Origin of the sequence: Pseudomonas sp. 102515 (assembly GCF_031085165.1) — a bacterium.
In the GTDB taxonomy this organism is placed as follows: Bacteria; Pseudomonadota; Gammaproteobacteria; order Pseudomonadales; family Pseudomonadaceae; genus Chryseomonas.
This window is the reverse complement of sequence record NZ_JAVHTY010000001.1, coordinates 113,476-170,505: the sequence shown is the minus strand read 5'-3', so window position 1 is coordinate 170,505 and position 57,030 is coordinate 113,476. Positions and strand designations below refer to the sequence as shown.

The following is a 57,030-nucleotide window of genomic DNA, read 5'->3' as shown; positions in this document are numbered from 1 at the left end:
GCCCGGGTGATTGACCCCTATACCGTCGTACTCACCACCGCCGAGCCGGATTCCTTCCTGCCCTACAACCTGACGAACCTGTTCATGGCCTCGCCGACCCACTGGCAGGCCAAGTTCGACGCCGTGCCGGCCGCCTTGACCGATCCGGCGCAACGCGCCCAGCAGGCCTGGACGGCCTTCGCCGCTGACGCCTCCGGCACCGGCCCGTTCAAGATGGCCAAGTTCGTCCCGCGCGAGCGTCTGGAGCTGGCCGCCAACCCCGCCTATTGGGATCCCAAGCGCCGCCCACGCATCGAGCATGTGGTGCTCTTGCCCTTGCCGGAAGCCAGCGCCCGTACCGCCGCCCTGCTGTCCGGCCAGGTGGACTGGATCGAAGCGCCGGCGCCGGATGCCCTCGACACCATCAAGGCGCGTGGCTACAAGATCTATTCCAACCTGCAGCCGCATCTCTGGCCCTGGCAGTTCTCCCTGCTGCCGCAGTCGCCGTTCCATGACAAGCGCGTGCGTCAGGCGGCGAACCTCTGCGTGAATCGCGACGAACTCAAGACCCTGCTCAGCGGGCAGATGGAGCCGGCGACCGGCGTGGTGGAGCCGGGCGATCCCTGGCGGGGCTCGCCCGGCTTCCAGGTCCGCTACGACGTGGCCGCGGCGCAGAAGCTCATGGCCGACGCCGGCTACTCCGCCGACCACCCGGCCAAGATCAAGGTGCAGACCTCCGCCTCAGGCTCCGGTCAGATGCAGCCGCTGCCGATGAACGAGTACATCCAGGAAAACCTCAAGCAGTGCTTCTTCGATGTCCAGTTCGACGTGCTGGAATGGAACACCCTGTATTCCACTTGGCGCCTCGGTGCCAAGGACCCGGCGGCGCATGGGGCGGACGCCACCAATGTCAGCGCGGCGACCATGGATCCCTTCTTCGCCATGGTGCGCTTCGTCAGCAGCAAGGCCCTGCCGCCGGTCTCCAACAATTGGGGCTACTACACCAGCGAGCAGACCGACCAGCTCATCGCCAAGGCGCGCACCGCCTTCGATGAACAGACGCGCAACCAGGCCCTGGGCGCGCTGCACGCCAACATCGTCGACGAGGCGCCCTTCCTGTTCGTCGCCCATGACGTCGGCCCGCGGGCCCTCTCGCCGAAGATCGGGCACGTGGTGCAACCCAGGAGCTGGTTCATAGACATCGCCACCATGACCATGGATTGAGGTCGATCGACCCGCCCTTCGGGGCGATCACCCTCGTTTTCGGCACGGACTCCAGCAGGCACAGTCCCGGAGGCTTACCACCATGATCGGCTATCTGCTTCGCCGTCTGCTCTATGCGCTACCCATCATGCTTGGGGTGGCCTTCCTCTGTTTCATGCTGGTACACATCGCGCCGGGCGATCCGCTGGTGTCCATCCTGCCCGCCGATGCCTCGGCCGAGCTGCAGCGGCAGATGATGAGGGTCTACGGCTTTGATCGACCGCTGCCGGAGCAATTCCTGCGCTGGGTGTGGCGGGCCCTGCACGGCGACCTGGGCACCTCCATCGCCACCAGCCGACCGGTGACCAGCGAGGTCCTGAAGGCGGTTGGCAACACCCTGATGATCGCCCTCCTCGCCAGCCTGATCGGCCTCAGCCTGGGTTCCCTGTTTGGCTTCGTCGCCGGCTACTTCCGCAATTCCTGGGCCGATCGCCTCGCCTCGTTGGTGTCGGTCGTCGGCGTGAGCCTGCCCAACTACTGGCTGGGCATGGTGCTGGTCATCGTCTTTTCCGCCCAGCTGATGTGGCTGCCGGCAACCGGCGCCGGACCGGGCGGCTCCAGCGACTGGCGCTGGGACTGGGCCCACGTCCAGTACCTGATCCTGCCGGCGGTGACCATGTCCTTCATCCCCATGGGCATCGTCGCCCGTACCGTGCGGGCCCTGGTGGCCGACACCCTGGCGCAGGAATTCGTCATCGGCCTGCGCGCCCGTGGTCTGAGCGAAGGCGGGGTACTGCGCCACGTGGTGAAGAACTGCGCGCCCACCGCCCTAGCGGTGGTAGGTCTGCAACTGGGTTACCTGCTGGGCGGCTCGATCCTGATCGAGACGGTGTTCGCCTGGCCCGGTACCGGTTTCCTACTCAACCAGGCGATCTTCCAGCGCGACCTGCCGCTGCTGCAGGGTTCGATCCTGATCCTGGCGCTGTTTTTCGTGCTGCTCAATCTCCTGGTCGACATGCTGCAGACCGTCCTCGACCCCCGTATCGAACGAGGCTGACATGACCGCCGCCATCCAGACGTCCCTCACCTCCTCCGCGTCCGGCGTCACGCGCTCGCGCAGCCACCTCGCCAACGTGCTGCACCGGCTGGTGCGCAATCCGCTGGCGATGGTCTCGGCCAGCATAATCCTGCTGCTGATCCTCATGGCAGTGTTCGCCCCCTGGATCATGCCGCACGATCCCTTCGCCACCTCGATGCTCAAGCGGCTGAAGCCCATCGGCACGCCGGGGCTGCCGCTGGGCGGTGACGAACTCGGGCGGGATCTGCTCTCGCGGCTGATTCTGGGCGCCCGGTTGTCGCTATTCATGGGCATCGCCCCGGTGATCCTGGCCTTCGTCCTCGGCGGCACCCTCGGCATCGTCGCCGGCTACGCCGGTGGCTGGCTGAACACGGTCATCATGCGCTGCATCGACGTGCTCTACGCCTTCCCCTCGGTGCTGCTGGCCATCGCCCTGTCCGGGGCCCTGGGGGCGGGCATCACCAATGCGCTGGTATCCCTGACCATCGTCTTCGTGCCGCAGATCGCCCGCATCGCCGAGAGCGTGACCACCGCGGTGCGGCGCAGCGACTACGTGGACGCGGCGCGGGCCAGTGGCGCTTCGGCCCTGCTGATCGTGCGCAAGCACGTGCTGGGCAACGTGATAGGGCCCATCTTCGTCTATGCCACCAGCCTGATCTCGGTGTCGATGATCCTGGCCTCGGGGCTGTCGTTCCTCGGCCTCGGCGTCAAGCCGCCCGAGCCCGAATGGGGGCTGATGCTCAATACCCTGCGCACCGCCATCTACAGCCAGCCCTGGGTCGCCGCCCTGCCCGGCCTGCTGATCTTCATCACCTCGGTGTCCTTCAACATGCTCGCCGATGGCCTGCGTTCGGCCATGGAGGTCAAGCAATGAGCCCGTCGCCCCTGCCCGCCCCGAACGACCCGCGCGACCTCGGCGGTCCCGCCCAGCCGCTGCTGATCGTGCGGGACCTGAAGAAGCATTTTCCGCTCAAGCGAGGGGGTTTCAGCCTGCGCCGGGAGCGCCTGGCCGTGCGCGCGGTGGACGGCGTGAGCTTCACCCTGTTCAAGGGCGAGACCCTCGGCGTGGTCGGCGAATCCGGCTGCGGCAAGTCCACCACCGCCCGGCTGCTGATGCAGCTCACCCGCCAGGACAGCGGCGAGCTGGTGTTCGACGGCCAGACCGTCGGCGCGGTGCTACCCCTGCGCGACTATCGCCGGCAGACCCAGATGGTCTTCCAGGACAGCTACGCCTCGCTCAATCCACGCATGACCCTCGAGGATTCCATCGCCTTCGGCCCGACCGTGCATGGCGTCTCCCGCGCCGAGGCCCTGGCCCGCGCCCATGACCTGCTGGCGCGGGTCGGGCTAGAACCGAGCCGCTTCGCCGGACGCTATCCCCACGAGCTGTCCGGGGGCCAGCGGCAGCGCGTCAACATCGCCCGGGCGCTGGCGCTGGAGCCGCGGCTGATCATCCTCGACGAGTCGGTCTCGGCGCTCGACAAGTCGGTGGAAGCCCAGGTGCTGAACCTGCTGGCGGACCTCAAGGAGGCGCTGGGGCTGACCTACGTCTTCATCAGTCATGACCTCAATGTGGTGCGCTACGTCTCCGACCGGGTACTGGTCATGTACCTCGGCGAGGTGGTCGAGGTGGGCGAGGCCGAGGCCCTGTTCGAGCGCCCCCTGCATCCCTATACCCGGGCGCTGCTGCGCTCCATGCCCAGTACCGATCCCCTGCACCGGACCGAGGAAGCGCCGCTGGCGGGCGATCCGCCCAATCCCATAGCGCCCCCGCCCGGCTGCCGTTTCCATACCCGCTGCGACTATGCGCAAGCCGTCTGCGCCCAGCGCGCGCCGCGCTTCGCCGAGGCCGAGCCGGGACGCAGCGTGGCCTGCCTGCGCTACGAGCCCGACTCCGGCTACGCGCTGGAATCCGCCCCGTCCCCGGAGGCGAGCCATGTCTGAAGCCCTCATCCAACTGCGTGACCTGCACGTGGAGTTCCACCCGCCGGGCAAGCGCATCCAGGCGGTCAACGGGGTGTCCCTGGAGGTCGGCCAGGGTGAGGTATTGGCGCTGATCGGCGAGTCCGGCTCTGGCAAGAGTGTGACGCTGCGCGCCCTGATGCGGCTGCATCCGGAAAAGACCACGCGCTATGCCGGCGGCCTGCAGATCGCCGGGGAAGATGTGCTGGCGCTGTCGTCCAAGGCGCTGACCCAGTTGCGCGGCAAGCGCGTCGCCATGATCTTCCAGGAGCCGCTGCTGGCCCTCGACCCGGTCTACACCCTTGGCCAGCAGATCAGCGAGGCCATCCGCCGCCACGAGGGGCTGAGCAAGGCCGAGGCCCGGTCGCGGGCCCTGCAGTTGTTCGAACGAGTGCGCATCCCAAGCCCGGAACGTCGCCTCGACGCCTTCCCCCATGAGATGTCCGGCGGCATGCGCCAGCGCGCCATGATCGCCCTGGCCCTGGCCTGCAATCCGCAGGTGCTGCTGGCCGACGAGCCGACCACGGCGCTCGACGCCACGGTACAGATCCAGATCCTACTGTTGCTGCGCGAGCTGCAACGCGAGCTGGGCCTGTCCATCGTCTTCGTCACCCATGACATCGGCGCCGCCGCGGAAGTCGCCGACCGCATGGCGGTGATGTACGCCGGCCGCATCGTCGAGGAAGGCCCGGCAGCCGTGCTGCTCACCCAACCCCGCCATCCCTACACCCAGGCGCTACTGAAAAGCCGCAGCGAGGGTGCCTTGCAGAAGGGCAAGCGCCTGGACAGCATCGGCGGCGCCCCGCCGGACCTGTCCCGCTTGCCGTCGGGCTGTGCCTTCGCCGAACGCTGCGGACTGGCCAAGGAACACTGCCACCAAATGGTGCCGGAGGCGACCCCGCTCGGCCACGGCCACCGCGCGGCCTGCTGGCAACTGGCGCAGACCGCTCCGCCTAGCGCCCCTCACTGAATCGCCCTTTCGAACTCCTGCGGAGCCCCCAATGAACGCCCACGCGCACTGCTACCTGCCCTACCCCGACAGTCCCGTCCCCCACGCGGACAACGGCCCTCTCGGCGGCCTGAGCTTCGCCGTCAAGGACCTCTTCGACGTCGCCGGCTATCCCACCGGCTGTGGCAATCCGCACAAGCTGGCTGCGTCCGGACTCAAGTCCAGTCATGCCCCGGTCGTCCGGCAGTCGCTCGAGGCCGGTGCCCGCTTCACCGGCAAGGTCATCACCGATGAGCTGGCCTTTTCCATGACCGGCAAGAATGCCCACTTTGGCACGCCACGCAACGGCACCGTGCCCCTGCGGATTCCCGGTGGCTCCAGTTCCGGCTCGGCCTCGGCGGTATCCAACGGCCTGTGCGACTTCGCCCTTGGCACCGACACCGGCGGATCGGTACGGGCGCCGGCCAGCCACTGCGGGCTGATCGGGTTGCGCCCCACCCACGACCGTATCAGCCTGGATGGCTGCATGCCGCTGGCCCACAGCTTCGATACCTGCGGTTGGTTCGCCCGCGATCTGAACACCTTCGCCCGGGTCGGCGAGATCCTGCTCGACGCGGACCCCACCCCCTTACCGGCGCTGCCGCGCTTGCTGCTGGCCACTGACCTGCTCGCACTGGTCACCCCTGCCGTGCGGGAGGCCACCCGCGCCCTGCTGGACGAACTAGAACTGCTGCCGACCCCGGTCAAGGGCGCGGTGCTGCCCCTGGACGAGCTCTACTGGGCGTTCCGCCACATCCAGGGCCGCGAGGTGTGGGAAAACCAGGGCGACTTCCTGTCCCGCTACCCGGTCCAGCTCGGGCCGGGCGTGAAGGAGCGCGTGGCCTGGGCCCAGACCCTCGACGACGGCCAGGTCGCGTCCGCCAGGCAGACGGCGCAGGACTTCACAGAACGCTTCCAGGCGCTGCTCGGCCGGGACGGCGTACTGCTGCTGCCGACCATGCCCGATGTCGCGCCGCTGCTGAGCACCTCGGAGGAAGCGCTGGAGGACTATCGCGACCTGTCCATCCGCCTGCTCTGTCTGTCGGTGCTGTCCGGCTGCCCCCAGCTCTCCTTGCCACTGTTGCACATCGATGGCGCGCCCCTGGGGCTATCGCTGATCGGCCCTCGCGGCAGCGATCTCTCCCTCATTGCCCTGGCCCGTCGCCTGACCGGCCAGCGTCTGTCCTGACTGGAGCTACCCATGACCCTGCAGATCAACTCCGACCGCCTCTGGCAATCTCTCATGCACCTCGCCAAGATCGGCGGCACCGCCAAGGGTGGCGTCTGCCGACTGGCGCTGACCGACCTGGATCGCCAGGGCCGTGATCTCTTCGTGGCCTGGTGCCGGGAAGCCGGGTTAGGCGTACGCGTGGACGCCATCGGCAATATTTTCGCCCGCCGTGAAGGCAGCGACCCAACGCGCCGGGCCATCGCCATGGGCAGCCATATCGATACCCAGCCCACTGGCGGCAAGTTCGATGGCAACTTCGGCGTACTCGCCGGCCTGGAGGTGCTGCGCACTCTGGACGATGCGGGCATCCGCACCGCCGCGCCCCTGGAAGTGGTGGTCTGGACCAACGAGGAAGGCTCGCGCTTCGTCCCGGTCATGATGGGCTCCGGCGTGTTCAGCGGCGCCTTCGCCCTGAACGAGGTGCTCCCACAACAGGACATCGAGGGACTGACCGTAGGCGCGGAACTGACCCGTATCGGCTACGCCGGTGGCCAGGCGCCCGGTGAGGTGCCCAACGGGATGTTCGACGCCTATTTCGAAGCCCATATCGAGCAGGGACCGGTCCTCGAGGCCCACGACCTGACCATCGGCGTGGTCCCCGGTGCCCTCGGCCAGCGCTGGTACGACCTGGTCGTAACCGGCATGGAGGCCCACGCCGGTCCCACGCCCATGAATCAGCGCCACGATGCGCTGCTGGCAGCCGCCCAGTTGGTGCAGCGGATCAATCAGATCGCCCTCGATCACGCCCCCCATGCGCGGGCCACGGTTGGCTTCATGCAGGTGTCGCCCAACTCGCGCAACACCATCCCCGGTACGGTGAAATTCTCCGTGGATCTGCGCGCTCTCGACGACGCCGTGCTGTCCGCCATGGACCAGGCGCTACGGGACGGCTGCGCGGCGCTGATGGCCGCCGATTCCCGCCTACAGATCGCGGTGGAACAGGTCGTCTATTTCAAGCCCTGCCACTTCGCTGCCGACTGCATCGGGCTGGTGCGCAGCGCAGCGGACATCCTGGGCCTGGACAGCATGGACGTGGTCAGCGGCGCCGGCCACGACGCGGTCTACCTGGCCACGGTGGCGCCCAGCGCCATGATCTTCGTGCCTTGCAAGGATGGCATCAGCCACAACGAGCTGGAGGATGCCCAGCAGGAGCACCTGGCCGCGGGTGCCAATGTGCTGCTGCACGCGGTGCTGGCCCGGGCGTCCTGACGGATATTCTCATGAAGTGTTTCAGAAGCGAACGTCTGAAACACCCCACCAGCAAGCGGACGGCGGACGTTCGCTATCGCGGCCATGGCGGTCCGCCGAGGTGGTCGCTCTGGCATTAGGCTATCGCGGCAATGGGCCGCTCCTACACGGCAATCCGTACTGTAGGAGCAGTCGCTACGGCGCACCGACATGGCCGCGATCAATGTGGATAGCGCGCTTTCACGGACCAGCGATGATGAACAGGCTCTCAGACCGACAGGTAGCGGCTGATGGTGGCCTCGTCGACCTTGTCGCGGGTTTCCTCGACCACGAAGCGGCCCTTCTCGATCACCAGAAAACGGTCGGCAATGTCGAGGGTGAAGGACAGCACCTGCTCTGACACCACGATGGTCAGGTCACGCAGGGCGCGGATCTCCTTCAGGGTGCGGGCGATGTCCTTGATGATCGAGGGCTGGATGCCCTCGGTCGGCTCGTCCAGCAGCAGCACCTTGGGATTGGTGGCCAGGGCGCGGGCGATGGCCAGTTGTTGCTGCTGGCCGCCTGAGAGGTTGCCTCCCTTGCGCAGGCGCATCTCGTGTAGCACCGGGAACAGCGCATAGAGATCGTCGGGCACCTTGCCTTGGGCCGAGGCCGGCAGGCCGGTCTGGATGTTTTCCAGCACCGTCATGTGGGAAAAGATCATTCGCCCCTGAGGGACATAGGCGATGCCGCGCTCGACGCGCTGGTGGGTCTCCAGCCGCGAGACGTCCTGGCCGTCCACCGCCACGTGGCCACTCCAGGCCGGCAGGATGCCCATCAGGCTGCGGAACAGGGTGCTCTTGCCCATGCCGTTGCGGCCCATGACGGCGACGATTTCCTTCTGCGCCACGTCCAGGCTGAGGTCGTGGAGGATGCGGCTCTGACCGTAGCCGGAGACGAGGTGCTGGATCGTGAACATGACCGGGATCTCCCGTGATCGACTGCATGAAAAGGGCTGTAGGTGAAGGCTCAGTGCCCCAGGTACACCTCGATGACCTTGGGATTGCTCTGCACCGCTTCCATGCTGCCTTCGGCCAGTACCTTGCCCTGGTGCAGCACCGTGACCTTGTGGGCGATGCTCTTGACGAATTCCATGTCGTGCTCGATGACCAGCACCGAGCGTCCCTGACTGATGCGGTTGAGCAGCTCGGCGGTCTGGGATCGCTCGGACACGCTCATGCCCGCCACCGGCTCGTCGAGCATGAGTAGCTCCGGGTCCTGCATCAGCAGCATGCCGATCTCCAGCCACTGCTTCTGGCCGTGGGAGAGCAGATCGGCCTGCTGGTGCAGCAGGTCGGCGAGAAAGATCTCCGCGGCCACTGCCTGCACTCGCGCGACCACCGCGGCGCTACGCTTGAAGAACAGTGCGCCGAACACCTTGCGGCCCTCGGGATAGGACATCTCCAGGTTCTCGAACACCGTGAGATTCTCGTAGATCGAGGGGTTCTGGAACTTGCGGCCGACACCGGCGCGAACGATGTCGAATTCCTTCATCCGGGTCAGCTCCCGGCCATTGAACTCGATGCTGCCGGCGGTCGCGCGGGTCTTGCCGCAGATCAGGTCGAGTACCGTGGTCTTGCCGGCGCCGTTGGGGCCGATCACCACGTGCACCTCGTTGCGGTCGACATAGAGATTGAGGTCGTTCACCGCCTTGAAGCCGTCGAAGGAGACGGTCAGGCCTTCGATGGCCAGTACCGGCTTGGCCAATTGGAAACCGAGGGGACTGGTGTTCATGGCGCGGTCTCCAGCGGGACGGGCTTGGCAGGGGACGTCTCGGCCGGCGCTGCGACGGCGCCGACCGGCTGGCGTTTCAGGCGTGCCACCAGGCGCTGGCCATGGCTCTTCCACAGACCGGCCACGCCATTGGGGAAATAGAGGACGACCACGATGAACAGTCCGCCCATCAGGTACAGCCAGAGCTCGGGGAAGGATTCGGAGAAGTAAGTCTTGCCGAAATTCACCAGCAGCGCGCCGTAAACCGCGCCGAGCAGCGACAACCGCCCGCCGACCGCGGCGAAGATGACCATCTCGATGGAGGGCACGATGCCGACGAAGGACGGCGACATGAAACCCACCTGCAGGGCGAACAGGGCGCCACCCACCGCGGAAAAGGCCGCGGCCAGGCAGAACACGAAGATCTTGAAGCTGGCCACGTCATAGCCGGAGAAGCGCACCCGCTCCTCCTTGTCGCGCATGGCCACCAGCAGCCGGCCGAGCTTGGAGGCCAGCACGAAGCGGGCGAGCAGGATGCAGGTGAACAGCAGCGCCGCGTTGACGAAGTAGAGCACCACCTTGGCGCTGTCCGAACGGATGTCCCAGCCCAGCAGCGTCTTCAGGTCGGTGATGCCATTGACCCCGCCGGTGAGGCCTTGCTGACCGATGATGAGAATGGTCAGGATGGCGGCGATGGCCTGGGTGACGATGGAGAAGTACACGTCCCCTACCCGCCGCTTGAACATCGCCAGGCCGATGATGAAGGCCAGCAACACCGGGACCGCGATCACGGCCACCAGGGTAAAGCCGAAGCTGTGGAACGGCTGCCAGAGCCAGGGCAGTTCGGTGAGCTGGTTCCAGTCCATGAAGTCGGGGATGCCGGGCGTGGACTGGATCCGGGTGCTCTCCGGATCCGAGGCCTCCAGTTTAAGGAACATCGCCATGCAATAGCCGCCCAGGCCGAAGAAGATGCCCTGCCCCAGGCTGAGGATGCCGCCATAGCCCCAGCAAAGCACCAGGCCGACCGCGACGAAGGCATAGGTCAGGTATTTGCCGACCATGGTCAGGCGGAAGATATCCAGGGTCAGCGGAAACACCAGCAGGATCAGCGCGGCCAGTACCAGCAGGCCGAAGGCGCCCTGCCGGCCACCGAGCAGGTTGTCGATTGCCTTGTTCATCATGGACTCCCTACTTGCGGACTTTTGCCGAGAACAGGCCCTGGGGCCGCAGCATCAGGATGAGGATCACCGCCGACAGGGTCAGCACCTTGGCCATGGAACCGGAGAGGAAGAATTCCAGCAGCGACTGCGCCTGGGCGATACCGAAGGCCGAGGCGATGGTGCCGAGCAGGCTGGCTGCGCCACCAAAGACCACCACCAGGAAGGTGTCGACGATATACAGCGAGCCCGAGGTCGGACCGATGGAGCCGATGGTGGTGAAGGCCGCGCCCGCCACCCCGGCCACGCCGCAGCCCAGGGCGAAGGTCATGCGATCCACGCGGCGGGTATTGATGCCCACGGCGCGGGCCATCACCCGGTTCTGCATGGTGGCGCGCACCTGCAGTCCCCAGCGCGAGCGATACAGCATGAAGAACAGGGTCAGGGTCAGCAGCGCGGTCACGACCATGACGAACAGGCCGTTCTTGGGGATGTCGATGCTGGCGGTCGGACTCCAGGAGCCCATGATCCATTCCGGCAGTTCGGCGCTGACCTCGCGGGCGCCGAATACCGAGCGAAACACCTGCTGCAGGATCAGCGACAGGCCCCAGGTGGCCAGCAGGGTGTCCAGCGGGCGCTGGTAGAGCCGGCTGATCATCGCCCACTCCACCAGCCAGCCGATGGCGCCGGCGACGAAGAACGCCAGGATCAGGGCGAAAAAGAAGTAGTAGGGCTGCAAGGCTGGAAACAGGTGCAGGGTCAGCGAGGACATCACGTAGGTGGTGTAGGCCCCCACGGTGAGAAATTCGCCATGGGCCATGTTGATCACGCCCATCTGCCCGAAGATGATCGCCAGTCCCAGCGCCATCAGCAGCAACACGCAGAATACCGAAAGGCCGTTGAAGCCCTGCATCACGGCGATCGCGCCGAAGTCGGATAAGCTTTCCATGGAGGTCTCCCCGCGAAGGTGTACGGAGGCGCCGATCAGGCGACGCCTCCGGTCAGGCAAGGCTTACTGGTAGCCTTTGGGGAAGGGATTGGGCTCGATCAGATCGGCGGATTCGTGGACCACCTTGAAGGTACCGTCCGGCTGGATCTGGGCGATGCGCGAGCGACTCCAGAGGTGATGGTTCTCGTGGACCTTCACGTAGCCTTCCGGCGCGGTCTTCAGCTCCAGGCCCGGAGACGCCGCGACCACCTTGTCGACATCGAAGCTGCCGGCCTTCTCCACTGCCATCTTCCATAGCCAGGGACCGAGATAGGCCGCCTGGGTAACGTCGCCCACCACCGCATCCTTGCCGTACTTGGCCTTGAAGGCCTCGACGAAGGTCTTGTTGTTGGGATTGTCCAGGGTCTGGAAGTACTTCATCGAGGAGTAGAAGCCGGCCATGTTCTCGCCACCGATGCCGAGCATTTCATCCTCGGTCACCGAGAGGGTCAGCAGATTCTGCTTGGCCGAGGTGATCCCCGCCGCCTTGAGCTGCTTGTAGAAGGCCATGTTGGAGCCCCCGACGACCGCAGCGAAAACCACATCAGGCTTTTTCAGCTTGATCTTGTTGGTCAGGGAACCGAACTGAGTGCCGCCCAGCGGGTAGTACTCCTCCCCCACCACCTCCCCATGTAGCACGTTCTCGATGTGCTTGCGGGCGATCTTCATCGAGGTCCGTGGCCAGATGTAGTCCGAGCCCACCAGGTAGAAAGTCTTGGCACCTTTCTCCTTGGCCAGCCAGTCCAGCGCCGAGAGGATCTGCTGGGTGGCTTCCTGGCCCGTGTAGAAGACGTTCTTCGACTGCTCGAGGCCCTCGTAAAAGGTCGGGTAGTAGAGCAGGCCGTTGTCCTTTTCGAAGATCGGCAGCACCGCCTTGCGCGAGGCCGAGGTCCAGCAGCCGAACACCGCCGCGACCTTGTCGGCCTCCAGCAGCTTCTTGGCCTTTTCGGCGAAGGTCGGCCAGTCGGAGGCGCCGTCTTCCTGGATGATCTTGACCTGCCGCCCGAGGACTCCGCCCTGGGCGTTGATCTGCTCGATGGCCAACCGCTCGGCCTGGATCGCGCCGGTCTCGGAGATGGCCATGGTGCCGGTGGCGGAATGCAATTGGCCGACGGTGACGGTGGTGTCAGTCACGGCCAGGCCGTAGGTATTGGCGGCGTCCGCCATTACGCCCTGGCTGAACACGCTGGCTGCCAACAGGGACAATGCCGCGGCGCCCAGTGCCAGGCGTCGCGGAAGACTGGATTTCACGCCCGCTGATCTGTGCATCTTGTCGCTCCTCTAGGTGATGTGCCGGTCGCCCCTGGGGACCGGGACTGCGGCTTGCGCTGCGGAGCAAGGATGGGCTGGGACAGCCGGCGCGGAACATACGCAGGATGACGTAACCGCCTACGTCATCTGACGTACAGCCCGCTGCAACGCCCTGAGGCATGCTCTGTCTGTCGCGCGCCCGCGCGGGGCACGCCAAGCTGGGCAGACAGTGGTCCCAAAGGGGCAAAACGCCAAGACGGCCGAGGCATGGAACTTGCCTGAACACCGCCACGCAGACCCCAGGAGCCCTGCCGTGCAGCAGACCGGGACGCAACGCATCGCCAAGATCCGCAGGGACTACAACAGCTGGGTGGCCGACGAGACACTGGAAGACTATGCCCTGCGCTACACGCCCAGGTCGTTTCGCAAGTGGTCGGAATTCCGCATCGCCAACACCGCCCTGGCCGCCGTGTCCTTTCTGGCCCTGGAAGCCATCGGTGGCGCCCTGGCGATCAGCTATGGCTTCACCAATACCCTCTGGGCGGTGCTGGCGGCGAGCCTGGTGATCTTTCTCACCGCCCTGCCGATCAGCTACTACGCGGCGCGCTACGGGGTGGACATGGACCTGCTGACCCGGGGCGCCGGCTTCGGCTACATCGGCTCGACCATCACCTCGCTGATCTACGCCAGCTTCACCTTCCTGTTCTTCGCCCTGGAAGCGGCGATCATGGCGCTGGCCCTGGAGCTGTACTTCCGCATTCCACTGGCCCTGGCCTATGTCATCTGCTCGATCATCGTCATCCCCCTGGTCACCTATGGCATCACCCTGATCAACCGCCTGCAGCTCTGGAGCCAGCCGCTCTGGCTGATCCTGCTGCTGTTGCCCTATGCCTTCGTCATTGCCAAGAATCCCGGGGCCCTGGCGGACTGGACCACCTTCGCCGGCCGCGAGGGCGAGGCCGGGGCCTTCAACCTGCTGTCCTTCAGCGCCGCCTGTACCGTGGCCCTCGCCCTGGTGACCCAGGTGGGCGAGCAGGTCGACTACCTGCGCTTTCTTCCGGAAAAGACCGCGCAGAATCGCCGGCGCTGGTGGGCGGCGCTGCTGATGGCCGGTCCCGGCTGGATAGTGCCTGGTGCCCTGAAGATGCTGGCCGGCGCCTTCCTGGCCTTTCTCGCCCTGCAGCACGAGATTCCCCTGGAGCGCGCCGCTGAACCCACCCAGATGTACCTGGTGGCCTTCGGCTACGTGTTCGCCTCGCCCGAGTGGGCCATGGGCGCCATGGTGCTGTTCGTCATCGTCAGCCAGGTCAAGATCAACCTGACCAATGCCTATGCCGGCTCCCTGGCCTGGTCCAACTTCTTCGCCCGGGTCACCCACAGCCACCCGGGACGAGTGGTCTGGCTGGTATTCAACGTGCTGATAGCCCTGATGCTGATGGAGCTGGGGGTGTTCGAGGCCATCCAGGAGGTGCTTGGGCTCTATGCCAATATCGCCATCGCCTGGATCGGCGCCGTGGTCGCCGATCTGGTGATCAACAAGCCGCTGGGGCTGTCACCCCGGCACATAGAGTTCAAGCGGGCGCACCTCTATGACATCAACCCGGTCGGCGTCGGCGCCATGCTGCTCGCCTCCCTGCTGTCCGGTCTGGCCCACGCCGGGCTATTCGGCGCCCTGGCGCAGGCTGCCTCACCCTTGGTATCCCTGGTCTCCGCACTGATCTGCGCGCCGCTGCTGGCCTGGCTCACCCGGGGCCGCTACTACATCGCCCGGACCAGCGTGCTGAAGTTGCTGCATCCCGCGCAGGTCCATCTGAAATGCGTACTCTGCACTAACGCGTTCGAGCGCGAGGACATCGCCTTCTGTCCTGCCTACGGCGCGCCCATCTGCTCGCTCTGCTGCGCCCTGGATGCCCGCTGTAACGATCTCTGCAAGCCCAGGGCCCGCCTCGCCGAGCAGGTCGACACCCTGCTGCGCTGGCTGCTGCCGAACACCTCGGTGCCGCGCCTGCAAACCCGCTTGGCGCACTATCTGGGCGTGCTGCTGGTCATGGTCGGTCTGATGTTCTGCGCCCTGGCGCTGATCTACAGCCAGGTCTCCCAGGGGCTGCAGGTCGATGAGCGCCACCTGTTGTATCAGGGGTTCTTCAAGGCCTTCATGGTGCTCACGCTGTTTGCCGGCACCCTGGCCTGGTGGGTGGTGCTGACCCGCGAGAGCCGCCACGTAGCGCTGGAGGAGTCGACCCGGCAGACCGCGCTGCTGATGCAGGAGATCGAGGCGCACCGCAAGACCGACGAAGCGCTGCAGCGGGCCAAGGAGGCTTCCGAAGCCGCCAACGCGGCCAAGAGCCGCTACGTCACGGGCTTGTCCCACGAGTTGCGCACGCCGCTGAACAGCATCCTCGGCTATACCCAGATCCTGCAGCGCGATCCGGTCAGCAGCGGCCATCAGCTGGATGCCCTGGCCACCATCTACCGCAATGGCTCGCACCTGCTCTCGCTGATCGACGGCCTGCTCGACGTGGCCCGGATCGAAGCGGGCAAGCTGCAGCTGGAACCCTCGGAGATTCCCTTTCCGGAGTTTCTCGAACAGCTGCAGCAGATATTCACGCCCCAGGCCCAGGACAAGGGCCTGAGCTTTGCCCTCGAGGTCGAGGGACGCCTCCCCGCCGTGGTACGCGGCGATGAAAAGCGGGTGCGGCAGATCCTCATCAATCTGCTCGGCAATGCCGTGCGCTACACCGACGAGGGGGGCGTGATCCTGGCGGTCACCTATGCGCGGGAAACTGCCACCTTCAAGATCATCGACAGCGGTCTGGGCATCGCCGCAGAGCAGCTGGAGCGCCTGTTCCAACCCTTCGAACGGGGTGATCCGCTGCGCCAGGACAACGGCCTGGGACTGGGCCTGACCATCACCCGCATGCTGGTGACGTTGATGGGCGGCGCCCTGGACGTGACCAGCACGCCCGGCCAGGGCACCCGCTTCGTGGTGCGCCTGTTCTTGTCCGAGGTGCGGGTGCCCCAGGCGCTGGTTCACGTCGAACACAGCATCAGCGGCTATCAGGGCCCGCGGCGCCGGGTGCTGCTGGTGGACGACCACCTGGATCACCGCCGGGTGCTGGCTGGCATGCTCGGACCCCTGGGCTTCGAACTGGCGGAGGCCGCCAATGGCCAGGACGCCATCCGCCAGGTCGCCCTCTGGCAGCCGGATCTCATCCTCATGGATCTTTCCATGCCGCTGCTCGACGGACTGGAGACCAGCGCGCTGATCCGCCGCAATGGCCTGTCCAAGGCGCCGATCATCGTCATTTCCGCCAATGCCTTCGCCGTCGATCGCGAACGCAGCACCGCAGCCGCTTGCGACGATTACCTGGCCAAGCCGGTCCATACGTCGCAGCTGCTGGAAAAGATCAGGACGCACCTGGACTTGACCTGGCTGGAGCGGACCACCGAACCGCCTGGCAGGCGATCGATGTCGCTCCAACCGCCAAGCGCTGCCAGTCTGGAAGCGTTACAGGAGCTGGGGGCGTTGGGCTATGTGAAAGGCATCCACGCCTGCCTGGACCGCATCGAACGCGAGGAGCCTGCCAGCGCCGCCTATGTCGATACCCTGCGCGCACTGGTGAAACGCTTTCAGCTCAACGACTTCAATCGCCGTCTCAAAGATGCGCTGCAGCCGGTCGACCTGCCCCTGGAAGGAGAGAATCCATGACCGCCGCCCTACCGCCCAGCGTGGTGCTGATCGTCGACGACACCCCGGACAACCTTGCCCTGCTTTCCGACGCCCTGGACGCCGGCGGCTACATGGTGCTGGTGGCCCTGGACGGCACCAGTGCCCTGGAGCGCATGCAACGCCGCCGGCCGGACGTGGTGCTGCTGGACGCCATGATGCCCGGCCTGGATGGCTTCGAGACCTGCCGGCGCATCAAGGCCCAGGCCGAACTGGCCGATATCCCGGTGCTGTTCATGACCGCCCTGACCGAGAGCGAGCACGTGGTGGAGGCCTTCGCCGCGGGCGGCATCGACTACGTGACCAAGCCACTCAAGACCGATGAGGTCTTGGCACGAGTCGCGGCCCACCTGCGCACGGCGCGCGAACTCCAGGCGGCGCGCAGCCTGACAGCGAGCCGCCCGCATGCCAGGACCGCGCTGGACCTGGCGTCGCTCAGCAGCCGCTACCAACTGACCGGCCGCGAGGTCGAGGTCTTGCACTGGGTCGCCTGCGGCAAGACCAATCGCGACATCGGCGACATCCTCGGTCTCTCGCCCCGTACCGTGAACAAGCACCTGGAACACGTTTACGTGAAACTCGGGGTAGAAACCCGCACCGCGGCGGCGACCTTGGCTGTTGGGCTGTGTCGGTAGTTTGACCCTTGCCTCTCGCCATCAGCGCCCGTAGCGCTGGCCAGAGGAAGTTCATGAAGGCATTTCAAGCCATCATGAGCAGCAGGCGATAGCCTTACCCACGGCCGCCTGTTATCTAGAGAACTCGAAACCGCTGGCCGTCAACGGACCACGGCGCCTCTCGGCTCGAAGATCGAAACACCCTCATGTCCATCCCCTGCACCGACCGCTACGACCTCCCGCTGTCCACCGCTTCCGCTCGCGCCGCCGAGCGCTATCAGGCCGGCGTCGATCTCCTGCTGTCGCTCTGGCCCGGTACGGCCGAGGCGCTGGACGAGGCCATCGCGGCCGATCCTGACTTCGCCCTGGCGCTGGCAGCGCGGGCGCGACTGCAGCTGCTCGACAACCAGGCCGGCGCGGCCCGGGAGACCATCGCGCGGGCGCAGCGGCTGGTCGAGCGGCGCGGCACGGAGCGCGAGCGCAGCCATGTCGAGGTCGTGCGGCGGCTGATCGCCGGGGAAGCCGCCCAGGCGCTGCAGGGAGCGCTGGAGCACGCCGAGCGCTGGCCATGCGACATCCTGATCCTCGGCCTGCCGCTGGGAGCCTTTGGCTTGCTGGCGTTTTCCGGGCGGGCCGATCATGACCAGGCGCGGGTCGACCTCTGCGAGCGCCATGCCCGCCATTTCGCGGCGGATGACTGGTGGTTCCTGACCTACCGCGGCTGGGCCCATGGCGAGAACGGCGACGTGGTCCACGGTCGAGCGCTTGCCGAGCGGGCGCTCGAATTGCGCCGCCACAACGTCAATGCGACCCATGCCCTGACCCATGTCCTGCACGAATCCGGCGACAACCAGGCCGCGCAGGCCCTGATCGCCGACTGGCTGCCCGAGTATCCCCGTCACGGCATCCTGCATGGCCATATCGCCTGGCACGGCGCCCTAATAGCCCTGGAACGGGGCGACAGCCAGGGCGCGCTGGCCCTCTATCAGCGCTACGTGGCGCCAGCGGCGTCCACCGCCGGCCCGCTCAATCGGGTCAGCGACAACGCCTCCTTTCTCTGGCGCCTCGAACTCTATGGCCATGAGGTGCCCACAACGCTCTGGCAGGCCACCGCTGCCAGCGCGGATGGATTGTTCCAGCAACCGGGGCTGGCCTTCGCCGACGTCCATATGGCGCTGATCGCCGCGGCGACCGGGGATCGTCTGGCGGTGGAAGCCCGCGTCGCCGGACTGGAAAGTCGTCTGCGCGACGGCGTCCTGCCCGCCGGGCCGGTGGTCCCCCTGCTCTGCCGCGCCCTGCTGGCTTTCGCCGAGGAAAATTATCTAGCTTGTGCCCGCCTGCTAGAGCCATTGCGCGCAGACGTCGCTCGCATCGGTGGCAGTGGCGCCCAGCGCGAGGTCATCGAAGACACCCTGTTGGTCGCCCTGCTACGCGGGGGGGAACACGTCAAGGCCGCGGCGCTGCTGGACGAGCGACTGCACCGCCGGCCTTCGCAACGAGATCGACGTTGGCAGGCCAGCCTGGCGCTCTGAAGAACGAGGTCAGGCGTGGGTCAGATACCAGCGCCAGTCCTGCTCGCCCACCTCGGCCATGAATTGCCGGTACTCCGCACGCTTGATCGCCAGATAGACCTCGACGAAACGCTCACCCAGCGCCTCCCGGATCCAGCTGGAGCGCTCTAACGCTTGCAGCGCGGTGAGCCAATCGGTGGGCAGGAACTCGGTGGCCTGCTCGTAGCCATTGCCGACGATGGCCGGCCCCGGGTCGCGTTCGTCGCGGATGCCTTCGTGGATGGCGGCGAGGATGGCGGCCGCCGCCAGATAGGGATTGGCATCGGCGCCACAGATGCGATGCTCGATGTGGCGAGTGCTGGCCGGACCGCCGGGTACGCGCAGGGACACGCTGCGGTTGTTGACCCCCCAGCTCTTGGCCAGCGGCGCATAGCTGTTGGCCTGGAAACGGCGGTAGGAGTTGGCGTTGGGACAGAAGATCGCCAGGGCATCCAGCATCCGGTGCTGCATGCCGCCGATGGAATGGCGCAGCAGGGGCGTGCCCTGCGGGTCCTCGCTGGCATAGAGGTTGTTGCCGGCGGCGTCGGCCAGGCTGACGTGCAGGTGCAGGCCGCTGCCCGCCTGGTCGCCGAACGGCTTGGCCATGAAGCAGGCCTGCAGGCCGTGGCGGTTGGCCACGCCCTTGACCAGGCGCTTGTAGCGAATGCCTTCATCGATGGCCTGGAGGGCATCCACGCGGTGCAGCAGGGTCAATTCGAGCTGGCCAGGGGCGTATTCGGAGATGGCCGTGCGCACCGGCAGGCCCTGCACCTCGCAGGCGGCGTAGAGATCATCGAGAAAGGGCTGCAGCTGCTCCAGCTCGTAGACCCCATAGACCTGCGGCGAGCCAGGCCGCACGCCATTCATCTGCAGCGCCGGTTGCGGCCGGCCCTGGGCGTCGCGGGTGCGGTCGAGCAGATAGAACTCCAGCTCCACCGCCATCACGGGCTGGAAGCCGTCGGCCCGCAGCCGCTCGATCACCCGCACCAGGGCATGCCGGGGATCGGCGGGGGTGGCCGGCAGCCCCTGGGTCGGGTGCATGCTCACCTGCACCTGGCCGGTCGGGGTGCTGCGCCAGGGTTGCAGGGTCAGGCTGCCGGGCAGCGGATAGGTCCAGCAGTCGACATCGGCCACCTCCCAGACCAGGCCAGTGGCTTCGACGTCTTCCCCTTGCAGGGTCAGCGCCAGGATGGAGCTGGGCAGGGGCCGGCCCTCCTCGTAGATGGCCAGGAGTTCGTCCCGGTGCAGCAGCTTGCCGCGCGGCACGCCATTGGCATCGATCAGCATGAGTTCGATGCTGCGCACCTCGGGGTGGGCGGCAAGGAAGTCACGGGCTTCCTGGGCGTCGGCGAAGTTCATGGCTGGTGCTCCCGGGCGCCGGGCAGCGCCAGGAGTTCGCCGAGGCCCTGGTCGAGGGTGGCCAGCAGGCGGTCGACGTCCGCCGCCTGGAGATCCGGGCAGCACAGGGTCATGTTGTGGAAGGGGGTGATGAGGATGCCTCGGTTGATCAGATAGAGGTGCAGCGCCTGCTGCAGGCTGTCGTGGAAGGCGGCTTCCGCCTCGGCGCCGGTGGAGGGCGGCGTGGCGCAGAACTGGAATTCGCAGCGGGCGCCCAGTTCGGTCACCGACCAGGCCAGGCCATGGTGGGCGATCACCTCGCGCAGCCCGGCGGCCAGTCGCGCCGCCATCGGCAGCATTCGCGCATAGGCGGCCGGGGTCATGACCTCTTCCAAGCTGACACGCAGGCAGCGCATGGCCAGGGCATTGGCCGACAGCGTGGTGCCCATGCCGCTGTGCCCATGGCCGTGGCTGGTCTCGCTGGCGTGCTGCTGCGCCAGGCGCATGGCCTGGGCCATCTCGTGGCTGCAGCCATAGGCCGAACAGGGTACGCCCCCGGCGATGGGCTTGCCGAAGGTGATGAAGTCCGGCTGCAGATTCCAGGCACGGGTGCAGCCGCCGGGGCCGGTGGACAGGGTATGGGTCTCGTCGATGATCAGCAGGGTGCCGTATTGCCGGGTCAGGGCGCGGACCTGCTCCATGAAGCCCGGGGCGGGCAGCACCATGCCGATGTTGGTCATGGCCGGTTCGCAGATCAGCGCGGCGACGTCGCCCTTCGCCAGCGCCGCCTCCAGCGCCGCGAGGTCGTTGAAGGGCACCGCCCGGCTGGTCTCGGCCAGGTTGTGCGCCTGGCCGATCAGGCCGCCGCGGTGCACGGTGCGACCCTCCTGATGGCGCACCATGACGTCGTCGACGGTACCGTGGTAGCAGCCGTCGAACACCAGCAGCATCTTGCGATTGGTGATGGCGCGCGCCCAGCGGATGACATAGCGATTGGCGTCGGTGGCGGTGGTCGCCACCTGCCAGAACGGCAGGCCGAAGCGCTCGGCGAGCAACTCCCCGGCGACCACGGCATCCTCGCCGGGCAGCATGGTGGTGAGCCCGCGGGCGCCCTGCTCGGCCAGGGCCCGGGCGATGGGCGCCGGCGAATGGCCGAACATGCTGCCGGTATCGCCCAGGCAGAAGTCGATGTACGCGTGGCCGTCTACATCGTGGAAGCGCGAACCCTGGGCATGGCTGACGAACAGCGCACTGGGCATCGACCAGTCGTTCATCCAGTGCATGGGCACGCCGCCGAACAGCGAGTGCCGGGCCCGCTCGGCCAGGGCGAGGGATTTGGGATTGCGCGCCAGGAAGCGCTCGCGTTCGGCCGCGACGAAGGTCTGGACGGCGGCTTCGCTGATACCACTGGTGGTCATGTCGGACTCCTCTTGGGGTTGAGGGCGGATCGGCCCGGGCTCAGTGCCCGGCCGAGACGCCGCAATCGATGGCCAGGTCGGCGCCGGTGATGGAGCAGGCGGCGGGTTGGCACAGGAAAAAGGCCAGTTCGGCGACTTCCTCGGGTTGGATGAAGCGCGCCTGCTCGCCTTGCGGATACTTCTCCAGCAATTCCTGCAGATAGGCGGCGGGATCGCCATTGCCGTAGCGCTCTGCCTGAAAGCTCAGCATGGGCGTCGCCACATCGCCGGGGGAGATGCTGTTGCAGCGCACCCCGCTGGGCGCCAGGTCCAGCGCCAGGGCCTTGGTCATCAGGGTCACCGCGCCCTTGCTGGCGCAGTAGACGGCGGCATTGCGATTGCCCTGGCGACCGGCATCGCTGCTCAGGTTGACGATGGCGCCGCGGGTGTCGCGCAGCGCGGGAATGGCCGCGGCGCAGAGAAAGAAGCTGGCCTTGAGATTGACGTCCAGCACCAGGTCGAAGTCTTCCTCGCTGAAGGTCTCGGCCGGGCCTTCGCGCCAGACGCCGGCGCAGTTGACCAGGGCGTCGAGGCGACCGAGGCGGTCCAGGACGCTGGCGACCACCTCCCGGCTCGCGCGGGCCTGGCGCAGGTCGGCAGCGTGCTGGCCGGCAAGGTGGCCGTCGGCCTGGAGCGCCGCCAGGGCTGCGCCGTCGAGATCGGTGCCGAAGACCTGCCAGCCCGCCTGCCGGAAATGCTCGCGCACCGCCCCACCGATACCACCCAGTACCCCGCTGACCAGTACGACCGGCTGCATGTCAGGCCCCCTTGTTTTCGATGCGGCTGTTACCGCCGTCCACCACCAGGTATTCCCCGGTGATGTAGCTCGCCTCGGGCGAGGCCAGGAAGGCCACCGCCGCGGCGACCTCGGCGGGGCGGCCGGCGCGACCCACGGGGACCCGCGTCGCCGCCTGCAATTCTTCCGGCAGGCTGGAGGCGGTTTCGATCCAGCCAGGGGCCACGGCGTTGACCGTGATGCCCTGCCCGGCCACCTCCAGCGCCAGACTCATGTTCATGCCGACCATGGCCGCCTTGGCCGCGCTGTAGGCCGCTGCCCGCGGAATGCCCGCCCGGGTGCCGGTGGCGGAACTGACGTGGACGATGCGGCCATAGCCGCGCGCCTGCATGCCGGGCAATACGGCACGGGTCAGCAGGAAGGCCGTGGTCAGGTTGCGCATCAGGGTCAGATTCCAGTCGGCCAGGGTCATCCGCGCCACCTCCACCAGGGGCTCGGGACTGCCCTGCAGGGTCATGCCGGCGTTGTTGACCAGGATGTCGATGCGGCCCCAACGCGCCTCGGCCCACTGGCAGAAGTCGCCAACGGCGGCCTCCTCGGTGAGGTCCAGGGCCTGACCTTCAGCGGTGAAGCCGGCGGCGCGCAACTCCGCCACCCGCTCCGCGATCCGGGCACTGCTGGCGGTGACGAGCAACCGCGCCCCCGCCGCGCCCAGGCGCCAAGCGATCGCCATGCCGATGCCGGCTTCGCTGCCGGCACCGCTGATCAGGGCCACCTGGCCCACCATCGACTCGCTCATGTCGCTGTCTCCGTGGTCGTCTGACTGGACTCTAAGCCTGTCTGGCTGATACAAAAAGACGATCGTTATCAGCGAAATTGACAACCATGGCCTTTACCAGCGAAACGCTTCGGGTCTTCCTCGCCGTGATCGACGAGGGCTCCTTTTCCGCGGCGGCCCGCGTCCTGGGGCGGGTGCCGTCAGCGGTCAACATGGCGATTTCCCAGCTGGAGGCCGAGCTGGACCTGGTGCTGTTCGATCGCGCCACCCGCAAGGCCTTGCCTACCCCCGCCGCGCGCGCCCTCGAACCCCAGGCACGGCAGGTGGCCAGCCAGCTCAATCTGCTCGGCGCCCATGCCCTGCAATTGCACGCCGGGCTGGAGCGGCGCTTCGTGCTGGTGATGGCGCCGGAGTTGCAGACGGGTGCCTGGAGTCGGCCGCTGGTGACCCTGGCCGAGGAATTTCCGGCGCTGGAAATCGAGATCCGCTCGGCGGCACGCGCCGAGGCGATCCGCCTGCTGCACGATGGTAGCGTCGACCTGGCGCTGATCTTCGAACGACCGGGGATCAACGAGCAGGAAGGTTTCGCCGAGGCCGGCAGCCAGCTGCTCACGGCGGTGGCCGCGCCCGGCTACCCCTCGACCCACACCGGTCGACCTCTGGGCGAAACGCTGATGGCCGATACCCGCCAGATCGTGGTCGCCGGCGGCGACCGCAACGCCTCGGACCCGCAGATCGTGCTGTCGCAGCGGGTCTGGCTCACCGACAGCTATCTGGCGACGCTGGACCTGGTGCAGGCCGGGCTGGGCTGGGCCTATCTGCCCCACCCGCTGGTCAGGCCGCTGATCGCCGCCGGCCTGCTCGAACAGGTGCAGTTCGACAACATGGCTAGCCAGATCCGCCGCTGGATCGACGTCATCTGGATCAAGAACCGTCCCCAGGGCCTGGGCGCGCGGCGTTACCTGCAACTCTTGCGCGAGCAGATCGGCACCAAGCCGGAATAGTGGCTTCAGCGACCCTCGGTCAGCCGCTGCAGCAGCTGCGCACGCCGCGCCTGATCCGCGGCTTCCTTGGCCTGGGCCAGTGGCAGCAAGGCTGCGGCCCGCACGGGCGACAGGACAAACAATCCGTCGTCGTCTCCCAGGGCGAGATCACCGGGGCAGACGAGCGTCTCGCCGAGCTGGAGTTCGACGTTCAATTCGCCTAGCGCCGCTCCACCCTGGGTGGTGACGGCGCTGATGCCGCGATGGAACACCGGCAGACCGAGTTGGCGAAGCGCCTGGATGTCGGTGATGGCGCCGCTCACCACCACGCCGGCCAGACCCTTGACCAGGGCCGCCAGGGTGCGCAATTCGCCCCAGCAGGCGCAGTGGGGATCGCCGACGGCCTCGATCACCAGGACGTCGCCCGGGCGACTGGCGATCAGCGCCTCGCGCAACAGGGCGCCGTGGGGCAAGGGAATGCGCGCCGTCATCACCCGGCCCAGCAGGCGCGCACCGGCTACCGCCGGCTTGAGCTCGGGCAGGTAACCCGTACGTCCGAGATGGCCCAGGGTCGAGGCGAAAATCTCGGCGTAGCCGGCGATCAGCGCGGCCGACAGCTCGCTCAGGTGGCTGGGCATACGGCCTCCCGGGGGCGGATCAGCGGGCAGTTGGAGCAGTATTCGGCAGGTGCCGTGGCCTGGTAGTAGAAGCAGCAGGTACGTCGGAAACGGACGGGACGTCCCACGGTACTGGCCGTTGCAGGCCGGCGGAATTGCGCCAGCGGATTGGTCTCCAGCCCCAGCTCCGCCGGCGTGGCCGCCAGCAGCCAGGCGAAGTCCTCGGCGCAGCGGGCACGAATGGCCGGATCGTCCAGTTCGGCAAGGCGGCGGTCGTACAGCGAATAGAGCCGCACCGCGACGTTTTCCCAGAGGATGCGCGGCGAGACGCGGCCAACCTGCGCCAGGGTCTCCCAGAGCGGCCGCAGCAGCTCGCCGAACAGGGTGCGAGCCAGCAACGCCCGTGCGGTGGCGTGATCGTCGAGGGCAGGCAGGGGCCGGGTATCGATCAGCGGTAGCGTCGAGTGCCAGCGTCCCTGGACGTGGCCATCCTCGATCCAGACATTGCCAGGCGTCAGGTCCAGGCGCCGGTCATAGGCCGACAGGGCGTGGAAGGCCACCCCGGTGGTAAGGAAGCCCAGCCGTTTGGTCAGCAGCGACGCCGCGACCCGCCGCGTGGGCGCTTGCATGCGCGCCCCCAGGTCGTCGAGCAACTCTGCGCAGCGCGCGGCGTCCAGCCAGGCGGCGACCGGCTGGCTGTGCTGCCCATCGCGCTCACCGGCTTCGCGCAGGCCGAAGGTGCTGCGCAGCTCGTCTCGCTGGGCGCTGTCAAGGGTGGGCCTCAGGCACATGGCGGTGCCTCGCGACCGAAGGGAATGCACAGCGGCGTACCAAAATAGGGATCGGCGATGATCCGGCATTCCAGGGCGAACACCTCCCGTACCAGGGCTTCCGTCAATACCGCCGCAGGAGCGCCCTGGGCGAAGGCGCGACGCTGGTGGACGGCGACCAGGTGGTCGGCGTAGCGGCAGGCGAGATTGAGGTCGTGCAGCACCATGACGATGGTCTTGCCCTCCTCCCGGTTCAGCTGGCGCAGCAGGTCCAGCACCTCGATCTGGTGCGCCAGGTCCAGGTAGGTGGTGGGTTCGTCCAGCAACAGGCAATCGGTGTCCTGGGCCAGGGTCAGGGCGATCCAGGCGCGCTGGCGCTGCCCGCCGGAGAGATCGTCCACCGGCCGATCCGCCAGCGCCAGCAGGTCGGTGAGGCGCAGCGCCTTGTCCACCGCCGCGGCATCGTCCGCCGACCATTGGCGCATCCAGTTCTGGTAGGGATAGCGGCCAAGGCTGACCAGCTGCCGCACGCTGATGCCCTCGGGCGCCACCGGGGTCTGTGGCAGGACCGCCAATCGCTGGGCCAGGGCGGCGGTGGACTGCCGGTGGATGTCCTGGCCATCGAGCAGCACCTGGCCCTGGCGTGGTTCCAGCAGCCGGGCGCAGGCCTTGAGTAGGGTGCTCTTGCCGGAGCCGTTGCTGCCGATGAGGACCGAGACGCGACCCGGTGGTAATTCGAGATCGAGGGCCTCGATGATGGTCTGGGTGCCGTAGCCGAGGGTCAGGCCGCGGCTGGCCAGGGTTGCCATGAAGCCTCCTTCAGGGGCGTTGCCGGATCAGCAGGTAGAGGAAAAAAGGCGCCCCAAGGGCGGCGACGAAGATGCCGGCCGGCAGATCCAGGGGCAGGAACAGGGTACGACCCAGCAGGTCGGCGAGCATCACCAGCAGCGCTCCCACCAGGGCCGCCAGCAGCGCCTGACCGGCGAACCCACTGGGCAGCAGGCGGCGGGCGATATGGGGCGCGATGAGGCCGACGAAGGCGATGGCGCCCCCCCAGGCGATGGCCACCCCGGCCAGGGCCACGGCCAGCGCCAGCAGGGCCGCGCGTTGCCGCTGCAGGCGCACGCCGAGGCCGCGGGCCAGGTCGTCGTCGAGTTGCGCCAGCACGGCGTGTCGCGCCAGGACCGCCAGTGGCAGCAACAGGGCCAGCCACCACAGGCCCAGGGCGCGCACCTCCGGCCAGCTGGCGCCATAGACGCTGCCGGTCAGCCAGACGTAGGCGGACAGCGTGGTGGTCAGCGGGCTGAACACCAGCAGGAAGGTAGTGGCCGCGGCGAGCATGGCCGACACCCCTACCCCCACCAGCACCAGCCGCAACGGCGAGGCGCCGTGATTCCAGGCCAGGCCATAGACCAGCAGCGCCGCCAGGCCCGCACCGAGCATCGCGGCGAGCGGCAGGCCATGCGGCCCGAGACTTGCGGCCAGAAACGCCAGATAGCAGACCGCCCCGGCACTGGCGCCACTGGTGATGCCCAGCAGGTCCGGCGAGGCCAGGGGATTGCGCACCTGGCCCTGCAGCAGCAGGCCGGACACCGCTAGGGCGCTGCCGACCAGGGCCGCCAGCAGCGCCCGCGGCAAACGTAATTGCATGACGATGAAGCCCAGCCCACGGGGCGCGTCGTCGGCCCAGGCGGCCAGCACCTGGGTGGGCGTCAACCAGACCTTGCCCAGGCAGAGGCATAGCAGCAAGGCCGCCAGGGCCACCAGCGCGGCGACGGCCAGCCGCCCCAGGGTGGCCGGGGCCAGGCGCCGGGAGAAACGGCCGAGCCGCCAGACGATCTCAGCGGCCATGGCTGCCTCCCCGGCGCGCCAGATGGATGAAGAAGGGCCCGCCGAATAGCGCCGTCATGATGCCCACGGGTACCTCCTGGGGCAGGATCACCACTCGCGCCAGGCTGTCGGCCAGCACCAGCAGCAGGGCCCCGCCCAGGGCGCAGCCGGGAATCAGCCAGCGATGCTCGTTTCGCGCGCGCGCCAACAGCCCGCGCACCAGGTGCGGCACCATCAGGCCGATGAAGCCGATGTTACCGGCCAGGGCCACGGCGCTACCGGCCAGGCAGATCACCAGCACCCCGGCCAGCAGGCGGATCAGCCCGATGGGCTGGCCCAGGCCGCGGGCCAGGTCGTCACCGGCGACCAGCACATCCAGCTGTCCGGCCAGGACCCCGGCGGCGACCAGGGCCAGCAGGCTGAACACCAGCAGGGGCGTCGCGCTAGCGAGGTTGCGCTCGCCCACCGAGCCGGCCAGCCAGAAGAGCACGCTATCCAGTCCCTCTTGATTGATCACCAGCAGCGCCTGGCTGAAGGCGGTGAACAGCGCCGCCAGCGCGGCGCCGGCCAGTACGATGCGCAGTGGCGTGAGGCGCGCCTGGCCCTGGTTGCCCAGTATCCACACCAGCGTGCCGGCCACCGCCGCGCCCAGCAGCGCGCAGAGTACCCAGCTTTCCGTGCTGGACAGCCCCAGCAGGGTGATACCCAGCACCAGGGCGAAGGTAGCGCCGGCGTTGATGCCGAACAGGCCCGGCGAGGCCAGGGGATTGCGCGTCATGGCCTGCATCAGGGCGCCGGCCACCGCCAGGTTGGCGCCCACCACCAGGGCGATCAGCAAGCGCGTCAGGCGCGTGGTGTTGACCAGGGTCGCATCCAGCGCCTGCGCGGGATGCTGCACCAGGGCCGCCACCACGGTACCCGGCGCGATCCAGCGGGCGCCCACCGAAAGACTCAGCACGGCGGTCAGCGCCAGGGTCAGCGCGAGCAACAGCAATCTGAAGGGCGCGCTCATGCGGCCCCCTGGGCGGCCAGGACGCGCTCGATGTCGTCCAGCAGCCGATTCGCCGCGAGGATGCCGCCGCCCAGGCTCCAGGCCACCCCGTCGACCCGCCAGACCTGCCCGCGCCGGGGGGCGCCCAGGCGCTGCCAGAGCGGGTGCTCGAGCAGACTGGCGTAGTTGCGCTGCACCGCGGCCTGGTCGGTGCGCAGGAAGACGAAGAAGACCTCGGCCTCGACCACCGGCAGGCTTTCCCGGGAAGTCAGCTTGATCGAGGGCGCGGCGCTGCCCTGGCTGGCCGGCGGCCAGGCGAAGCCCAGCTCGCTGAGTACCCGCCCGGCGAAGCTGCCGGGCAAATAGCTGCGCAGGTGATCGGCGCGCACGTCCAGTACCGCCACCGTCGGCGGCCACTGGGCGCCGTAGTGGCGTTGCAGCGCCTCGCGCACACGGGCGATGCGCGCCTGCCAGGCCTGCAGCAGGGCCATGGCGTCCGCTTCACGCCCCGCGGCAGTGCCCAGGGCCAGCAGGGTCTGCTTGAATTCGAAGACCTCCTCCAGCATCACGACCGGGCATAGCTGCTGCAGCAGCGGTGCGATCCGGCCATGGCGAAAGCGCGAGGCGACGATCAGGTCGGGCGCCAGCAGCGCCAGGTCCTCCAGGCTCGGCTGGGTTTCCAGGCCGAGCGAAGGCACCCCTGCCAGGGCCGGGCGCAGGTAGCGATAGACGGGTTTCTCGCTCCAGGACTCGACCACCCCACAAGGCCTGAACCCCAGCGCCACGGCGCTGTCGGTGGCGCCCTGGAACAGCGTGGCCACGCGGGCGGACTGCGCCCGGGCCACGCCCGGCTGCAGCGCCAGGCCGGAGGCGAGAATGCCGCCGAGCCCGAGCAGCCGGCGGCGGGTCATGGTTGAGGAAACACCAGGCTCTGTACGACAAGTGCCTACGCTCGGTGATGCTGCGTTAAAAATCAGCTCGGAATGCTCATTTACCACTCGTAAACTCCGCTTCCTCGCCGATTTTTGCCTTGCCTAACCTTTGCTCGGCGACTTTTCGTACGGAACCTAGGAGGCATGGCTCACCTGATGAAAGGGATTGACCACCCTGCCCTTGCCGAACGGCATGCTGCCGGGCCCACCGGCCCGCTCGATCATCGGGCGCAGTAGCCACTTCTGCGGCCAGTCCGGTGCGTCGAACAGCGTCTCCCGGAGCAGCGCCCGGGCCTCGGCGTCGAAGTCCAGGGCCGCGATGCGCTCCTCCAACACCTCGCGCAGCAGCGTCCAGGCGGCGGTCAGCGGGACAGCGTAGCAGCTCGCGAGGGTTTCGAAGATGGCCCTGAGGTTGACCTGGATGCCCAGGGTCTGGAACCAGAACAGCAGGTCGCGCGGATGCTCGTGATAGAGGGTCTGGGCATGACCGGGCTTGATCCGGTACTGCGGATCGGCCAGCCCCTGGCGCTCCAGCCAGGGCACATGCAGGCGCAGGGAGTCATGGTCGCGCAGCAGCAGGCCCTGGATGCGTCCGGCGCGCCAGACCAGCACGGCATTCTGCCCGTGCACCTCGCCGAGCAGGCCGAGGCGGAACAGGCGCAGGTTGAGATCGATGAAGCTGTGGCACAGCTCACCCAGCAACAGCAGGACGTTGGCCGGGGTCGGCGCCAGTGCCCGGGCCGCCAGCCAGTCATCGAAGAAATGCCGGTGACTGCCCGGCAACGGCGTGCCGAGCGCGGCCATGGGCAGCAGGCGGCAGTCGGGATCGGCCAGCAGCGCCGCGGGATAGCCGCGCACCATGGCCGAGAGATGCCGCGGTGCCTCGTCGAACAGGGTCGCCGCCGGCGGCATGACGGCCCACCAGCGCGACTCGTCGCACAGGTGCAGGCTCTCCGCGAGCACCGGGTCCAGGGTGCGGGCCTGGCGCAACAGGGCCTCGCTGCGCGAGCCGTTGATCATCTTCACCGCCGGCAGGTAGCGCGAAGCGCCCAGGGAATGCACCGCCATGGGCAACTTGAGCTGGGCCACGCCCGTGCCCTCCTCCATGAGCATGGAGCGCAGCGACGAGGTGGCGTGGCAGCGTGCGCCGGCGAAGTCCAGGTGCTGGCAGACGCCGCTGGCGAAGGCCTCGTCCAGCCGGCCCGGCAGTCCCTCGGCGAGTTGCCAGGGGTGTACCGGCAGCGCCAGGTGACTCTCGGCCAGGCCGCGCTGCTGCAATTCGGCCTGCAACTCGGCCAGCGCCGCTGGGGTCAGCAGGTCGGCCGCGGGCCCCTGGCCCTCCGCCGCCACGCCCTCGCCGCACAGCAGCTGATCGCGGCGCACCGCGACCCAGGCCAGGCGCACGGGTTGGCCGAATTCGGCCTGGTAGGCCTGGTAGTCGGCGTCATTCAGGCCCAGCTTGGCCTTGGCCAGGGGGTGATAGGGTCGATCCCGCAGGGCGGCCCAGCGCTCCAGCTGCAGGAAGGCGGCCTGGCCGTCGCCCTCGAGCAGCGGGCCCGGTACCAAGGGTTGTTCCAGCGACAGCCGGGTCTGCCGCAGACTGGTGGCCAGGGTCTCGCGCAGCAGGGCGATGCCCCGCGCCTGCGCCGGATCGGCGGCCGCCTGGGCGAACACCAGGCTGACGAAGGCCTCGGGCGTGAGGCTGCTCCAGGCATCGTCCTGGCGCGCCAGGAGCGGCGTACCGGGCACCTTCACCCAGGCCTGGGTGATGCCCGGGCGCACCCGCGCGGCGATGAAACGCTGCTCGCGGGGATCGCAGCAGCATTCCCAGAGGCGCTCCTCCGGGGCGGCCGGCTGCAAGACAGCGGGATGTTCCGGGGCCGCGGCCGCCAGGGTCACGGCCATCGAGGCGAAGACGTCTTCGACCAGCAGGCAGTCGAACAGGTCCTGCAGGATCAGGTCGGTGGCTTGGGTCTGGGCGTTCATGGGGATTCTCCGCAGGAATGGGCGGTCAGGCGGGCCTGCAGGGCCCGAAAGGCGATGCCGCGCTCGTCGCCGAGCACGAAGGTGGTGACGCCCCGCGCGCGCCAGAGGTCGAGGTCCTCCGGGCGCCGGGGGATGGCGCAGTAGGGCGTGCCCTGGCGCTGGGCGGCGGCCCAGGTCTGGCGCAACGCCTCCTGCACCGCGGGATCGGCGATCTGCCACGGGCGACCGAGGGATTGCGACAGGTCCGCCGCGCCTTCGAGCAGCAGGTCCACCCCCGGGACCGCCGCGATCTCGGCCGCCCGGGCGACGCCGGTGGCACTCTCGATCATGGCGACCACCAGGATCTGGGCGTTGGCGCGAGTCACGTAGTCGGCCAGGCTGGATTTACCGAAGGCGCCTGGACGTCCGGCATTGAGGCTGCGCTCGCCCTGTGGGTGGTACTTGCAGGCGCGCACCGCAGCGGCCAGCACCGCCGGGTCCTCCACACAGGGCAGCACGATCCCCTGCGCCCCGCCATCGAGCAGGCGCAGCAGGCGCTTGGGCTCGGCGTCCGGCACCCGCACCAGCGGCGTGAGCTCGTAGCTCTCGGCGGTGCGGATCATGTTCTCCAGGGTTTCCGGATTGATCAGCACGTGCTCCATATCGATGATCACGAAGTCGTAGCCGGCTTCGGCGATCAGCTCGATGCTGGCGGGCGTGGGCAACGAGGCGAACAGCCCGTGGCTGGGGGTGCCCGCCGCCAGGGCGGCCTTGAGTCGATTGCGCCTCAGCATGCGGCGGGCCGGTAGGGATGCAGCGGGTTGGCCACCGCCTTGAAACGCCGCTCGCCATCGCCCAGCAGCCGCCGCTTGGTCAGCTCCTCCACCTCGAAGGTGGGGGCGAAGACGTCGAACAGCGCATAGCGCGCCCGGTGCTGGGGATGGGCGCGCTGGTAGTCGAGGATGACCGTGGCGGTCGCCTGCCAGAAATCGGCCTCGGCCAGGGCGAAGTGCTGGCGCAGGAACACCGCCAGCTCGCCCAGGGCGATGAAGAAGAAGGCATCGCAGGTGAAGTCGCGTACCGCGTCCACGTCCTCGGTGAGGATGAAGGAGTTGCGGTTGATCCGCGCGTGGCTCGCCGGCAAGGGTTCCAGGGTCGGGCGCAGCGCCGGGCGCGCCAGGTGGCGCTCAGCGTAGCGTACCCCGTCGTGGAAATCCTTGAGGGCGATGCGCAGCGGCCAGCCGTCGCGGTGGATCAGCACGATGTTCTGGCCGTGGGACTCCATGCCGATGCCCTCGGCGTGGAGCATGTGCATGAGCGGCGTCACCGTGACCTTGAGCAACTGCCGCAGCCAGGCATCCAGGCCATGGCGCTCGATCCAGGCGGCGACGAAGGGCTGCGGCGCGCCCTGGCCATAACGATTTTCCACCTGGGTCAGGCCGTTGAAGGGTACCGCCTGTTCATCCGCGCGCAGATAGGCATGGATGCTCTCGCGCCAGACGGCGCCGAGGGTGCCGTAGACCTGCCCCGCGCGGCTGACCGGCAGCGTGCGACTGTCGTAGGCGACGCCCGCGACCTCGCCGAGCACCACGAAGTCCAGGTCGCGGGCGGTGGGATCGGTTTCGATCAGGCGCTGCAGCCAGTCGGTGATGAGCGGGCCGTTGAGCACCGTGTGGCGCGCCAGGATGCGGGTACTGGAGGTGTTGGTCAGGCACATCGCCAGCTTGACGTAGGGCCGCTGGGGCACACTGCGATTGGCCAGGGTGCGGATGGACTGCTGGGCGGCGTACTGGTCGCGGGAGGTGCCCAGGTAGAGCAGCTCGCCACTCACCAGTTCCGGCTGGAACAGCGCGGCCAGGTGCTGCTCCCACTGCCAGGGATGCACCGGGATCAGCTGGTAGTCGTCCAGCGCCCGACCCTGTTCGCGCCACTCGGCGGCCAGGGTGGTCCAGCGATCCACACCGAACTCCTCGGCGATGAAGGCTGGAAAGTCCAGGCGGTGGGAGTGCCCCACCGAGGCCCGCTCGCGCGCCAGCGCCAGCCAGACCAGCTGGATCGGTTCGCCGAACTCCGGTCCGTAGCGGCGGTTCTCGGCCAGGGAGAAGCCGATGCGCGACTTGTAGCAGGGGTGGTAGCCATGGGCGTCCATGAAGTGCCGCTCCAGGGCGTCCACATCCAGTTCGTGGGCCGGGCGGTCAGGACGATAATCCTGGCGGCGCGACTGCAGGTCCTTGAGCAGCGTCTGCTCCAGCTCCTGGACGAAGCGCGGCCACAGCGGCGCGTCGCTCCGCTCGCCGAGCAATTCGGCCAGGGTCTCGTGCAGCGTCGGAGCACGGCTCCCCTGGACGTCCTGGCGCACCAGGCTGTGCGGGTCCAGGCGGATCAGGCCGAAGCTGGCAGCGGCGGGCGCGCTGCCCAGGTAGTGCACCGGGCGGCCATCGGCGGCGGTACCGGCCAGGCGATACTGCGCGAGGCCATCCGCCACCGGCTGTACCTGGGCGCTGAGCACCTCTTCATAGATCAGCGTCTGCAGCAACTGCGCCACCACGCGCTGCTCGACCTGGCGATAGAGGGCGGCATCGGCCGGTGACGGCCAGGGCCGCGCGGGGAGTGAAAGCTGAGCGGTCATGAATACCTCCGAACGGAAAGGGATTGGGCGGCGGGAAAGCGCCAGGCCCAGGGCAGTGCCAGCAGGATGAACAGGCCGGTGGCGATGAAGGCGTCCTGGATGGCGACGCCGGTGGCGGCCTGGCGCGGGCCCCAGCCGGCCGCGCCACCCAGGCGCAGTTCCAGCCACAGGGAGGCGGCCACCACGGCCACCGAGGACACCAGCCGCCGAGCGATGTTGTTCATGGCCGCGCCCTGGGTGACCTGGCCATCCGGCAGGGTATTGAGGCCGGCGGTGGTAGCCGGCATGTAGGACAGCCCCAGGCCGACGCCGCGCAGCACCATCAGTGCGCAGATCCAGGCCAGCCCAGCGTGGCTGCCAACCATCCCCAGGGCCAGGGTGGCGAGGCCGCTGAGGGCCAGGCCGGTGGCGATCACGCCATGGGGTCCGCGGCGGTCGAGCAGGCGGCCGCCGACCTGGCCGAACAGCGCTGCCGCCAGGGCCGTGCAGAGCAGCGCCAGACCGGTCCAGAGCGCGCTGTGGCCCAGCACCAGCTGGACCAGGAGTGGTAGAAGCACCAGGCACTCGAACATCCCCACCGCCTGGACCACGGCGATGATGACGCTGGCCCGGTAGCCGCGCAGGGCGAACAATCGCAGCGGCAGCAGCGGATGGCTGCGCCGCAATTGCAACCGGACGAAGGCCAGCAGGCACAGGAATCCAGCCGCCAGGGCTAGCAGATTGAGGGGTTCGCCCAGCGCCGTCAGCTCGCGCAGCCGGCCGAGGGTCACCAGCAGCAGCCCCAGGCCACTGGCGATCAGCAGGTAGCCGGCCAGGTCGAAGGGCCTGTGTTCGCGGGGGCCATCCGCGGGCAGCACTACCTGCCCCATGGCCAGGGCCAGCAGGCCCACCGGGACGTTGAGCAGGAACAGGGCGCGCCAGTCGAACACCTCCAGCAGCAGGCTGCCGCACAGCGGACCCACTGCCGGCGCCAGCATCACCGCCCCACCCCACCAGCCGGTCACCCGCCCGCGCTCCTCCTTGGGATAGACGGAGAAGATGATGCCCAGCGCCAGGGGAATCATCAGGCCGCTGGCCACCCCCTGGACCATCCGCGCCAGCAGCACGCCGGCGATGGAATCGGCCAGGGCGCCCAGCGCCGAGCCGGCGATGAAGGCCAGCAGCCCGAGGCGATAGAGCCGCCGGCGCCCGATCCGCCCGGCCAGGAAGCCGGTCAGCGGCATGGTGATGCCCATGGCCACCATGAAACCGGCGACGATCCAGCTGGCCAGCAGCGGCCCCAGGTCGAAGGCGGCGATGAAGGCCGGCAGGGCCGGGTTGAGCGCCGTGTTGGCCAGGCTGACGGTGACCGTGCCCAGCAGCACGCTCACCGCGACCCAGACCCGCGGGATCGCAGCGCTCACGCCGGGGCACTCCCGCTCCCGGCGAGGAACAGCTGCCGGGGGCGCGGATGGCAGAGGAAGTCCGCATGGGAGATGTTGTAGCCGTAGGCGCCGGCCAGGGGCAGCACCAGCAGGTCGCCGACCCGCACCTCACCCAGCGGCTGGCCGCGGCTGAGGATGTCCTTGGGCGTACAGAGCTGGCCCACCACCGTCCAGGCCTTGCCCCCGGTCGCGGTCGCCCGCGCCTCGCGGGGCAGGTGCAGCACCGGGTGATCGTGCCCCTGGGCCACCGGCAGGCGGAACTGGTGGGTCCCGCCACGGCAGACCAGGAAGTGCTGGCCGTGGCTGGTCTTGGTATCCAGCACCTCTATGGCGTAGTAGCCGCAGAAGGCCGCGAGGAAACGTCCGGGCTCGAAACGGATCAGCGGGGGCTGCGCCTGGGCGGCCAGACGGTCGCGCAGGTGCGCGCACAGCCGCGCCCAGTCGAATCGCTGGCCTTCGCGGTAATCCACGCCGATGCCGCCACCGACGTTGAGCCGTACCAGGCTCTCCGGGCGCCGGGCCAGGCCGCGCCAGTGCGGCCAGCGCTCCAGGTAGAAGTCCAGCAGTTGCAGATGGCGGTCCACCGAGTGCTGGTGCGACAGGGCATGCACGTGGAAACCCTGCAGCTGCAGGTGGCTGGCCGCTTCTACCGCCGCCACCGCGGCGGGCAGGTCGGCCTCGTCGAAGCCGAAGGGCGTCGCCGTGCCGGCCATGGCCAGGGTACTGGTCAACCCCGCGGGCAATTGCGGATTGATGCGGATGTACACCGGCTGGACCCGTCCCAGGGAACGGGCCAGCCGTTGCAGGCGCTGGATCTCGCCGAGGCTCTCCAGGTGGATGGCTTCGACCCCGGCGCTCAGGGCGGTGCGCAGGTCGGAATCCAGCTTGCCCGGACCGGAGAAGATGAACGGCTTGCGCTGCGGGCAGGCGGCCAGGCGATCGATCTCGCCACCGGAAGAGATCTCGAAGCCGTGCACCAGCGGCGCCAGGGCCGCCAGGATCGGCGCCTCGCTGTTGGCCTTGATGGCGTAGTACAGCTCCACGCCCGGGGGCAATTCGGCCATCAGCGCGGCGACGTGCCGCCGCAGGGCATCGAGGTCGTAGACGAAGGCCGCCAGGGGATCGCCGGACTGCGCCTGGGCCTCCACGAGGGCGGCACGCACCGTGGCCGGTAGCTCAGCCATGACGCACCTCCGCGCCCCAGGGGCAAGGCAACTGCACGTAGCCGGCCTGGCGATCGGCCTGGGCGGCGAGGCGCACCTTGAGATTGGTCTTGCAGGGAATCGGCTGGCCGGCGATCAGCGCATCCAGCTCGGGCGCGGCGCGTTGCAGGTCGCGGCGGATGGCGATCAGCTCGGCTTCCACCTGCCGCCACAGGCGCGGCGCCAGGTGCGGACGCTCCCAGCTCAGCGCCAGCACCGCCTCGGCGAGGTTGTTGACGAACAGGCAGTAGGCGATGCGCCGCCAGCCCTGGTCGCGGCTGTAGAGCAACGACTGGCGCACCCGGGGCTGGACGTGGGCGTCCAGGGCCTCGGCGCCGAGGGTATCGGTCAGCTTGATGCCTTCGAAGTCGCGCAGCAGCAGGCGGACGGGCCGGCCATTGTCATGCACCAGCACGCAATTCTGCAGGTGTGGCTCCAGCACCACGCCGTGCTCGAAGAACACCCGCAGCACCGGCCCCAGCAGCAGTCGCTGGTAGTCCTGGAACCAGGCCAAACGGCTCTCATCGCAGGGTTCCTGGCCGCCGCAGCGGGTGAGGAAGTCCTGCAGCAGCGGCTGCAGACGGGTATCGCGGGCGAACAGGGTGCCGGCCAGCAGGCAGCAGTCGGCGCCATGCTCCAGGCAGAAATTCTCGCGCAGGATGGCGCCGGTCTGCTCGCGGAACCAGCGCTCGTCCTCGGCACTGGCGGCCGGCGGTGCCCAGCTCAGGGCACCCGGCTCGCGCACCATGTCGAGCCCCGCCACCCGCCCCTGCAGGCGTTGCATGAGGCGGTCGACGATCAGGGTGCTTTCCAGTTCGTACCAGGCGTTCTTGCGCACGCAATTGGTGATGCGCACATTCAGCGAGCCCTTGATGAAAAAGGCATGGCCTGGGCGGTACCAGGTGCGCATGGACGCGGTGGGACTGGCCAGGGCGCCGCTGGCGCCGAGGTCGCGGATCACCCCGTCGCCAACCAGCGCCTGGACCCGCGGATCGCCCAGGAACAGCTGCGCCTGGACCGGGTGCAGCACGATACGCGCACGCTCCGGGGCGGCCTGCGCCTGGTCCACGAAGCCCTGCAGCACCTGGGCCTCGCTTAGGCCGTTGCCGGCCACCTGCAACCCGGCGCGGGTCACCTCCAGCACGTGCATGGGGGTGCTGGTATGCAACTCCGGTGCATAGGCTTCGGCCGACAGGGGCTCCGGCCAGCGCCGTGCCTTGGGTGCCGGGTGATTGGGATGGCCGAACCACAGGCCCTGCTCGCTGGCCAGGTAGTCGCTGAGCGGAGCGGGATGTCGCGTGACCTGCACGTGATCGACGATGGCCGCCGTCAGGCGCTGGCTCTGCAGCACCTGTTGCAGCAACTCGCCATTGTGGGCGCCGGCGAGCTCTTCGCAGGCCTCCAGCAGGTAATCGATGAAGGCGGGAAAGTCCGGGCAATACCATGCCTGGTCACCGCGTCTTACATAGATATCGGATAAATAACGCTGGCTGCCGAGTTCATCCTGTCGATCGACGACCAGGAAGAACTGGCGGTCGCCAGGAAAGTTGATCAGCAAGGGGACGCCGCCGTCTTGCAACCAACTCAGATAATTGGCCGGCGCTATACCGCGCCGATCTTCCGGCCAGCGATAGGTCAGGCACTTTTCTGGTAGCGCGAATTCCTTGATGAGGCAATTCATCAGGGCGTGGGAAGACGCCAGCTCGCTGACGATGCGGGAAAGCAGCGTGGATTCGAAAGAGGTCATGGCAGTGTCCAGGAGGTTGCGCGTCGCGGGGAGCGATTCGGTATCACGGCACTCGGGCGGTGCCTCGTGCTCAGCCACGGGGCTCGGCCAGCGCCGCCACGAGGGCGGCCTCCAGGCGTTCGAGCAGTACCAGGCAGTGGCTTTCCTGCAGGATCAACGGCGGCAGCAGCCGCACCACGTTGCCGTCCCGTCCGCCGCGTTCGAGCAGCAGCCCCTGGGCGAAACAGTGGCGCTGGATGGCGGCGGCCAGATCCGGATCGGCCGGCAGGCTGCCGAGCGCATCCGGCTCGCCGCGCGGATCGACGATCTCCAGGCCCAGCATCAGGCCCAGGCCACGGACATTGCCGATGGCGGGGAAACGCTCGCGCAGCCGTTCCAGATGTCGCTTGAGCCAGCCGCCGAGTTGGGCGGCATGGCTGACCAGACCCTCGCGCTCTATCACCTCCAGGGTGGCGAGCCCTGTCGCCATGGCCAGCTGATTGCCGCGAAAGGTTCCGGTATGGCCACCGGGCTCCCAGGCATCGAACTCGCGGCGAATCGCCAGCAGCGCCAGCGGCAGGCCGCCGCCCACCGCCTTGGACAGCACCAGGATGTCCGGCTCGATGCCGGCATGCTGGCAGGCGAACAGCGCGCCGGTACGGCCGAAGCCGGTCTGGACCTCGTCGACGATGAGCAGGATGCCGTGCTCCCGGGTGACCCGGCGCAGGGTCCGCAGCCAGGCCACCGGTGCCGGGTTGACGCCGCCCTCCCCCTGCACCGCCTCGACGATCACCGCCGCCGGCCGGCAGACACCACTTTCCACGTCGCCGAAGAAGCGTTCCAGATAGCGCGCCAGGGCCTCGGTGCCCCGTTCGCCGCCCAGTCCCAGCGGGCAGCGGTATTCGTGGGGATAGGGCAGGAACTGCACCCCGGGCATCAATCCCGCCACGCCCTGCTTGGGCGCGAGATTGCCGGTCACCGCCAGGGCGCCGTGGGTCATGCCGTGGTAGCCCCCGGAAAAGGCGACCACGTTGCTGCGTCCGGTGACCTTCTTGGCCAGCTTCAGCGCCGCTTCGACCGCATCGGCGCCGGACGGCCCGCAGAATTGCAGGCAGTGGTCTTCTGCCCGACCCGGCAGCAGGCCCAGCAGGCGTTCGCTGAAGGCGTCCTTGAGCGGCGTGGTGAGATCCAGGCTGTGCATGGGCAGGCCGCTGCCGAGAAAAGCGGTGATGGCTGCGGTGACCGCCGGATGGTTGTGCCCCAGGGCCAGGGTGCCGGCTCCGGCCAGGCAATCCAGGTAGGTCTTGCCTTCGACGTCGGTCACCCAGACGCCGGCGGCCTTGGCGATGGCCAGCGGCAGCTTGCGCGGATAGCTGCGGACCTTGGATTCGAAGCGCGCCTGGCGAGCGAGAAAGAAGGCGTTGTCGGGTACGGCGGTATCACGACTGAGGGATGGTTGAAGCATGGCGTCAGACCTCGGGACGTTTATCTTCGGTAACGATAATAAGTTTCATTCGCATACTTCAACCGCTATTCCCACCAATAACCCAGTCTTTGAACTCGCCCAACTTTCACCAATGTGCGGGCGACAAGAACCCCGGACTCACTGTGGTCCGTTTTGGAACTAGCTTGGTAATGAGCTTGATAAGGATCTTGTTTCAGCTATATCCGCATAACACTCCTGTCGATGAATAACGGACTTCAACCAAATAACGCGGCAGTGTTCCGCCCGTAATTAACTGCCGGTAAAACCTGCCGCTGCGCAGGACCGCACGAGCCTTGCGCAGCGGCGGGCCCCGGCGGCGTCAGAACGCCAGGGTGGTGGAGAAGACGAAGGTCCGCGGCGTGGAGATCGTCAGGCCGGGTTCGCTGTCGTCGGAGGCGCCGGCGGAGGCCCAGTAGCGCTCGTTCATCACGTTCTCCACCGAGGCCCGCAGGGTCACGCGGGTGGCGTCGACCTTGAAGGCGTAGCGCGCGCCCACGTCGAAGCGGTGCCAGGCGTCGATTTCCTTGCTGTTGGCCTGGTCCAGGTACTGGGAGCTGGTGTAGATCCCCCGGCCGGTCAGGGTCAGGCCCGGCACCGCCGGGATGTCCACTTCGGCACCGAGGTTGGCATTGAGCCGGGGCGTGGCCGGGGCGCGATTGCCGTCGAAGGTGCCACCCAAGGTGTCCCTGAGTTCACTGTCGATGTACATCAGGCCGCCGAGCACGCGGAAGCCGGGCAGCGGCTCGCCGAACACGCTCAGTTCCGCCCCGTCGTTGACCCGCTTGCCGTTGGGACCGAAGGTACGGCTGCTGGCGTTGGTCTCGTAGGCTGGCTGCTTGATGCGGAAGGCACTCGCGGTCACCGCCACGGCGCCGAAGTCGTACTTGGCGCCCACCTCCGCCTGGCGGCTGATGAAGGGCGGGAAGATCTCATCCTCGTTCACCGCCGTGGACGGCGCGATCTTGCCCTGGCTGAGGCCTTCCATGTAGTTGGCATAGAGCGACAGCCGCTCGGTGGCCTTGAACAGCACCCCCGCCGAGGGCGAGACCTTTTCCTCGTCGTAGGCGGTGGGTTGCTTCACGCCGTCGGACCAGTCGTCCACCTTGACCCGCTGCCAGCGGGCGCCGAGGGTGACCAGCAGGCGGTCGTCGAAGAAACCTAGGGTGTCGGCCAGGGCCACGCCGCTGAAGCGGTTCTCGGTATAGTCCTTGGCATCGGACCGGGTGCGCACGCCCGGCGCGGGCAGGTCGCGGGGCGCATAGAGGTTGCTCGTCCCGCTGGCGTAGCGCCCGCCACCGTTTTCGAAGTCCATGTAGAAGTAGTCGGCACTGACATTGAGCTCGTGGCTGACCGGCCCGGTCTGCAGCCATTTGCGCGCGCCCACGTTGGCGGTGCGGACGTTTTCGTCGCGGGTGAAGTCGCGCGGCTGGACGGTGAAATCGCCAGCGTCGTTGGTGAGGGACACATTGTGGCGTAGGAAATCGTGATCGCTGCGGCGCGCGCCCACGGCGCCGTAGACCATCAGCGAATCGTCGACGTCGAATTCGCCACGCAGGGCGCCAAAGGTGTCCTTGGTCTGGGCGCGGGTCCAGCGCTGAGCATAGTTGTGGCGCACATCGTCGGCATCGGGCACCCGGGCATTGGCGCCGACCAGCACCCGCTCCTGGGGCGCATCGGTGTCGCGCTCGGTGTGGCCGAGATCGAGGCCCAGGCGCAGGCGTTCCACGCGATAGTCCAGACCGAGCACGCCCATCTGCCGGTCGACGTGCTGGTGATCCCAGGTGGTGTCGCCGGATTGCTTGACGCCGTTGAAGCGCATCCCGAAGCGATTGTCCTCGCCGAAGCGACGGCCGATGTCCACGGCGCCGCCCACCTGGCTGTCGGAGGCATAGCTGCCGGTGATTTCGGTGATGGGCTGGTCGGTGGCGCGCTTGGGCACCACGTTGATGCCCCCGCCGACGCTGCCGCGAGGCGAGATGCCGTTGAGCAACTGGCTCGGCCCCTTGAGGATGTCGACCCGCTCGGCCATCTCCATGTCGATGGAATAGGTCGGCAGCACGCCATAGAGCCCGTTGTAGGCGACGTCGCTGTTGAACAGGCTGAAACCGCGGATGGTGAACTGCTCGAAGCGACCACCCGACGGATTGGTGGAGCGCACCGAGGGATCGCTGGCGATCAGGTCGGTAAGGGTGCGGGCCTGGAGATTCTGGACGGTCTGGGCGGTGTAGGAGGTCTGGCTGAAGGGTGTGTCCATGAAGTCGCGATTGCCCAGCAGTCCCTGGGAGCCTTGCCGCGCGACCTGGCCGCCGGCGTAGGGCGTGTCATCCGCCTGCAGACTGGTGGCGACGATGGAGGTGCTGGCCAGCTCCTGGACGCCGCTGTCCTGCGGCGCGGGCGCCAGGGTGAAATCGCGCTCCCCCAGCGGTTGCAGCCGCAGCCCCGAGCCGGCCAGCAGGCGGCTGAAGCCCTCCTCCACGCCATAGTCGCCGTTGAGGCCAGCGCTGCTGCGCTTGCCCACCAGCCCCGGATCCACCGCCAGATTGACGCCGGATTCCGCGGCGAAGCGCGTCAGCGCCCGGGCGAGACTGCCGGCGGGAATCTCGTAATGCCGGCGGGCGGCCTCCTGGGCCCAGGCAGAACCCGCCCACCAGGGAGTACCACTCAACGCCACCAGCAAGCCCGTGCGCAGCAACGGACGCAATACCAACGCCACCATCGAATCCCCCTCCTTTGATTGTCCTATGCCGTTAATGACCGACGAGTACGGAAAAGGGGACAGGCTTTTTTCAGGCGGCGACCGAGCGGGGTTTCAGGGTCACCCAGAAGCGGGTACGCCAGTGCAGCTCCACCGGCAGCGTCGCGGCCAGCAGCGCGAGTACCCGGTCGGTATCGGCGAGCTGGAAGCTGCCGGTGACCCTGAGGTTGGCCACCGCGGGGTCCCAACGCAGCAGGCCAGGACGATAGCGACTGAATTGCTGCAGGAATTCGCCCAGTGGCTGGTCCTGGGCGATCAGCACGCCCTGGCGCCAGCTCAGCAGCGTCGCGGAAAACGGCTCGATGGCACCGATCCCCAGGGCACTGAGGCGCAATTGCTGGCCCTTGCCCAGTTCCAGCCCCGGGCCGCTCAGCGGTCGCACCCCCACGCTACCGCTGACCACGCGCACGTCGCACCCTTCATCGTCCTGCTGCACGCAGACCTCGGCCTGGTGCACCGTCAGGACGCCGAAACGGGTATCGAGGGTCAACACCTCCGCGCCAGGAACGCGCAGCGAGATCTCACCCTGCACGAGGGTCAGCCGTCGCCGGGCCTGATCCAGGTTCACGGCGGTCGCGGTATTGAGCTGCAGCAGGCTACCGTCGGCCAGGGTCAGGCTGCGGCGTTCGCCGGTCGCGGTGCCGAGATCGGCGCTCCAGGCGTCCAGCGGCAATTCCTGGGTCAGCCACCACCCCGTCGGTACCAACAGCGCCAGACCGAGCAACTGACGCAAGGCGGTACGGCGGCCGCGATCGGCCGGTTGCAGACTGGCCATGGCCAGTCGCGACGGCACCGCGGCGAAGCGTTGCTGCAGCGCCAAGGCCGCCTGCCAGGCCCGCTCGTGCTCGGCATCGGCCTGACGCCACGCCTGCAGCTGCTGGTGTTCGCGCTCGCCAGCCGCGCCGGATTCCAGCAGCGCCAGCCAGCCCGCGGCCTCGCGGATCGCGGTCCGGCGCCGGTCCTGGGCGCTGTTCAGCACAGCTCCGCCAGCAGGCAATGCTCATAGGCCTGCGCCATGTATCTCTTGATGGTGCGCTCGGAGACCTGCAAGCGCTCGGCGATCTCGCGGTAGGTGAGGTCTTCGAGCTGGCTGAGCAGGAAGGCATGGCGCACCGTGGCGGGCAGGCCGTCGAGCAGCTCATCGAGGGCCTGCAGGGTTTCCAGCAGTACCCAGCGTTGCTCGGGCGATGGCGCGCAGGCTTCGGGCAGCTCGGCCAGGGCGTCGAGATAAGCCTGCTCCAGGCTGCGCCGGCGCTGGAAATTGATCAGCAGGCGCTTGCCGATGGTCACCAGATACGCCCGTGGCTCCTGCAGTTCGCCCAGCACCTCGGGGTTGCGCAGCAGCCGCAGGAAGGCCTCCTGACTGAGATCGGCCGCATCCCATTCGCTGGCCAGGCGCCGCCGCAACCAGGCCTGTAGCCAGCCGCTGTGTTCGCAATAGAGCCGATGAAGATGGCGTGAGGATGCGAGAGCCATGTCACTCATGACGGGTGCTGCCTGCTCGATGATGCTTAGATGATATTGATTCTACTTTACATCGAGCATCGGCGACCAGCCCGCGGCCGTCTATCCCTGCCCTTTCGCCCAGAAGATGGGTAAGGGCCAGCACGGCTTTCAGCCTCGCGGGCTGTCTGCCGGCACCGGCGACAGATCGACACTCCGGCAATAGTCCATGAACAGCCGCGTCGCCTTGGTCGGCTCGTTGTTGCGCAGGTAGGCCATGATGAAGGTCGAGGCCGGCATGTCGTCGTGGATGTTGACCTGGGCCAGGCGCTTGCCGTCGTAGGTCATGTCGGTGGTCGGTCGGGTGACCAGTACGGAAAAGCCCAGCCCCTGCCCCACCATGCAGCGCACCATCTCGATGGAGGGGGAGCTGTAGGCCACCGTGGGGTGGTAGCCCTTCTCCTTGAAGATGTCGATGAAGTAGTTACGGCTGGGCACCACGTCCAGCAGGATCATCGGCTCGCGACTCAGCTCCTTGAGCGTCACCGCCTTCTTGCCAGCCAGGGGGTGGGCGATGGGCAACAGGGCGTAGGGCTTGTGCGGTGCATTGAGCTTTTCCTTGGTGATGGAATCGCCCAGTTCCAGATCGTAGAGAAACACCAGGTCGAAGCGTCCCCGGTGCACCCCGTGCATCAGCTCGTGCTGCTCGCCATCGTGCAGCTGGATGGTGATCTCGGGATAGAGCCGCTTGAAGCCGGCGACCAGCTTGGGCAGGTAGAGCGGCGCGGCGGACTCGAAACAGCCGATGGCCACGGTACCCGAGACCATCTCGTTTTCCGCCTTGGCGTTCTGTTCCAGCTCCTGGGACAGCCGCAACAGTTCCTTGGCCTTTTCGTAGAGTCGGCGGCCGCTGGCAGTGAGGGAAACGCCCTGGGCGTGATGGCGGATAAACAACTTCTGCTCGAAACTTTCTTCGAGATTCTTGATGGCGACGGAAATCGACGGCTGGGATATATGCAGTTGTCGCGCCGCCTCGACGATGCTGTCTTCCTCGACCACCGCGACGAAATAACGAAGTTGCCTGAGCGTAAAGTGGGTCACGGATCGCCTATAGGAAAAACCTGTGCAGAGCTAGCCTTTGCATAGCCTTTTACCCTTGAAGCGAAAGCTGTGCCAGGCAGCCTGCGCCTGTCGTCGACAGCCATCAAGCCTTTGAAAATCCAGTGGATCCCCGCTGCACCCCTATTGCGCCAGTGCACCAAAATCCTGCACTGCGGCCTGTTATGGCGGCACTTTGCCCCTTATGAGGGCATATGGAAAAAGTCCTCCAGCAGCCGCCGTACCTGTATAGCAAAGTCCTATACAAAGGCCCGTAATTTGTTAATTGACGATAAGCCCGTTGATTGCCAATTCTGTAATTGCAGTGACCGGACAGCCCTCTTCGCAGATGTCCTTCCAATGAATGGCGACAGGTTTTGACGATGACTTTCGACTGGAACTACATGTTCGGCCTTATCGGCGACACTCAATTCTGGCTGGCAACCTGGACCGTCATCAAACTCAGCACCCTCACCTGGGTCATCAGCATCGCCCTGGGCTTCTTCATCGCCCTGGCCAAACAGTCCCGGCTACCGGCGCTGAGCTTGCCGGCGCGAGGCTACATCTGGTTCTTTCGCAGCGTACCGCTGCTGGTGCTGCTGATCTTCATCTACAACCTGCCACAGGCACTGCCGGCCACCTCGGTGGTACTCGCGGATCCCTTCTGGGCCGGCCTGATCGGCCTGGTCATCAGCGAGACGGCCTATGTCGCCGAGATCCACCGCGGTGGTTTGCTGTCGATTCCCAAGGGCCAGGGCGAAGCGGCGCGGGCGCTGGGATTGCGCTTTCTCGGCACCCAGTGGCGCATCGTCATTCCCCAGGCCCTGCGCGTGGCGCTGCCCTCGCTGGCCAACGAATACATCTCCATCGTCAAGCTCAGCTCCCTGGTGTCGGTGATCTCCCTCACCGAGATCCTGATGGTCGGCCAGCGCCTCTATTCGCAGAATTTCCTGGTCATGGAGACCATGGTGGCGGTGGCCTTCTACTACGTGCTGATCGTCACCCTGTTCGACTTCCTGCTCAAACGCCTGGAGCGCTTCCTCGACGTCACCCAGCGCAAGGTGGTGCGGACCCCCGACGCCCAGGTGCTGGCCCTCGCCACCCAGGCGTCGGCCGCCAGCGCCAGGCCGCAGTGGGACGCCAACACTCCCGCGCTGCAAGCGGCGCGCCTGCACAAGGCCTACAACGACGTCGAGGTGCTGGGCTCGGTCAACCTGCGCATCCAGCCCGGCGAGGTGGTTTCGGTGATCGGCCCGTCAGGCTCGGGCAAGACCACCCTGATCCGCCTGCTCAACGGCCTGGAGCAACTGGACAACGGCGAGATCCGCATCAACGGCCAGCCCTTCATCCACCTCCGCAAGGACGGCGCCCAGAAGCCGCGCTTCATCGAGCACAGCGAGCATCGCCTGGACATCGGCATGGTGTTCCAGAGCTTCAACCTCTTCCCTCACCTCACGGTGCTGGACAACCTGCTGCTCGCGCCGCGCTATCACCGCCTCGATACCCCCGCGGCACTCAGGCAGCAGGCCTACGCCCTGCTCCACAAGGTCGGGATGCTCGATCACACCTGGAAGTATCCGCACCAGCTGTCCGGCGGCCAGCAGCAGCGCGTGGCCATCGCCCGGGCGCTGATGATGCGGCCGCAGATCATGCTGTTCGACGAGCCCACCTCGGCGCTCGACCCGGAGAAGGTCAACGAGGTGCTGCAGGTGATCGAGGCCCTGGCCCAGGAGGGCATCACCATGGTGATCGTCACCCACGAGATGAACTTCGCCTTCAAGGTCTCGGACCGCATCGTGTTCATGGAAAAGGGCCGCGTGGTCTGCGACGACGCGCCCCAGGTACTGCGTAACGGCCAGCATCCCCGCGTCGAGGCCTTTCTCAAGGACGTGTCCCTGGCTTGACCCCACCCCTTGGCTTCTGGAGAACCCCTATGATCGAGCAAGCGCAACTGGACCGGTTTCACCGCGACGGCTACCTGGTGGTCGAGAACCTGCTGACGGCCGAGGAGATCGCCGCCCTGCAGGCCGATTTCGACAACTGGGTCGAGGACAGCCGCAGCCACGCCGAGGCCTGGGGCGAGACCCAGGACGGCCGCGCCCGTTTCGACGTGGAACTGGATCACCGGCCCGATCACCCGTCCCTGCGCCGGGTCAGCTCGCCCACCGAGGTTTCCGCGGCCTATCGCCAGGTCGCCTTCACTTCGCGGATGGCCCAGGTCGCGGCTCGGCTCATCGGTGGCAACGGCACCCGCTTCCACCACAGCAAGATCAATTCGAAGCTGCCGCACACCGCCACCCAGGTGAAGTGGCACCAGGATTTTCTCTTCACGCCCCACAGCAACGATGACGTGGTCACCGCGCTGCTGATGGTGAGCGAGGTGACCCCGGAGAACGGCCCTCTCACCGTCATCCCCGGCAGCCACCGGGGCCCGCTCTGGTCGCACTGGCAGGACGGGCGCTTCACCGGTGCGGTCGACGACAGCGTGGTGGCCGAACACTGCCGCGAGCCCGTGGCCTGCTTCGGCCCGGCCGGCTCGGTGTGCTTCATGCACACCCGGCTGCTGCACGCCTCCAGCCCCAACCAGACCGAGCTGCCGCGCACCCTGTTCATCAGCGTCTACGCCGCCGAGGACGCCCTGCCCTTCGGCGAGAACCCGCTGCCCAGCGAGCACGCCGGGCTGCTGGTGGCCGGCCAGGAAAGCGGGCTGGTGCGCAGCGTGGCCAACAGCGTGCGGCTGCCGCAGAAACCGCGCGGCGCTTCCTTCTTCGTCCAGCAGGCCGGGCTCGACCAGGCTGCCGTTTGATCTTTCCCACCCCCTCAAGGAGCACCGCCATGCAAAGATTCAGCAGCGCCTCGATTCGAATCCTCTCCACCGCCGTACTGGGCGCCAGCCTGGTGCTGGTCTCCGGCCTGGCCTCGGCCGGCTTCCTGCAGCCGGGCAAGCTGGTCGCCGGTTCTGACCTGACCTTCTTCCCCTACGAATACGTGCAGGACAACAAGCCGGCAGGCTTCGACATCGAATTCGTCGAAGGCCTGGGCAAGCTCATGGGGCGCACCGTGGAAACGCTGGACACCCGTTTCCCCAACCTCATCACCGGGCTGCAGGGCGGGCGCTTCGACATCACCAACTCCTCGATGTACATCACCGCGGACCGCCTCAAGGTGATCGACATGATCCCCTACCTGAAGAGTGGCGAGTCGATCATCGCGCTCAAGGGCAGCAGCTATCAGCCCAAGAAGCCGGAAGACTTCTGCGGCCACAAGATCGGCTCCATGGGCGCCACCTCCTGGCTGCAGCAGCTGCACAAGCTCTCCGACGAGTACTGCGTGAAGAACGGCCTCCAGCCGATCGCCGTGAGCGAATACGGCACCGATCCCCAGACCACCCAGGCACTGCTGTCCAAGGCCGTGGAGGCGCAGATCACCGACGCGGCCGTTGCTCGCGGGCTGGTGGAGAAGCTCGGCAATCGCGTGGTGATCTCCTCGGATACCCTGATCTACCCGGTGCTCAACGGTTTCGGCGTGAAGAAGGGCAACGACGCGGTCAAGACCGCCCTGGTGGATGCGCTCAAGCAATACAGCGCCACGCCGGAGTACGCCGCCCTGCTGAAGAAGTACAACTTCCAGGCGCCCACCAAGGCGGACATCGCCGCCCTGATGCCCAAGCCCTGAGCCTACGGAGTCACGACCATGGCACTCTCCCACGAGGAACGGTTGCGCATCGATCTGGCGGCGACCTTTCGCGTCATCGCCCACCTTGGCATGCACGAAGCCGTCGCCAACCACTTCAGCGCCGCCGTTTCCGCCGACGGCAAGCGCTTCCTGATCAATCCCAAGTGGAAGCATTTCTCGCGCATCCGCGCCAGTGATCTGCTGCTACTCGATGCGGACGATCCGCAAGGCGCCGCGCGGCCCGAGGTGGACAGCACGGCCTGGTCGATCCACGGGCAGATCCACCGCCGGCTGCCGGAGGCCCGGGTGGTGCTGCACCTGCACCCGGTCTACACCACGGCGGTGGCCTGCCTGGCCAAGCCCGAGGTGCCGCCCATCGACCAGAACACCGCCCGCTACTTCAATCGCCTGGCGGTGGACGAACGCTATGGCGGCATGGCCGACACCGAGGCCGAGGGTGCGCGCCTGGCCGGATTGCTGGATGGCAAGCAGCGGCTGCTGATGGGCAATCATGGCGTCATGGTGATCGCCCCCACCATCGGCCAGGCCTTCGACGACATCTGGACCCTGGAGCGCGCCTGCCAGATCCTGGTCACCGCCTGGTCCACCGGCCAGCCGCTCAAGGTGTTGCCCGCCGATATCGCCGAAAAGACCGCCCGCGCCTGGGAAGGCATCACCGACTTTTCCGAGCAGCACTTCGCCGAGATGAAAGAACTGATGATCCAGCAGGACCCCTCCGTGCTGGATTGATCGCCGCGGAGCCTGCGCGCTCCGCCTTCCTACTGCTTAGATGACGGCCGCACCCCGCCGCGCGGCCGAAGGGTACCCTCATGTCCACATTACCGACCACGATCGACACCCTGGTGATAGGCGCTGGCCAAGCCGGCGTCGCCATGAGCGAGCACCTGGGACGGCTCGGCATCGAGCACCTGGTGCTGGAAAAGCACCGTATCGCCGAAGCCTGGCGCACCGGCCGCTGGGATTCCCTGGTGGCCAACGGCCCGGCCTGGCACGACCGCTTCCCCGGGCTGGAATTTCAGACGGCGCCGGATGGCTTTCCTGGCAAGGACGAGATCGCCACCTACTTCGAGACCTATGCCCGGCAGATCGGCGCGCCCATCCGCACCGGCGTCGCCGTCACCCGGGTGACCCGCCAGGCCGGCCAGGCTGGCTTTCTGGTGGAAACCTCCGCAGGCAGCCTGAACGCCCAGCGGGTCGTGGTGGCCACCGGCCCCTTCCAGAAACCGGTCATCCCGGCCATCGCACCAACGGACGAGAGCCTCTACCAGATCCACTCCGCCCATTACTTCAATCCGCAGCAACTGCCCGAGGGCGCGGTGCTGGTGGTGGGCGCCGGCTCCTCCGGGGTGCAGATCGCCGAGGAATTGCTGCGCGCCGGCAAGCGCGTCTATCTCTCCGTCGGCCCTCATGACCGGCCGCCGCGGGCCTATCGCGGCCGCGACTTCTGCTGGTGGCTGGGCGTGCTCGGCCTATGGGACACCGAGACCATGCAGCCGGGCCGCGAGCACGTGACCATCGCCGTGAGCGGCGCCCGGGGCGGCCATACCGTGGACTTCCGCCGCCTGGCCCAGGCCGGCATGACCCTGGTGGGCCTCACCGACGCCTTCGTCGACGGGGTGGTGCGCTTCCGCCCGGACCTCAACCAGAATCTCGACGCCGGCGACGCCAACTACCTGGCCCTGCTCGACGCCGCCGACGCCTATGCCGCCCGCCACGGACTGGACCTGCCGGAAGAACCCGCGGCCCGCGAGCGAGTGGCGGACGCCACCTGTATCCGCGAACCGCTCAATGAACTGGACCTGCAAGCCGCGGGCGTCAGCTCGGTGATCTGGGCCACCGGCTATGCCACCGACTTCAGCTGGCTGCAGGTGGACACCTTCGGCGACAACGGCAAGCCCAGGCACCAGCGCGGTGTCGGCGCCGAGCCGGGTATCTACTTCGTCGGTCTGCCCTGGCTCAGTCGTCGTGGCTCGGCCTTCATCTGGGGCTGCTGGCACGACGCCCGCCACGTGGCCGACCAGATCGCCATCCAGCGCCGCTACCAGGACTACCGTCCCAGCGAAACCGCCGGCGCGCCGATCCAGCACTCGCGCAGCGCCTGACGCCCTTATCGAGACCCGGAGACTCCCGCATGGCCACCCCGACCCACACCCGTATCCGCATGTTCAACACCAAGGACACCTACCCCAACCAGACCCTGGACAACGACCTCTGCCAGGCCGTGCGCGCTGGCAACACCGTCTATGTACGCGGTCAGGTCGGCACCGATTTCGACGGCAAGCTGGTCGGGCTGGGCGATCCCCGCGCCCAGGCCGAGCAGGCGATGAAGAACGTCAAGCAACTGCTGGAAGAAGCCGGCAGCGACCTCAGCCACATCGTCAAGACCACCACCTACCTGATCGATCCGCGCTATCGCGAGCCGGTGTACCAGGAGGTGGGCAAGTGGCTCAAGGGCGTCTTCCCCATCTCCACCGGCCTGGTGGTGGCAGCCCTGGGCCAGCCCCAGTGGCTGATGGAAATCGATGTCATCGCCGTGATCCCCGACTGAGGCCCTGCCATGACCTTTTCCCTTACCGCCCGCTGCGCCGAGACCGGTCAGTTCGGCATCGCCATCAGTTCATCGAGCATCGCCGTGGGCGCCCGCTGCCCCTGGCTGCAACCCGGTGTCGGCGCGGTCAGCTCGCAGAACATCACCCTGCCCGCCCTGGGGCCGCGCACCCTGGACGGACTCGCCCAGGACCTCGCACCCGAGGCAGCCCTGGTCCGGAGCCTGGCAGGCGATGGCTATGCGGATTATCGCCAGGTGACCGTCATCGATGCCCAGGGCCGCAGCGCCCACCACAGCGGTGCCCACACCCTGGGCGTGCACCAGGCCCGCAGCGGCCGGGACTGCGTGGGCGCCGGCAACATGCTGGCGAGCCCCAGGGTGGTGGATGCACTGGTGGAACACTTCGAAGGCAGCCAGGGCGCCCTCGCCGAGCGCCTGCTGCTGGCCATGCAGGCGGCGATGGCCGCCGGTGGCGAGGCCGGCCCGGTGCATTCGGCGGCGCTGCTGGTGGTGGGCGACGCCAGCTGGCCCATCGTCGATCTGCGTGTCGACTGGGCCGAGACGGACCCCGTCGGCGAGTTGGCGGCGCTGTGGCGCGCCTATGAACCCCAGTTGCAGGACTATCTCGACCGCGCGGTGCGCCCGGATCTCGCCCCCGGCTACGGCGTCCCGGGAGACGACCGATGAGCGCCAGCCGGGAGTTGCTGGCGCGGCTGGTGGCCTTCGACACCACCAGTCGCGAATCCAATCTGGCGCTGATCGACTTCGTCGCCGGCTACCTGGAGGGCTTCGGCGTACCCTACGAGCTGATCCACAATGGCGAAGGCACCAAGGCCAATCTGTTCGCCACCCTGGGACCGGCGGACGTGCCGGGCATCGTGCTCTCGGGGCATACCGACGTGGTGCCGGTGGACGGCCAGGCCTGGACCCGTCCCGCTTTCGTCCTCAGCGAAAGCGACGGCAAGCTCTACGGTCGCGGCACCGCCGACATGAAGGGCTTTCTGGCCTGCCTGCTGGCGCTGGTCCCCGCGGCCAGTCGCGCACCCCTGCGCCGCCCGCTGCACCTGGCCTTGTCCTATGACGAGGAAGTCGGCTGCCTGGGGGTCCGCAGCCTGCTCGACCAGCTGGTCCAGCGCCCGGTCAAGCCGCTGCTGTGCCTGATCGGCGAGCCTACGGAGCTCAAGCCCGTGCTCGGCCACAAGGGCAAGGTGGCCATGCGCTGCCAGGTGCACGGCACGGCCTGTCATTCGGCCTATGCGCCCCAGGGCGTCAATGCCGTCGAATACGCCGCGCGCCTGATCGTCGAACTCGGCCGGCTCGGCGAGGCGCTCAAGGCAGTGGAAGGTCAGGACGCACGCTTCGATCCGCCCTTCTCCACGGTGCAGACCGGCCTGATCAATGGCGGCCAGGCGCTGAACATCGTGCCCCAGGACTGCACCTTCGATTTCGAGATTCGCGCCCTGCCCGCCCAGGACCCCTACCAGGTGATCCATCAGCTGCAGGCCCATGCCGAAGCGGCATTGCTACCGGCCATGCGCGCCCTCAGCGGCCAGAGCGCCATCCGCTTCACCGAGCTGTCGAGCTATCCCGGCCTGGATACCGCCGTCGAAAGCGAGGCGGCCGACTGGGTCGCGCAGTTCTGTGGCTCCCGCGAATTCGGCACGGTGGCCTTCGGTACCGAAGGGGGGCTGTTCGCTGCGGCCGGCATTCCCACCGTGGTCTGCGGCCCCGGCAGCATGGCCCAGGGCCACAAGCCCGATGAATTCATCAGCCAGGCGCAGCTGGAGGGCTGCGATGCCATGCTGGGACGGGTGTTGGCCTTCGCCTGCCGCTAGGTCCTGTACGAAAGGTGCCTGCGCTTGGTGATGCTTCGTACAGGAGCTGGCTCGATCATTCCATTTTGCGGAATGCTGAACTGACCAGAAGACCCATTCCCTCGAAAGCGCGTTGATCCCAAGCTGGTAGCACCTATCGGGACCACCCTCGGCCCGATGCCTGCCAGGAGTCGGATCATGAAGCTCTATCACACCCCGCTGTCCGGTCATGCCCATCGCGCCGTGCTCTTCGCCTCGCTGCTGGGGCTGGACGTCGAATTGATCGACATCGATATTCCGGGCGGCGCCAATCGCACGCCGGAATTCCTCGCCCTCAATCCCTTCGGCCAGGTGCCGGTGCTGGAGGACGGCACGACGGCGGTCGCCGATGCCAATGCCATCCTCGTCTACCTGGCGAAAAAGGCCGGTCGCCGCGACTGGCTGCCGGAAGATCCGCTTGGCGCGGCGGCGGTGCAGCGCTGGCTGTCGGTGGCCGCCGGAGAGCTGGCCTATGGCCCGGCGGCGGCGCGCCTGATCACGGTGTTCGGCGCCCGCCTGAATCCCGAAGAGGTCATCGCCCGAGCCCATGTCCTGCTCGAACGTCTGGAAGCGCACCTGGCCACACGAGAGTGGTTGGCCGCCGATCATCCGACCATCGCCGACATCGCCCTCTACAGCTACCTGGCCGGAGCGCCGGAAGGCAATGTGGAGCTGGCGCCCTATGCGGCTGTGCGCGCCTTCCTGCAGCGGGTGGAGGCCATGCCCGGCTTCGTGCCCTTCCCCCGCACCGCTGCCGGCCTCCGGGCCTGATCGCACCTTCACCCTACTGGAGGCCAAGGTCATGCACGAGCCCCTACCCACCTGGCACGCCGGGGAAACCCTCATCCAGGAACGCCTGGGCGTCCGTGAGCGCCTGGAGGCCCTGGGGCCGCGGGTGATCCGGCCGTTCATGCCCGACCAGCATCGCCAGTTCTTCGCCCAGCTGCCCTTCGTGGTACTGGGCAGCGTGGATGCCGCAGGGGACGCCTGGGCGACTATCCTGGAAGGCCAGCCGGGCTTTCTCGCCTCGCCCACCCCCACCACCCTCGACCTCGCCGCCCGCCCCGCCAGCGAGGACCCAGCGGCGCCCGGACTGGGCGCAGGCGCTGCCGTGGGCCTGCTGGGCATCGAGTGGCACACGCGCCGCCGCAATCGCATGAACGGCATCCTCAGCCCCACGGCCCAGGGGCTGCGCGTGACGGTGGACCAGAGCTTCGGCAACTGCCCGCGCTATATCCAGCTGCGCGACCTGAGCTTCGCCCACGAACCGGGCGCCGCCCTGGCCGTGCCATCGGAGCACCCCACCAGCCTGGACGCGGCGGCCCGCGCGCTCATCGCCGGCGCCGATGCCTTTTTCGTCGCCTCCTATGCCGACCCGCAGGGCCAGCGACGGGTCGATGTCTCCCACCGGGGAGGCAAGCCGGGCTTCGTCCGGGTGGATGCCGAGGGCCTGCTGACCATTCCCGACTTCAACGGCAATCTGTTCTTCAACACCCTGGGCAATGTCATCGCCAATGGCCGGGCCGGACTGCTGTTCGTGGACCTTGAGCACGGCGATCTGCTACAGCTGAGCGGCACCGCCGAGGTGCTGTTCGACTCGCCCGAAATCGCCGCCTTCGAGGGCGCCGAACGCCTCTGGACCTTTCGCCCCCAGCGTATCGTCCGGCGCCGTAGTGCCCTGGCGCTGCGCTGGCAGGCGCAGCCCGGCGGCGAGTCGGACAGCAGTCGGCTGACCGGCAGCTGGGCGGACGCCGAGCGGCGCCTGCAAGCCAGTCCCCAGGTTCGGCGCTGGCGTCCGCTGCGCATCGCCCGCATCGTCCAGGAAAGCGCCACCATCCGCTCTTTCCACCTGGAGCCCCTGGACGGTGCCGCCTTGCCGCCCTATCAAGCCGGTCAATTCCTGCCGCTCCGGGTGACACCCGAAGCGGGGCAGCCCTCCCTGGTGCGAACCTATACCCTGACCTCCCTCCCCGCCGACGGCCATTACCGCATCAGCGTCAAGCGCGACGGTCTGGTCTCGCGGCTGCTGCACGATCGGCTGCGCGAAGGCGACCTGATCGAGGCCCGGGCGCCCGCCGGCGACTTCACCCTGGCGGTCTCGGCGGCGCGCCCCCTGGTGTTCCTGGCCGCCGGGATCGGTATCACTCCGTTGCTGGCCATGCTGCGCCAGGCGGTCCATCAGGGTCGGCGGCCAGTCACGCTGTTCTATGGCGCCCGGACCCAGGCGGAACGGGCCTTCGACCGGGAGCTGAGCGAGCTGATGGCTAGGGCTCCGGAAACGCTACGGGTGATCAGGGTGCTGAGCGATCCCGCTGCAGCCCTTCCCGGGGTGGACTATGACGTCGCCGGGCGCATCGACATGGCGCTGCTGGGCCGCCATCTGCCCTTCGGTGACTATGACTTCTACCTCTGCGGTCCCACGGCCTTTACCCAGGGCCTCTATGATGGCCTGCGCGGTTTTGGCATTGAGGATGGCCGTATCCATGCCGAGGCCTTCGGTCCGGCCGGACGGGTGCGCAGCGGTGCGGCGACGGCGGCGACCGTACGGCCTGCCGCGGCCACCAAGGCCGTCCGGGTGCGCTTCGCGGCGTCCGGCCAGGAAGCGCAGTGGACGCCCGCCTCCGGCAGCCTGCTGGAGCTGGCCGAGGCCCAGGGCCTGGAGCCCGCCTTCAGCTGTCGCGAGGGGCACTGTGGCAGCTGTCGCACGGGGCTGCTCCAGGGCGCGGTCACCTATGCCAAAGAACCCGCCGCGGCGGTCGCCGTCGACCAGGCCCTGCTCTGTTGCGCGCGGCCCGCCGCCGGGTCCGTACCGCTGGAACTGGATCTCTAGGCTAGCCTGTCTGGCCGGGTCGACTACCATGGGCGTCTTGCCGGGCCGCTCCGGCGCCCTGAGGAAGACCCCGCAGATGGATCGTTGGCAGGCGATGCGCGTATTCGTGAAGGTGGCCGAGACCGAGAGTTTCGCCCGCGCCGCCCGGGATCTGCACCTGAGTGCCCCGGCGGTGACCCGCCTGGTGGCGGGCCTGGAAGCGCTGGTCGGCGCCCGCTTGCTGGTGCGCACCACCCGCTCGGTGAAACCCACCGAGGCCGGTGCGCGCTATCTGCAGGATTGCCGGCGCATCCTGGGGGAGATCGCCGAGGCGGAACTGGCCGCGGCGGGACACCAGGCCCGGCCCTCGGGTACCCTGGCCGTCACCGCGCCCATGCTGTTCGGCCAGCTGCACGTACTGCCGCTGGCGCTGGCCTTTCTCGCCCGTTATCCGGACATGCGCGTGCGTACCCTGTTCGTCGACCGCCAGGTGAATCTGCTGGACGAAGGCATGGATGTCGCCCTGCGCATCGGCCAGTTGCCGGACTCGGGCCTGACCGCCATCCAGGTCGGCCAGATGCGGCGAGTGGTCTGCGCGGCGCCGGGCTACCTGGAGGCCCAGGGCATCCCCGTCACTCCTGCCGCGCTCAAGGAGCACCGCATCCTTGCCTGCCAGGGCGCCTGGGCCTCGCCGGAATGGCGCTTCGCCCGCGGGCAGCGGGTGGTGGTGGATCCGCTGCTGTTGTGCAATACCAACGAAGCCGCCATCGCCGCCGCCAAGGCGGGGCACGGCCTGACCCGGGTGCCGCACTACCAGATCGCCCCGGCGCTGGCCGAGGGCAGTCTGCGGATCGTGCTGGAAGACCATGAAGAGGCGCCGCTGCCGGTGCACCTGGTCTATCCCCAGGGTCGCCAGGCGGCGGCCAAGGTCAGGGCCTTCGTCGAGCTGGCGGTGGCCGCGCTGCGCGGTGATCCGCTGTTTGGCGAACCGCCTCGCGCAGCGGACTGAGAGGTCACCGCAGAAACTGCGGCCAGGCCGCGGCGAACGCGTTTCCTCGCCCTTTCGGGCGCGACAATTCAGCATTGGTGGCCGCCGCCGCTCCCTAGACTCAGGGACTGACCTGCCACTGGGAGCGCCACCATGCCGCTGCACCGCGATCTGCGGGATCCCCGCCTGTTCAAAGCCTCAGCCTATGTCGACGGCCACTGGATAGCCGCCGACAACGGCGCTACCTTTGCCGTGGACAACCCCGCCACCGGCGAGACCCTCGCCCGGGTCGTGGCCCTGGAAGCCGC

General features: G+C 67.8%; 49 protein-coding genes (2 of these 49 cut by a window edge). 23 read left to right on the top strand and 26 right to left on the bottom strand.

All coding sequences use genetic code 11. From position 1 onward, the window contains the following. From RCF34_RS00770 to RCF34_RS00740, 7 genes are all read left to right on the top strand, one after another. A protein-coding gene (locus RCF34_RS00770) for an ABC transporter substrate-binding protein (RefSeq protein ID WP_308706442.1) crosses the window boundary here: on the top strand, positions 1–1,203 show its 3' portion. It extends 471 nt beyond the left edge of the window; 1,203 of the gene's 1,674 nt are visible here — the last part of the coding sequence; its start codon lies off the left edge, out of view; the stop codon is at positions 1,201–1,203. Positions 1,204–1,285: 82 nt separating this feature from the next. After that, entirely contained in the window at positions 1,286–2,239 is a 954-nt protein-coding gene (locus tag RCF34_RS00765; RefSeq protein ID WP_308706441.1) for an ABC transporter permease, read from the top strand. 1 nt (position 2,240) lies between these two features. Next, on the top strand, positions 2,241–3,134 hold the full coding sequence (locus RCF34_RS00760; protein ID WP_308706440.1) for an ABC transporter permease: 894 nt from the start codon (positions 2,241–2,243) through the stop codon (positions 3,132–3,134). Next, the gene (locus tag RCF34_RS00755; RefSeq protein ID WP_308706439.1) at positions 3,131–4,204 is read left to right on the top strand and encodes an oligopeptide/dipeptide ABC transporter ATP-binding protein; all 1,074 of its coding nucleotides are present in this window, start codon (positions 3,131–3,133) and stop codon (positions 4,202–4,204) included. The genes RCF34_RS00760 and RCF34_RS00755 overlap by 4 nt, the downstream gene beginning before the upstream one ends. Further along, on the top strand, positions 4,197–5,192 hold the full coding sequence (locus tag RCF34_RS00750; protein WP_308706438.1) for an ABC transporter ATP-binding protein: 996 nt from the start codon (positions 4,197–4,199) through the stop codon (positions 5,190–5,192). Before RCF34_RS00755 ends, RCF34_RS00750 begins: the two co-directional genes overlap by 8 nt. 31 nt (positions 5,193–5,223) lie before the next feature. Continuing rightward, on the top strand, positions 5,224–6,399 hold the full coding sequence (locus RCF34_RS00745; RefSeq protein ID WP_308706437.1) for an amidase: 1,176 nt from the start codon (positions 5,224–5,226) through the stop codon (positions 6,397–6,399). A 12-nt stretch (positions 6,400–6,411) separates the two neighbouring features. After that, positions 6,412–7,650, top strand: coding sequence for a Zn-dependent hydrolase (locus RCF34_RS00740; protein WP_308706436.1), 1,239 nt, complete (start codon positions 6,412–6,414; stop codon positions 7,648–7,650). Positions 7,651–7,897: 247 nt separating this feature from the next. On the opposite strand, the gene urtE is transcribed toward RCF34_RS00740, so the two are convergent. From urtE to urtA, 5 genes are all read right to left on the bottom strand, one after another. Further along, the gene (urtE, locus tag RCF34_RS00735) at positions 7,898–8,587 is read right to left on the bottom strand and encodes an urea ABC transporter ATP-binding subunit UrtE (RefSeq protein WP_308706435.1); all 690 of its coding nucleotides are present in this window, start codon (positions 8,585–8,587) and stop codon (positions 7,898–7,900) included. A gap of 50 nt (positions 8,588–8,637) precedes the next feature. Next, positions 8,638–9,402 carry an urea ABC transporter ATP-binding protein UrtD gene (urtD, locus tag RCF34_RS00730; protein WP_308706434.1) on the bottom strand — a complete coding sequence of 255 codons (765 nt, stop codon included), beginning with the start codon at positions 9,400–9,402 and terminating at the stop codon, positions 8,638–8,640. Further along, positions 9,399–10,559 carry an urea ABC transporter permease subunit UrtC gene (gene urtC, locus RCF34_RS00725; RefSeq protein ID WP_308706433.1) on the bottom strand — a complete coding sequence of 387 codons (1,161 nt, stop codon included), beginning with the start codon at positions 10,557–10,559 and terminating at the stop codon, positions 9,399–9,401. The genes urtD and urtC overlap by 4 nt, the downstream gene beginning before the upstream one ends. 10 nt (positions 10,560–10,569) lie before the next feature. Further along, positions 10,570–11,487: an urea ABC transporter permease subunit UrtB gene (gene urtB, locus RCF34_RS00720; RefSeq protein ID WP_308706432.1), complete on the bottom strand. Its 918-nt coding sequence runs from the start codon at positions 11,485–11,487 to the stop codon at positions 10,570–10,572. Positions 11,488–11,550: 63 nt separating this feature from the next. Then, positions 11,551–12,795, bottom strand: coding sequence for an urea ABC transporter substrate-binding protein (gene urtA / locus RCF34_RS00715; RefSeq protein WP_308706431.1), 1,245 nt, complete (start codon positions 12,793–12,795; stop codon positions 11,551–11,553). A gap of 295 nt (positions 12,796–13,090) precedes the next feature. Between urtA and RCF34_RS00710 the strand changes: the two genes are divergently transcribed. The 3 genes from RCF34_RS00710 (at position 13,091) to RCF34_RS00700 (ending at position 18,650) form a co-directional block, all read left to right on the top strand. Further along, positions 13,091–16,486 carry an ATP-binding protein gene (locus RCF34_RS00710; RefSeq protein ID WP_308706430.1) on the top strand — a complete coding sequence of 1,132 codons (3,396 nt, stop codon included), beginning with the start codon at positions 13,091–13,093 and terminating at the stop codon, positions 16,484–16,486. After that, positions 16,483–17,139 carry a response regulator transcription factor gene (locus RCF34_RS00705; protein WP_308706429.1) on the top strand — a complete coding sequence of 219 codons (657 nt, stop codon included), beginning with the start codon at positions 16,483–16,485 and terminating at the stop codon, positions 17,137–17,139. Before RCF34_RS00710 ends, RCF34_RS00705 begins: the two co-directional genes overlap by 4 nt. Positions 17,140–17,324: 185 nt before the next feature. Then, on the top strand, positions 17,325–18,650 hold the full coding sequence (locus RCF34_RS00700; protein WP_308706428.1) for a tetratricopeptide repeat protein: 1,326 nt from the start codon (positions 17,325–17,327) through the stop codon (positions 18,648–18,650). Positions 18,651–18,659: 9 nt separating this feature from the next. On the opposite strand, the gene RCF34_RS00695 is transcribed toward RCF34_RS00700, so the two are convergent. The 4 genes from RCF34_RS00695 to RCF34_RS00680 are packed head-to-tail and all read right to left on the bottom strand — an operon-like array spanning position 18,660 to position 22,998. Next, positions 18,660–20,027 carry a glutamine synthetase family protein gene (locus RCF34_RS00695; RefSeq protein ID WP_308706427.1) on the bottom strand — a complete coding sequence of 456 codons (1,368 nt, stop codon included), beginning with the start codon at positions 20,025–20,027 and terminating at the stop codon, positions 18,660–18,662. Further along, positions 20,024–21,424 carry an aspartate aminotransferase family protein gene (locus RCF34_RS00690; protein ID WP_308706426.1) on the bottom strand — a complete coding sequence of 467 codons (1,401 nt, stop codon included), beginning with the start codon at positions 21,422–21,424 and terminating at the stop codon, positions 20,024–20,026. Before RCF34_RS00690 ends, RCF34_RS00695 begins: the two co-directional genes overlap by 4 nt. Before the next feature lie 40 nt (positions 21,425–21,464). After that, positions 21,465–22,220, bottom strand: a complete 756-nt coding sequence (locus tag RCF34_RS00685; protein ID WP_308706425.1) for an SDR family oxidoreductase — start codon at positions 22,218–22,220, stop codon at positions 21,465–21,467. A 1-nt stretch (position 22,221) separates the two neighbouring features. Further along, the gene (locus RCF34_RS00680) at positions 22,222–22,998 is read right to left on the bottom strand and encodes an SDR family oxidoreductase (RefSeq protein WP_308706424.1); all 777 of its coding nucleotides are present in this window, start codon (positions 22,996–22,998) and stop codon (positions 22,222–22,224) included. Between the two features lie 86 nt (positions 22,999–23,084). Here RCF34_RS00680 and RCF34_RS00675 point away from each other — a divergent pair, with 86 nt between their 5' ends. Continuing rightward, positions 23,085–23,981 (top strand): LysR family transcriptional regulator, encoded by an 897-nt coding sequence (locus tag RCF34_RS00675; protein WP_308706423.1) that lies wholly within the window; start codon positions 23,085–23,087, stop codon positions 23,979–23,981. A gap of 5 nt (positions 23,982–23,986) precedes the next feature. Here RCF34_RS00675 and RCF34_RS00670 read toward each other — a convergent pair whose 3' ends face one another. The 17 genes from RCF34_RS00670 to RCF34_RS00590 form a co-directional block, all read right to left on the bottom strand. After that, the gene (locus RCF34_RS00670; protein WP_308706422.1) at positions 23,987–24,598 is read right to left on the bottom strand and encodes an RraA family protein; all 612 of its coding nucleotides are present in this window, start codon (positions 24,596–24,598) and stop codon (positions 23,987–23,989) included. Further along, a complete protein-coding gene (locus RCF34_RS00665) occupies positions 24,583–25,368 on the bottom strand; it encodes an IucA/IucC family C-terminal-domain containing protein (RefSeq protein ID WP_308706421.1) in 786 nt (261 codons plus the stop codon). Before RCF34_RS00665 ends, RCF34_RS00670 begins: the two co-directional genes overlap by 16 nt. After that, positions 25,359–26,156, bottom strand: coding sequence for an ABC transporter ATP-binding protein (locus tag RCF34_RS00660; RefSeq protein ID WP_308706420.1), 798 nt, complete (start codon positions 26,154–26,156; stop codon positions 25,359–25,361). Before RCF34_RS00660 ends, RCF34_RS00665 begins: the two co-directional genes overlap by 10 nt. 10 nt (positions 26,157–26,166) lie before the next feature. Further along, the gene (locus tag RCF34_RS00655) at positions 26,167–27,198 is read right to left on the bottom strand and encodes an iron ABC transporter permease (protein ID WP_308706419.1); all 1,032 of its coding nucleotides are present in this window, start codon (positions 27,196–27,198) and stop codon (positions 26,167–26,169) included. Continuing rightward, the gene (locus RCF34_RS00650; RefSeq protein WP_308706418.1) at positions 27,188–28,189 is read right to left on the bottom strand and encodes an iron ABC transporter permease; all 1,002 of its coding nucleotides are present in this window, start codon (positions 28,187–28,189) and stop codon (positions 27,188–27,190) included. Before RCF34_RS00650 ends, RCF34_RS00655 begins: the two co-directional genes overlap by 11 nt. Beyond that, positions 28,186–29,079 carry an iron-siderophore ABC transporter substrate-binding protein gene (locus RCF34_RS00645; protein WP_308706417.1) on the bottom strand — a complete coding sequence of 298 codons (894 nt, stop codon included), beginning with the start codon at positions 29,077–29,079 and terminating at the stop codon, positions 28,186–28,188. Before RCF34_RS00645 ends, RCF34_RS00650 begins: the two co-directional genes overlap by 4 nt. Positions 29,080–29,235: 156 nt before the next feature. Continuing rightward, positions 29,236–31,086 (bottom strand): IucA/IucC family protein, encoded by a 1,851-nt coding sequence (locus tag RCF34_RS00640; protein WP_308706416.1) that lies wholly within the window; start codon positions 31,084–31,086, stop codon positions 29,236–29,238. Beyond that, entirely contained in the window at positions 31,083–31,859 is a 777-nt protein-coding gene (locus RCF34_RS00635) for an aldolase/citrate lyase family protein (RefSeq protein ID WP_308706415.1), read from the bottom strand. The genes RCF34_RS00640 and RCF34_RS00635 overlap by 4 nt, the downstream gene beginning before the upstream one ends. Then, positions 31,853–33,694: an IucA/IucC family protein gene (locus RCF34_RS00630; RefSeq protein ID WP_308706414.1), complete on the bottom strand. Its 1,842-nt coding sequence runs from the start codon at positions 33,692–33,694 to the stop codon at positions 31,853–31,855. The genes RCF34_RS00635 and RCF34_RS00630 overlap by 7 nt, the downstream gene beginning before the upstream one ends. Continuing rightward, the gene (locus RCF34_RS00625) at positions 33,691–35,097 is read right to left on the bottom strand and encodes a DHA2 family efflux MFS transporter permease subunit (RefSeq protein ID WP_308706413.1); all 1,407 of its coding nucleotides are present in this window, start codon (positions 35,095–35,097) and stop codon (positions 33,691–33,693) included. Before RCF34_RS00625 ends, RCF34_RS00630 begins: the two co-directional genes overlap by 4 nt. Next, on the bottom strand, positions 35,094–36,302 hold the full coding sequence (locus RCF34_RS00620) for a type III PLP-dependent enzyme (RefSeq protein WP_308706412.1): 1,209 nt from the start codon (positions 36,300–36,302) through the stop codon (positions 35,094–35,096). Before RCF34_RS00620 ends, RCF34_RS00625 begins: the two co-directional genes overlap by 4 nt. Continuing rightward, entirely contained in the window at positions 36,295–38,067 is a 1,773-nt protein-coding gene (locus tag RCF34_RS00615) for an IucA/IucC family protein (protein ID WP_308706411.1), read from the bottom strand. The genes RCF34_RS00620 and RCF34_RS00615 overlap by 8 nt, the downstream gene beginning before the upstream one ends. A 70-nt stretch (positions 38,068–38,137) precedes the next feature. Beyond that, positions 38,138–39,511 carry a diaminobutyrate--2-oxoglutarate transaminase gene (locus RCF34_RS00610; protein ID WP_308706410.1) on the bottom strand — a complete coding sequence of 458 codons (1,374 nt, stop codon included), beginning with the start codon at positions 39,509–39,511 and terminating at the stop codon, positions 38,138–38,140. A 340-nt stretch (positions 39,512–39,851) separates the two neighbouring features. Continuing rightward, on the bottom strand, positions 39,852–42,248 hold the full coding sequence (locus RCF34_RS00605) for a TonB-dependent receptor (protein ID WP_308706409.1): 2,397 nt from the start codon (positions 42,246–42,248) through the stop codon (positions 39,852–39,854). A 70-nt stretch (positions 42,249–42,318) separates the two neighbouring features. Continuing rightward, complete coding sequence (locus RCF34_RS00600) at positions 42,319–43,263, bottom strand: FecR domain-containing protein (protein WP_374941152.1); 945 nt, start codon at positions 43,261–43,263, stop codon at positions 42,319–42,321. After that, positions 43,260–43,772 (bottom strand): sigma-70 family RNA polymerase sigma factor, encoded by a 513-nt coding sequence (locus RCF34_RS00595; RefSeq protein WP_308706407.1) that lies wholly within the window; start codon positions 43,770–43,772, stop codon positions 43,260–43,262. The genes RCF34_RS00600 and RCF34_RS00595 overlap by 4 nt, the downstream gene beginning before the upstream one ends. 129 nt (positions 43,773–43,901) lie before the next feature. After that, positions 43,902–44,831, bottom strand: coding sequence for a LysR family transcriptional regulator (locus RCF34_RS00590; protein ID WP_308706406.1), 930 nt, complete (start codon positions 44,829–44,831; stop codon positions 43,902–43,904). Between the two features lie 380 nt (positions 44,832–45,211). Here RCF34_RS00590 and RCF34_RS00585 point away from each other — a divergent pair, with 380 nt between their 5' ends. The 12 genes from RCF34_RS00585 to RCF34_RS00530 form a co-directional block, all read left to right on the top strand. Beyond that, a complete protein-coding gene (locus RCF34_RS00585) occupies positions 45,212–46,732 on the top strand; it encodes an amino acid ABC transporter permease/ATP-binding protein (protein WP_308706405.1) in 1,521 nt (506 codons plus the stop codon). Positions 46,733–46,761: 29 nt separating this feature from the next. Next, the gene (locus tag RCF34_RS00580) at positions 46,762–47,634 is read left to right on the top strand and encodes a phytanoyl-CoA dioxygenase family protein (protein ID WP_308706404.1); all 873 of its coding nucleotides are present in this window, start codon (positions 46,762–46,764) and stop codon (positions 47,632–47,634) included. A gap of 29 nt (positions 47,635–47,663) precedes the next feature. Next, positions 47,664–48,503, top strand: coding sequence for an ABC transporter substrate-binding protein (locus RCF34_RS00575; RefSeq protein ID WP_308706403.1), 840 nt, complete (start codon positions 47,664–47,666; stop codon positions 48,501–48,503). Positions 48,504–48,521: 18 nt separating this feature from the next. Beyond that, positions 48,522–49,253, top strand: coding sequence for a class II aldolase and adducin N-terminal domain-containing protein (locus tag RCF34_RS00570; RefSeq protein WP_308706402.1), 732 nt, complete (start codon positions 48,522–48,524; stop codon positions 49,251–49,253). 80 nt (positions 49,254–49,333) lie between these two features. Continuing rightward, positions 49,334–50,626: an NAD(P)/FAD-dependent oxidoreductase gene (locus RCF34_RS00565; protein WP_308706401.1), complete on the top strand. Its 1,293-nt coding sequence runs from the start codon at positions 49,334–49,336 to the stop codon at positions 50,624–50,626. Positions 50,627–50,655: 29 nt separating this feature from the next. Next, complete coding sequence (locus RCF34_RS00560; RefSeq protein WP_187979237.1) at positions 50,656–51,072, top strand: RidA family protein; 417 nt, start codon at positions 50,656–50,658, stop codon at positions 51,070–51,072. 9 nt (positions 51,073–51,081) lie between these two features. Next, a complete protein-coding gene (locus RCF34_RS00555; RefSeq protein WP_308706400.1) occupies positions 51,082–51,759 on the top strand; it encodes a DUF1028 domain-containing protein in 678 nt (225 codons plus the stop codon). Beyond that, positions 51,756–52,907, top strand: coding sequence for an acetylornithine deacetylase (gene argE, locus RCF34_RS00550; protein ID WP_308706399.1), 1,152 nt, complete (start codon positions 51,756–51,758; stop codon positions 52,905–52,907). The genes RCF34_RS00555 and argE overlap by 4 nt, the downstream gene beginning before the upstream one ends. 177 nt (positions 52,908–53,084) lie before the next feature. Next, positions 53,085–53,696 carry a glutathione S-transferase gene (locus RCF34_RS00545; RefSeq protein WP_308706398.1) on the top strand — a complete coding sequence of 204 codons (612 nt, stop codon included), beginning with the start codon at positions 53,085–53,087 and terminating at the stop codon, positions 53,694–53,696. Positions 53,697–53,727: 31 nt separating this feature from the next. After that, positions 53,728–55,755: a pyridoxamine 5'-phosphate oxidase family protein gene (locus RCF34_RS00540; RefSeq protein ID WP_308706397.1), complete on the top strand. Its 2,028-nt coding sequence runs from the start codon at positions 53,728–53,730 to the stop codon at positions 55,753–55,755. A gap of 76 nt (positions 55,756–55,831) precedes the next feature. Beyond that, positions 55,832–56,743 (top strand): LysR family transcriptional regulator, encoded by a 912-nt coding sequence (locus RCF34_RS00535; RefSeq protein ID WP_308706396.1) that lies wholly within the window; start codon positions 55,832–55,834, stop codon positions 56,741–56,743. Between the two features lie 132 nt (positions 56,744–56,875). Beyond that, a protein-coding gene (locus RCF34_RS00530) for an NAD-dependent succinate-semialdehyde dehydrogenase (protein ID WP_308706395.1) crosses the window boundary here: on the top strand, positions 56,876–57,030 show its start. The gene runs 1,309 nt beyond the window's last position; the window shows 155 of its 1,464 coding nt (coding positions 1–155); it begins with the start codon at positions 56,876–56,878; its stop codon lies beyond the right edge, outside the window.

Coding starts and splice junctions, on each gene's coding strand:
- RCF34_RS00765 (WP_308706441.1), top strand. CDS start 1,286: ATGATCGGCTATCTGCTTCGCCGTCTGCTCTATGCGCTACCCATCATG.
- RCF34_RS00760 (WP_308706440.1), top strand. CDS start 2,241: ATGACCGCCGCCATCCAGACGTCCCTCACCTCCTCCGCGTCCGGCGTC.
- RCF34_RS00755 (WP_308706439.1), top strand. CDS start 3,131: ATGAGCCCGTCGCCCCTGCCCGCCCCGAACGACCCGCGCGACCTCGGC.
- RCF34_RS00750 (WP_308706438.1), top strand. CDS start 4,197: ATGTCTGAAGCCCTCATCCAACTGCGTGACCTGCACGTGGAGTTCCAC.
- RCF34_RS00745 (WP_308706437.1), top strand. CDS start 5,224: ATGAACGCCCACGCGCACTGCTACCTGCCCTACCCCGACAGTCCCGTC.
- RCF34_RS00740 (WP_308706436.1), top strand. CDS start 6,412: ATGACCCTGCAGATCAACTCCGACCGCCTCTGGCAATCTCTCATGCAC.
- urtE (WP_308706435.1), bottom strand. CDS start 8,587: ATGTTCACGATCCAGCACCTCGTCTCCGGCTACGGTCAGAGCCGCATC.
- urtD (WP_308706434.1), bottom strand. CDS start 9,402: ATGAACACCAGTCCCCTCGGTTTCCAATTGGCCAAGCCGGTACTGGCC.
- urtC (WP_308706433.1), bottom strand. CDS start 10,559: ATGAACAAGGCAATCGACAACCTGCTCGGTGGCCGGCAGGGCGCCTTC.
- urtB (WP_308706432.1), bottom strand. CDS start 11,487: ATGGAAAGCTTATCCGACTTCGGCGCGATCGCCGTGATGCAGGGCTTC.
- urtA (WP_308706431.1), bottom strand. CDS start 12,795: ATGCACAGATCAGCGGGCGTGAAATCCAGTCTTCCGCGACGCCTGGCA.
- RCF34_RS00705 (WP_308706429.1), top strand. CDS start 16,483: ATGACCGCCGCCCTACCGCCCAGCGTGGTGCTGATCGTCGACGACACC.
- RCF34_RS00700 (WP_308706428.1), top strand. CDS start 17,325: ATGTCCATCCCCTGCACCGACCGCTACGACCTCCCGCTGTCCACCGCT.
- RCF34_RS00695 (WP_308706427.1), bottom strand. CDS start 20,027: ATGAACTTCGCCGACGCCCAGGAAGCCCGTGACTTCCTTGCCGCCCAC.
- RCF34_RS00690 (WP_308706426.1), bottom strand. CDS start 21,424: ATGACCACCAGTGGTATCAGCGAAGCCGCCGTCCAGACCTTCGTCGCG.
- RCF34_RS00685 (WP_308706425.1), bottom strand. CDS start 22,220: ATGCAGCCGGTCGTACTGGTCAGCGGGGTACTGGGTGGTATCGGTGGG.
- RCF34_RS00680 (WP_308706424.1), bottom strand. CDS start 22,998: ATGAGCGAGTCGATGGTGGGCCAGGTGGCCCTGATCAGCGGTGCCGGC.
- RCF34_RS00675 (WP_308706423.1), top strand. CDS start 23,085: ATGGCCTTTACCAGCGAAACGCTTCGGGTCTTCCTCGCCGTGATCGAC.
- RCF34_RS00670 (WP_308706422.1), bottom strand. CDS start 24,598: ATGCCCAGCCACCTGAGCGAGCTGTCGGCCGCGCTGATCGCCGGCTAC.
- RCF34_RS00665 (WP_308706421.1), bottom strand. CDS start 25,368: ATGTGCCTGAGGCCCACCCTTGACAGCGCCCAGCGAGACGAGCTGCGC.
- RCF34_RS00660 (WP_308706420.1), bottom strand. CDS start 26,156: ATGGCAACCCTGGCCAGCCGCGGCCTGACCCTCGGCTACGGCACCCAG.
- RCF34_RS00655 (WP_308706419.1), bottom strand. CDS start 27,198: ATGGCCGCTGAGATCGTCTGGCGGCTCGGCCGTTTCTCCCGGCGCCTG.
- RCF34_RS00650 (WP_308706418.1), bottom strand. CDS start 28,189: ATGAGCGCGCCCTTCAGATTGCTGTTGCTCGCGCTGACCCTGGCGCTG.
- RCF34_RS00645 (WP_308706417.1), bottom strand. CDS start 29,079: ATGACCCGCCGCCGGCTGCTCGGGCTCGGCGGCATTCTCGCCTCCGGC.
- RCF34_RS00640 (WP_308706416.1), bottom strand. CDS start 31,086: ATGAACGCCCAGACCCAAGCCACCGACCTGATCCTGCAGGACCTGTTC.
- RCF34_RS00635 (WP_308706415.1), bottom strand. CDS start 31,859: ATGCTGAGGCGCAATCGACTCAAGGCCGCCCTGGCGGCGGGCACCCCC.
- RCF34_RS00630 (WP_308706414.1), bottom strand. CDS start 33,694: ATGACCGCTCAGCTTTCACTCCCCGCGCGGCCCTGGCCGTCACCGGCC.
- RCF34_RS00620 (WP_308706412.1), bottom strand. CDS start 36,302: ATGGCTGAGCTACCGGCCACGGTGCGTGCCGCCCTCGTGGAGGCCCAG.
- RCF34_RS00615 (WP_308706411.1), bottom strand. CDS start 38,067: ATGACCTCTTTCGAATCCACGCTGCTTTCCCGCATCGTCAGCGAGCTG.
- RCF34_RS00610 (WP_308706410.1), bottom strand. CDS start 39,511: ATGCTTCAACCATCCCTCAGTCGTGATACCGCCGTACCCGACAACGCC.
- RCF34_RS00605 (WP_308706409.1), bottom strand. CDS start 42,248: ATGGTGGCGTTGGTATTGCGTCCGTTGCTGCGCACGGGCTTGCTGGTG.
- RCF34_RS00595 (WP_308706407.1), bottom strand. CDS start 43,772: ATGAGTGACATGGCTCTCGCATCCTCACGCCATCTTCATCGGCTCTAT.
- RCF34_RS00585 (WP_308706405.1), top strand. CDS start 45,212: ATGACTTTCGACTGGAACTACATGTTCGGCCTTATCGGCGACACTCAA.
- RCF34_RS00580 (WP_308706404.1), top strand. CDS start 46,762: ATGATCGAGCAAGCGCAACTGGACCGGTTTCACCGCGACGGCTACCTG.
- RCF34_RS00575 (WP_308706403.1), top strand. CDS start 47,664: ATGCAAAGATTCAGCAGCGCCTCGATTCGAATCCTCTCCACCGCCGTA.
- RCF34_RS00570 (WP_308706402.1), top strand. CDS start 48,522: ATGGCACTCTCCCACGAGGAACGGTTGCGCATCGATCTGGCGGCGACC.
- RCF34_RS00565 (WP_308706401.1), top strand. CDS start 49,334: ATGTCCACATTACCGACCACGATCGACACCCTGGTGATAGGCGCTGGC.
- RCF34_RS00560 (WP_187979237.1), top strand. CDS start 50,656: ATGGCCACCCCGACCCACACCCGTATCCGCATGTTCAACACCAAGGAC.
- RCF34_RS00555 (WP_308706400.1), top strand. CDS start 51,082: ATGACCTTTTCCCTTACCGCCCGCTGCGCCGAGACCGGTCAGTTCGGC.
- argE (WP_308706399.1), top strand. CDS start 51,756: ATGAGCGCCAGCCGGGAGTTGCTGGCGCGGCTGGTGGCCTTCGACACC.
- RCF34_RS00545 (WP_308706398.1), top strand. CDS start 53,085: ATGAAGCTCTATCACACCCCGCTGTCCGGTCATGCCCATCGCGCCGTG.
- RCF34_RS00540 (WP_308706397.1), top strand. CDS start 53,728: ATGCACGAGCCCCTACCCACCTGGCACGCCGGGGAAACCCTCATCCAG.
- RCF34_RS00535 (WP_308706396.1), top strand. CDS start 55,832: ATGGATCGTTGGCAGGCGATGCGCGTATTCGTGAAGGTGGCCGAGACC.